This is a genomic window from Cognatiluteimonas profundi (assembly GCF_009792795.1).
Lineage (GTDB): Bacteria > Pseudomonadota > Gammaproteobacteria > Xanthomonadales > Xanthomonadaceae > Cognatiluteimonas > Cognatiluteimonas profundi.
The window spans coordinates 55,203-112,445 of the sequence record NZ_VKHQ01000005.1 but is presented as its reverse complement, the minus strand read 5'-3'; the positions used below and the strand labels follow the sequence as shown (position 1 = coordinate 112,445).

Annotated in this window: 50 protein-coding genes (2 of these 50 running past the window's edge); 32 read left to right on the top strand and 18 right to left on the bottom strand. The window is 67.5% G+C overall.

Going from position 1 to position 57,243, the window contains the following annotated elements; all coding sequences use genetic code 11:
* Window positions 1-894: the 3' portion of a hypothetical protein gene (locus GST15_RS10440; protein ID WP_159017239.1), read on the top strand. It extends 540 nt beyond the left edge of the window; the window shows 894 of its 1,434 coding nt (coding positions 541-1,434); the start codon falls outside the window, past its left edge; the stop codon is at window positions 892-894.
* 6 nt (window positions 895-900) lie between these two features.
* Here the strand turns inward: GST15_RS10440 and GST15_RS10435 are convergent, their stop codons facing one another.
* Window positions 901-2,997 (bottom strand): glycosyltransferase, encoded by a 2,097-nt coding sequence (locus GST15_RS10435; protein ID WP_159017238.1) that lies wholly within the window; start codon window positions 2,995-2,997, stop codon window positions 901-903.
* A gap of 151 nt (window positions 2,998-3,148) precedes the next feature.
* Here GST15_RS10435 and mrcB point away from each other — a divergent pair, with 151 nt between their 5' ends.
* The 3 genes from mrcB (at window position 3,149) to tsaB (ending at window position 8,463) form a co-directional block, all read left to right on the top strand.
* Window positions 3,149-5,593, top strand: a complete 2,445-nt coding sequence (mrcB, locus tag GST15_RS10430) for a penicillin-binding protein 1B (protein ID WP_159017237.1) — start codon at window positions 3,149-3,151, stop codon at window positions 5,591-5,593.
* 117 nt (window positions 5,594-5,710) lie between these two features.
* Window positions 5,711-7,774 (top strand): DNA repair helicase YoaA, encoded by a 2,064-nt coding sequence (gene yoaA, locus GST15_RS10425; RefSeq protein WP_233263176.1) that lies wholly within the window; start codon window positions 5,711-5,713, stop codon window positions 7,772-7,774.
* A complete protein-coding gene (gene tsaB / locus GST15_RS10420) occupies window positions 7,771-8,463 on the top strand; it encodes a tRNA (adenosine(37)-N6)-threonylcarbamoyltransferase complex dimerization subunit type 1 TsaB (protein WP_159017235.1) in 693 nt (230 codons plus the stop codon). The genes yoaA and tsaB overlap by 4 nt, the downstream gene beginning before the upstream one ends.
* Before the next feature lie 33 nt (window positions 8,464-8,496).
* Here the strand turns inward: tsaB and GST15_RS10415 are convergent, their stop codons facing one another.
* Together GST15_RS10415 and gshB are read right to left on the bottom strand one after the other, a co-directional pair.
* On the bottom strand, window positions 8,497-9,372 hold the full coding sequence (locus GST15_RS10415) for an energy transducer TonB (protein ID WP_159017234.1): 876 nt from the start codon (window positions 9,370-9,372) through the stop codon (window positions 8,497-8,499).
* On the bottom strand, window positions 9,372-10,340 hold the full coding sequence (gene gshB / locus GST15_RS10410) for a glutathione synthase (protein ID WP_159017233.1): 969 nt from the start codon (window positions 10,338-10,340) through the stop codon (window positions 9,372-9,374). The genes GST15_RS10415 and gshB overlap by 1 nt, the downstream gene beginning before the upstream one ends.
* 183 nt (window positions 10,341-10,523) lie before the next feature.
* On the opposite strand from gshB, the gene pilG reads away from it, so the two are divergent.
* The 7 genes from pilG (at window position 10,524) to GST15_RS10375 (ending at window position 21,819) form a co-directional block, all read left to right on the top strand.
* Window positions 10,524-10,925: a twitching motility response regulator PilG gene (pilG, locus tag GST15_RS10405; protein ID WP_159017232.1), complete on the top strand. Its 402-nt coding sequence runs from the start codon at window positions 10,524-10,526 to the stop codon at window positions 10,923-10,925.
* Window positions 10,926-10,943: 18 nt separating this feature from the next.
* Window positions 10,944-11,309 (top strand): response regulator, encoded by a 366-nt coding sequence (locus GST15_RS10400; protein WP_159017231.1) that lies wholly within the window; start codon window positions 10,944-10,946, stop codon window positions 11,307-11,309.
* Window positions 11,310-11,421: 112 nt separating this feature from the next.
* Complete coding sequence (locus GST15_RS10395) at window positions 11,422-11,988, top strand: chemotaxis protein CheW (RefSeq protein WP_159017514.1); 567 nt, start codon at window positions 11,422-11,424, stop codon at window positions 11,986-11,988.
* 26 nt (window positions 11,989-12,014) lie between these two features.
* On the top strand, window positions 12,015-14,033 hold the full coding sequence (locus GST15_RS10390) for a methyl-accepting chemotaxis protein (RefSeq protein WP_159017230.1): 2,019 nt from the start codon (window positions 12,015-12,017) through the stop codon (window positions 14,031-14,033).
* 82 nt (window positions 14,034-14,115) lie between these two features.
* Window positions 14,116-19,941 (top strand): hybrid sensor histidine kinase/response regulator, encoded by a 5,826-nt coding sequence (locus GST15_RS10385; RefSeq protein ID WP_159017229.1) that lies wholly within the window; start codon window positions 14,116-14,118, stop codon window positions 19,939-19,941.
* Window positions 19,938-21,335 (top strand): chemotaxis protein CheB, encoded by a 1,398-nt coding sequence (locus tag GST15_RS10380; protein ID WP_159017228.1) that lies wholly within the window; start codon window positions 19,938-19,940, stop codon window positions 21,333-21,335. The genes GST15_RS10385 and GST15_RS10380 overlap by 4 nt, the downstream gene beginning before the upstream one ends.
* A 10-nt stretch (window positions 21,336-21,345) precedes the next feature.
* Window positions 21,346-21,819, top strand: a complete 474-nt coding sequence (locus GST15_RS10375; protein ID WP_159017227.1) for a chemotaxis protein CheW — start codon at window positions 21,346-21,348, stop codon at window positions 21,817-21,819.
* A 9-nt stretch (window positions 21,820-21,828) separates the two neighbouring features.
* Here the strand turns inward: GST15_RS10375 and GST15_RS10370 are convergent, their stop codons facing one another.
* Together GST15_RS10370 and bioA are read right to left on the bottom strand one after the other, a co-directional pair.
* Window positions 21,829-22,578, bottom strand: a complete 750-nt coding sequence (locus GST15_RS10370) for a 16S rRNA (uracil(1498)-N(3))-methyltransferase (protein ID WP_159017226.1) — start codon at window positions 22,576-22,578, stop codon at window positions 21,829-21,831.
* A 25-nt stretch (window positions 22,579-22,603) separates the two neighbouring features.
* Window positions 22,604-23,998 carry an adenosylmethionine--8-amino-7-oxononanoate transaminase gene (gene bioA / locus GST15_RS10365; protein ID WP_159017225.1) on the bottom strand — a complete coding sequence of 465 codons (1,395 nt, stop codon included), beginning with the start codon at window positions 23,996-23,998 and terminating at the stop codon, window positions 22,604-22,606.
* A gap of 125 nt (window positions 23,999-24,123) precedes the next feature.
* Between bioA and nudE the strand changes: the two genes are divergently transcribed.
* The 4 genes from nudE to GST15_RS10345 are packed head-to-tail and all read left to right on the top strand — an operon-like array spanning window position 24,124 to window position 26,540.
* On the top strand, window positions 24,124-24,615 hold the full coding sequence (gene nudE / locus GST15_RS10360; RefSeq protein ID WP_233263175.1) for an ADP compounds hydrolase NudE: 492 nt from the start codon (window positions 24,124-24,126) through the stop codon (window positions 24,613-24,615).
* Window positions 24,602-25,402: a 3'(2'),5'-bisphosphate nucleotidase CysQ gene (gene cysQ, locus GST15_RS10355; protein WP_159017223.1), complete on the top strand. Its 801-nt coding sequence runs from the start codon at window positions 24,602-24,604 to the stop codon at window positions 25,400-25,402. Before nudE ends, cysQ begins: the two co-directional genes overlap by 14 nt.
* A complete protein-coding gene (gene mazG, locus GST15_RS10350; RefSeq protein ID WP_159017222.1) occupies window positions 25,393-26,238 on the top strand; it encodes a nucleoside triphosphate pyrophosphohydrolase in 846 nt (281 codons plus the stop codon). The genes cysQ and mazG overlap by 10 nt, the downstream gene beginning before the upstream one ends.
* Window positions 26,235-26,540: an Mpo1-like protein gene (locus GST15_RS10345; RefSeq protein WP_159017221.1), complete on the top strand. Its 306-nt coding sequence runs from the start codon at window positions 26,235-26,237 to the stop codon at window positions 26,538-26,540. Before mazG ends, GST15_RS10345 begins: the two co-directional genes overlap by 4 nt.
* A 200-nt stretch (window positions 26,541-26,740) precedes the next feature.
* On the opposite strand, the gene GST15_RS10340 is transcribed toward GST15_RS10345, so the two are convergent.
* Window positions 26,741-28,018, bottom strand: coding sequence for an arsenic transporter (locus tag GST15_RS10340; protein ID WP_159017220.1), 1,278 nt, complete (start codon window positions 28,016-28,018; stop codon window positions 26,741-26,743).
* 350 nt (window positions 28,019-28,368) lie between these two features.
* Here GST15_RS10340 and GST15_RS10335 point away from each other — a divergent pair, with 350 nt between their 5' ends.
* The 6 genes from GST15_RS10335 (at window position 28,369) to GST15_RS10310 (ending at window position 34,935) form a co-directional block, all read left to right on the top strand.
* A complete protein-coding gene (locus GST15_RS10335; protein WP_159017219.1) occupies window positions 28,369-29,082 on the top strand; it encodes a response regulator transcription factor in 714 nt (237 codons plus the stop codon).
* A 17-nt stretch (window positions 29,083-29,099) separates the two neighbouring features.
* Window positions 29,100-30,368, top strand: a complete 1,269-nt coding sequence (locus GST15_RS10330; protein WP_159017513.1) for a sensor histidine kinase — start codon at window positions 29,100-29,102, stop codon at window positions 30,366-30,368.
* A gap of 124 nt (window positions 30,369-30,492) precedes the next feature.
* Entirely contained in the window at window positions 30,493-31,974 is a 1,482-nt protein-coding gene (locus tag GST15_RS10325; RefSeq protein ID WP_233263152.1) for an efflux RND transporter periplasmic adaptor subunit, read from the top strand.
* The gene (locus tag GST15_RS10320; RefSeq protein ID WP_199268756.1) at window positions 31,971-32,678 is read left to right on the top strand and encodes an ABC transporter ATP-binding protein; all 708 of its coding nucleotides are present in this window, start codon (window positions 31,971-31,973) and stop codon (window positions 32,676-32,678) included. Before GST15_RS10325 ends, GST15_RS10320 begins: the two co-directional genes overlap by 4 nt.
* Window positions 32,675-33,910, top strand: a complete 1,236-nt coding sequence (locus GST15_RS10315) for an ABC transporter permease (RefSeq protein WP_159017217.1) — start codon at window positions 32,675-32,677, stop codon at window positions 33,908-33,910. The genes GST15_RS10320 and GST15_RS10315 overlap by 4 nt, the downstream gene beginning before the upstream one ends.
* 59 nt (window positions 33,911-33,969) lie before the next feature.
* The gene (locus tag GST15_RS10310) at window positions 33,970-34,935 is read left to right on the top strand and encodes an isoaspartyl peptidase/L-asparaginase family protein (protein WP_159017216.1); all 966 of its coding nucleotides are present in this window, start codon (window positions 33,970-33,972) and stop codon (window positions 34,933-34,935) included.
* A 58-nt stretch (window positions 34,936-34,993) separates the two neighbouring features.
* Here the strand turns inward: GST15_RS10310 and GST15_RS10305 are convergent, their stop codons facing one another.
* Entirely contained in the window at window positions 34,994-36,535 is a 1,542-nt protein-coding gene (locus GST15_RS10305) for a peptide MFS transporter (RefSeq protein WP_267902554.1), read from the bottom strand.
* Between the two features lie 171 nt (window positions 36,536-36,706).
* On the opposite strand from GST15_RS10305, the gene gcvPB reads away from it, so the two are divergent.
* The 9 genes from gcvPB to GST15_RS10260 all read left to right on the top strand — a co-directional run bounded on the left by gcvPB (window position 36,707) and on the right by GST15_RS10260 (window position 43,755).
* Entirely contained in the window at window positions 36,707-38,164 is a 1,458-nt protein-coding gene (gene gcvPB / locus GST15_RS10300; protein ID WP_159017214.1) for an aminomethyl-transferring glycine dehydrogenase subunit GcvPB, read from the top strand.
* Window position 38,165: 1 nt separating this feature from the next.
* Window positions 38,166-38,546, top strand: a complete 381-nt coding sequence (locus GST15_RS10295; RefSeq protein WP_159017213.1) for a diacylglycerol kinase — start codon at window positions 38,166-38,168, stop codon at window positions 38,544-38,546.
* Between the two features lie 10 nt (window positions 38,547-38,556).
* A complete protein-coding gene (locus tag GST15_RS10290) occupies window positions 38,557-39,294 on the top strand; it encodes a TerC family protein (protein ID WP_159017212.1) in 738 nt (245 codons plus the stop codon).
* Between the two features lie 75 nt (window positions 39,295-39,369).
* Window positions 39,370-40,032, top strand: coding sequence for a LemA family protein (locus GST15_RS10285; protein ID WP_159017211.1), 663 nt, complete (start codon window positions 39,370-39,372; stop codon window positions 40,030-40,032).
* Window positions 40,033-40,060: 28 nt separating this feature from the next.
* Complete coding sequence (locus GST15_RS10280) at window positions 40,061-40,948, top strand: TPM domain-containing protein (RefSeq protein ID WP_159017210.1); 888 nt, start codon at window positions 40,061-40,063, stop codon at window positions 40,946-40,948.
* Window positions 40,948-41,454 carry a TPM domain-containing protein gene (locus tag GST15_RS10275; RefSeq protein ID WP_159017209.1) on the top strand — a complete coding sequence of 169 codons (507 nt, stop codon included), beginning with the start codon at window positions 40,948-40,950 and terminating at the stop codon, window positions 41,452-41,454. The genes GST15_RS10280 and GST15_RS10275 overlap by 1 nt, the downstream gene beginning before the upstream one ends.
* Before the next feature lie 116 nt (window positions 41,455-41,570).
* Window positions 41,571-42,473: a prolipoprotein diacylglyceryl transferase gene (gene lgt, locus GST15_RS10270; protein ID WP_159017208.1), complete on the top strand. Its 903-nt coding sequence runs from the start codon at window positions 41,571-41,573 to the stop codon at window positions 42,471-42,473.
* Window positions 42,470-43,264, top strand: coding sequence for a thymidylate synthase (locus GST15_RS10265; protein ID WP_159017207.1), 795 nt, complete (start codon window positions 42,470-42,472; stop codon window positions 43,262-43,264). The genes lgt and GST15_RS10265 overlap by 4 nt, the downstream gene beginning before the upstream one ends.
* Before the next feature lie 2 nt (window positions 43,265-43,266).
* Window positions 43,267-43,755, top strand: a complete 489-nt coding sequence (locus GST15_RS10260; RefSeq protein ID WP_159017206.1) for a dihydrofolate reductase — start codon at window positions 43,267-43,269, stop codon at window positions 43,753-43,755.
* Here GST15_RS10260 and GST15_RS10255 read toward each other — a convergent pair.
* From GST15_RS10255 to GST15_RS10215, 9 genes are all read right to left on the bottom strand, one after another.
* Entirely contained in the window at window positions 43,743-44,639 is an 897-nt protein-coding gene (locus GST15_RS10255; RefSeq protein ID WP_159017205.1) for a symmetrical bis(5'-nucleosyl)-tetraphosphatase, read from the bottom strand. The two genes, GST15_RS10260 and GST15_RS10255, sit on opposite strands and share 13 nt — an antisense overlap.
* 27 nt (window positions 44,640-44,666) lie before the next feature.
* The gene (gene apaG, locus GST15_RS10250) at window positions 44,667-45,044 is read right to left on the bottom strand and encodes a Co2+/Mg2+ efflux protein ApaG (protein WP_159017204.1); all 378 of its coding nucleotides are present in this window, start codon (window positions 45,042-45,044) and stop codon (window positions 44,667-44,669) included.
* 35 nt (window positions 45,045-45,079) lie between these two features.
* On the bottom strand, window positions 45,080-45,895 hold the full coding sequence (rsmA, locus tag GST15_RS10245; RefSeq protein WP_159017203.1) for a 16S rRNA (adenine(1518)-N(6)/adenine(1519)-N(6))-dimethyltransferase RsmA: 816 nt from the start codon (window positions 45,893-45,895) through the stop codon (window positions 45,080-45,082).
* Entirely contained in the window at window positions 45,892-46,866 is a 975-nt protein-coding gene (gene pdxA / locus GST15_RS10240; protein ID WP_159017202.1) for a 4-hydroxythreonine-4-phosphate dehydrogenase PdxA, read from the bottom strand. The genes rsmA and pdxA overlap by 4 nt, the downstream gene beginning before the upstream one ends.
* Window positions 46,867-48,261, bottom strand: coding sequence for a peptidylprolyl isomerase (locus GST15_RS10235; RefSeq protein ID WP_159017201.1), 1,395 nt, complete (start codon window positions 48,259-48,261; stop codon window positions 46,867-46,869).
* Window positions 48,258-50,639, bottom strand: a complete 2,382-nt coding sequence (gene lptD, locus GST15_RS10230) for an LPS assembly protein LptD (RefSeq protein ID WP_159017200.1) — start codon at window positions 50,637-50,639, stop codon at window positions 48,258-48,260. The genes GST15_RS10235 and lptD overlap by 4 nt, the downstream gene beginning before the upstream one ends.
* A gap of 104 nt (window positions 50,640-50,743) precedes the next feature.
* Window positions 50,744-51,694: a histone deacetylase family protein gene (locus GST15_RS10225; protein ID WP_159017199.1), complete on the bottom strand. Its 951-nt coding sequence runs from the start codon at window positions 51,692-51,694 to the stop codon at window positions 50,744-50,746.
* Complete coding sequence (locus GST15_RS10220; RefSeq protein ID WP_159017198.1) at window positions 51,675-52,229, bottom strand: cob(I)yrinic acid a,c-diamide adenosyltransferase; 555 nt, start codon at window positions 52,227-52,229, stop codon at window positions 51,675-51,677. The genes GST15_RS10225 and GST15_RS10220 overlap by 20 nt, the downstream gene beginning before the upstream one ends.
* An 18-nt stretch (window positions 52,230-52,247) precedes the next feature.
* Window positions 52,248-52,817 carry a DUF6580 family putative transport protein gene (locus GST15_RS10215; RefSeq protein ID WP_159017197.1) on the bottom strand — a complete coding sequence of 190 codons (570 nt, stop codon included), beginning with the start codon at window positions 52,815-52,817 and terminating at the stop codon, window positions 52,248-52,250.
* A gap of 72 nt (window positions 52,818-52,889) precedes the next feature.
* Between GST15_RS10215 and ubiH the strand changes: the two genes are divergently transcribed.
* The gene (gene ubiH / locus GST15_RS10210) at window positions 52,890-54,098 is read left to right on the top strand and encodes a 2-octaprenyl-6-methoxyphenyl hydroxylase (protein ID WP_159017511.1); all 1,209 of its coding nucleotides are present in this window, start codon (window positions 52,890-52,892) and stop codon (window positions 54,096-54,098) included.
* Window positions 54,095-55,300, top strand: a complete 1,206-nt coding sequence (locus GST15_RS10205; RefSeq protein WP_159017196.1) for a UbiH/UbiF family hydroxylase — start codon at window positions 54,095-54,097, stop codon at window positions 55,298-55,300. The genes ubiH and GST15_RS10205 overlap by 4 nt, the downstream gene beginning before the upstream one ends.
* Before the next feature lie 58 nt (window positions 55,301-55,358).
* Here the strand turns inward: GST15_RS10205 and GST15_RS12885 are convergent, their stop codons facing one another.
* Both GST15_RS12885 and rlmM read right to left on the bottom strand, forming a co-directional pair.
* Entirely contained in the window at window positions 55,359-56,111 is a 753-nt protein-coding gene (locus GST15_RS12885) for an EF-hand domain-containing protein (protein WP_233263151.1), read from the bottom strand.
* A 102-nt stretch (window positions 56,112-56,213) separates the two neighbouring features.
* Window positions 56,214-57,243, bottom strand: partial view of a 23S rRNA (cytidine(2498)-2'-O)-methyltransferase RlmM gene (gene rlmM, locus GST15_RS10195; protein WP_159017195.1) — the 3' portion only. 20 nt of this gene lie beyond the right edge of the window; the window shows 1,030 of its 1,050 coding nt (coding positions 21-1,050); its start codon lies beyond the right edge, outside the window; it ends in the stop codon at window positions 56,214-56,216.

Below are 57,243 nucleotides of genomic sequence, written 5' to 3'. Positions count from 1 at the left end.
CTGTTGCAGCAGGCACGCCGGGCGCTGGAGCAGCAGGATCTCGAGCAGGGCGCGCGCCTGGTCGCGGCCGCGCGCGCCTACGACGCCGGCCACGCCGACCTGCCTGATGCGCAGGCGCGCCTGTCGAGCGAACTGGACCAGGAGGGTCAACGCGCCATGCGAGACCTGCGCGCCGGTCGCCTGGATCGCGCGGCCGCACGGTTCCAGACCGTGCTCCGGATCGACAGCGCCAACACGGCTGCGCAACGCGGGCTGGAGCACGTTGCCGTCGCCTGGGCCAGGCGCGCGGAGCGGGCCGCGTCGGACTTCCAGTTTGCCGATGCCGACCATGCCCTGGCGCAGGCGCGCCTGCTGGCACCCGATGCGGTCGCGGTGCGCAACGCCGGCCATGCGATCGCCCGCGCAAGGCAGGCCAAGGCCACGCTGAAACCATTGGTCGGTGGGCGCGAGCGCACGCGCAGGGTCCGGCAGTTGCTGGAGCAGGCGGCAGCGGCGGAGAAGAAGGGCGACCTGCTGACGCCGCCGGGCGACAGTGCCTTCGACAAATTGCGTGCAGCGCGTGCGCTGGCGCCCACCGATCATGCCGTGCGCGAGGAAAGCATGCACATGCTTGTCATCGCGCGGCAGTGTTTCGAGCGCGAACTGCGCAACAACAACCTCGCCGGGGCAGGATCGTGCCTGGATGCGCGGATCGCGCTGGATGGCGAGGGGCGGCGCATCGCCCAGGACCGGCGGCGGCTGGCGCAACGCTGGCTGGCCGTTGGCGACGAGCGGCTCACGGCGGGCGACAGCCACGGCGCCGTCTCGGCGCTCGACCATGCGCGCGCGCTGGATCCGCAGACGCCGGGCATCGCGCAATTCAGCGAGCGATTGCGCCTGGCCGGCGCGCACTAGCCGGCGTCAGTCCTGCAGGAACAGGGTCCGGACGGTGTCGCGCGCGCTGTCGATCGAGAAATGCCGGCTGACGTTTTCCAGCCCCGCGACGGACAGTTGCCGCCATAGGGCTGGATCCTCGTGCAGCCTGACGATCTGGGCCGCGAACGACCCGGCATCGTCGGCGACGAGCACATCGACCCCGTCGCGCAGGTGCATTCCCTCCACGGCGCAGGAGGTCGCGACCACCGGTTGCCCGTGCGCCATGCTGAGGTTGATCTTGCCCTTGACGCCCGCGCCATAACGCAGCGGCGCAATGGCGATCCGGCAGCCATCCATGTAGGGATCGATATCCGGCACATGCCCGTGCACGTGGATTCCATCACGCGCGCCGAGCGCCTGGATGGAAGGGGTGATGTCGCTGCCGATGCAATGGAACTGCACCTCGGGAAGCCGTTCCCGGACGAGCGGGAAGACGTCGTTGGCGAACCATGACACCGCGTCGGTATTCGGCGGGTGGCGGAAGCCGCCGACGAACACCAGGTCGCGGCGATCGGCGAACGGCAGGCCCGGGCCGGAAATGCGGTGCAGGTTGGACAGCACCTCGACCGTCGCCAGTGGTGCATCGCGCGCCAGCATTGCGCGCTCGACCTCGCTCACGACCAGGGTGACGTCGCTGCCGGCAATCACGCCGAGTTCCGCAGTGCGCGTGCGCTGTGCCGCAGCGTCCAGGGCGGGGTCGCCGGCGAGTTCCGCGGCCCGCTGCTCGCGCAGGTAATGCAGGTCCACGGTATCGAACACGATGCGTGCCTGTGGCGCGTGCCGTCGCACCAGTGGCAGGAATTCGCTGGCGACGTAATGCCGGCACAGCAGCACGGCGTCGAAACGCGGCCCGTGTTCGCGCAGCCACGCGGGCGCGCGCCGCGCGAACGGCGCATACCAGGCTTCCACGCCAAGCTGCTGCAGGGCCTGCGTATAGCGCCCGCCGTGTTCGCGGTTGGCGGGCACGAAGACCACGTGCGCGCCCTCGGCCCGCAGCATCCGCATCAGGTTGACCAGGCGCACGGATCCGGAGTCGTGGTCCGGCTGCGGCGTCAACGCATCGATGATCAGGATCTGCTGCTGGTTGCGATGGACGATTGCCGGGGACGGCACGGTGCCGGCGGCGGGCTGGGCGGACAGCGCATCGCGCCGGTGCTCGGCGAAGCGTTCGCGGTTGCGGGCCTGGTACGCCTTCGCGCCGCTGCCGATATCGGTGCCGGACGTGGTGCCCTCGTCATGGACGACGCGCGCGGCCGGCTGGTAGATCACGCGCTTGCCCGCGGCGCGCACGCCGAATGCGAGGTCGGTGTCCTCGTAATAGGCGGGCGCATAGCGCGCATCGAATCCTCCCAGCTGCGCGAACAGCGCGCGCGGGATCGCGATCGCCGCGCCGCTCAGGTAATCGGCGTCGCGCAGGTAGGAAAACCGCGGATCGCCGGTGGATTCGAAGCGTCCGTAGTTCCAGCCGCTGCCGTCGGCGAAGACCACGCCACCGGCTTCCTGCAGGCGGCCGTCGGGATAGAGCAGCTGCGCGCCCACGAGTCCGGCTTCGGGCTCCGCATCCAGCGTGCCGACCAGGCTGTCCAGCCATCCGGGTTGCGGGACCGTGTCGTTGTTGAGGAACACGAGGATGTCGCCGCGGGCGAGCGATGCGCCGTCGTTGCAGGCCGCGATGAAACCACCGTTCTGGGCGCGGCGGTGGTAGCGCACGCCGGCGACCTGCGGCAGGCACGCCGCGGTGTCGTCGCTGGAGCCATCGTCGACCACGATGATCTCGAACGGGACGGCAGGTGGATGTTCCGCGATCGCGCGCAGGCAGGCCAGCGTATGCAAGAAATGGTTGTAGACCGGGATGACCACGCTGGCGCGGGGCGATGCGCTGGTGGCGATGCTGAACGGCTGGAATGGCGTCGCCGGCGGCCGATAGAGGCTGGCGGCCTCGGCGATCGGGCGTACCCGTGCGTGGTCCTGCACGCGTCCCCAACTTGCGCGCCAGCCGCGGACCCGGAGGCTGATCCATCCGCGCCGCGCCAGGCCCAGCGCGCGAATGCACAGGAAGCGCGCATCAGCCAACAACGACATGCAACGGAACTCCGGCTGACTTGAAGGGCGGCGCGCGCGGCGGGTGTGGCGGGGTCTGCGCTAGACTCGCCGTTGCGCTGGCGATGCCGCCATTGTCGCATTCCTCGAACGCCTGCTGGCAGGCGCAGCTACTCCCTTGCCGCCGACGCCAATGCCCCGCATCGATTACGACGAAGACGACACCGATCACGACGACGACGCCTTTCCGCCAGCCTGGCGGCGACGCCTGCTGACCTGGGGACTGGCCGCGATCGGCATTGGACTCGGCTTCCTGATCCCGTACACGCTGTATCTGAACCACCAGGTCGGCCAGCGCTTCGGCCAGCTGCGCTGGCAGATCCCGACACGCGTCTACGCCCGGCCCCTGCAGTTGCGCGCGGGGCTCGCCATGGACGCGCAGACCCTGAAGACCGAACTGGACGCGGCGTCGTATCGCGAGGATGGCGGCCTGCGTCCCGGCACCTACCAGCGATCCGGAAGCGTCTGGCGCATCGCCAGTCGCGGCTTCCACGACGTCGACGGCAACATCGGTCCGAGCCGGGTCGAGGTCACGCTCTCCGGGGATCGGGTCGCGAGCGTGCGCGACGCCGCGCGCGGTCGTCCGATCAAGTCGGTGCGGCTGGATGCCGCCCGCATCGCCACCCTGTATGGACAGAAACAGGAAGAGCGGCGGCTGGTGCGCATCGAGGAGGTTCCCGAACTCCTGGTGACCGGACTGCAGGCGGTCGAGGACCGCGACTTCGCCCACCACCACGGCATCGACCTGGGCGGCATGCTGCGCGCGGCCTTCGTCACCGTGCGTTCGGGCGGCGAGAACAAGCAGGGTGCGAGCACCATCACCCAGCAGCTGGCCCGCAGCGGCCTGCTGGGAATCGGCCGCGAGCAGACCATCAGCCGCAAGGCCAAGGAAATCCTGTATGCGTTGTTGATCGAGGCGCGCTACGACAAGCGCACGATCCTGGAAACCTACCTCAACCAGGTCTACCTCGGGCAGCGCGGGTCGCAGGAGATCCGCGGTGTCGCCGCCGGCGCCGAGTACTGGTTCGGACGTGATCTTCGCGACCTGAGCACCGAGCAGGTCGCGTTGCTGATCGGCATCATCCGGGGCCCGTCCTACTACGACCCACGACGCAATCCCGAGCGTGCAACCGATCGCCGGAATTTCGCCCTGTCCAAGATGCATGAGACCGGGCTGATCGACGATGCCGAATACGAGCGTGCGCGCAAGGCTCCGCTCGGCGTCACCAATGCGCCGGGCAGCCTGGCCGCCAATCGTTTCCCCGCGTATGTCGACCTGGTGCGTCGACAGCTGGCGCGCGACTATCCCGCCGATGCCCTGCAGGGTGCCGGCCTGAGCGTGATGACGGCCATGTCGCCGGCCGCCCAGGCGTATGCGGAAGGCTCCGTCACCCGCACGCTCAAGGCGCTCGACACGAAGCGACGCCCGTCATTGGAGGCAGGCGTCATCCTGACCGACGTGCACGACGGCGAAGTGCGCGCGGTGGTCGGCAGTCGCGAGTTCGTCGAGCACGGTTTCAACCGTGCGGTCGAAGCGCAGCGACCGGTCGGCTCGCTGCTCAAGCCATTCGTCTACCTGCTGGCGCTGGCGCAGCCCGGCAAGTGGTCGCTGGCCAGCTGGGTCGATGATTCGCCGATCACCGTCTCGCTGGGAAACGGCCGGCACTGGACGCCGGGCAATGACGAAGGCCGCAGCCACGGCACCGTCCGCCTGATCGATGCGCTGGCGCGTTCGTACAACATCGCCACCGTGCGCGTCGGCATGCAGGTCGGCCCGGAGCGGCTGGCCGACCTGATCCACACGCTCGCGGGCATCGTCGCCAAGCCCAATCCGGCATTGATCCTGGGGGCGGTCGACCAGAGCCCTTATGCGATTGCGCAGCTGTACCAGTTCCTGGCGTCGGACGGTGAAATCCAGCCATTGCACGCAGTGCGCGGCGTGCTGGATCCGGACGGCAACGCGGTGAATCGCTATGACAAGGCGCCCGCGCCCGCGCAGGAAGGCGACGCGATCGCCGCGCGGCTGGTGACGACCGCCCTGCAGCAGGCCGTCATCGGTGGAACCGGGCACCAGCTGATCGCCGATGGACTCGGCCGGCTGCAGCCCGCGGGCAAGACCGGCACGACCAACGACAGTCGCGACAGCTGGTTCGCCGGCTGGACCGGGGATCACCTGGCGGTGATCTGGGTGGGCAACGACCAGAACCAGCCGACAGGCCTGTATGGCGCGACGGGTGCGATGCGGGTGTGGTCGGGGATTTTCTCGCGCCTGCCCAGCGCGCCACTGCAGCTCTCCGACAAGGGGCTGGACTGGCAATGGGTGGTGCAGTCCAACAGCACCGACGCCGCCTGTCCCGGCGCGCGTCGCTTCGCCTTCGTCGCCGGGTTTGCGCCGCCATACCAGCCCTGTGTCTACGCCGCACCCGAAGCCGATCCCTATTACCAGGAGCAAGCGGCCCCGCCGGAGGAAACCCGCGGCGGCTGGCGCGACTGGCTGGGCATCGGCAACCACGGCGACCCTGCCAAGCAGCCACCACCGCCACCGCCTCCGCCGCCCGCGCCGGAGCCGCAGCAGTGATGACAGTCGCAAGCCGCACCGCCATCGATGCCCTTGCGCGTTCCGCGCCCGCCCGTGGAATGGACGTGTCGACGGGATTCGCAGCGTGCAGGGTTGCCTGTCGCCCAAGGCGCTGAAGTGGGCGAACTGGCCGCCAACAGCCGCGCCGCGTTGTCCGAGGGCGGCGCGCTCGCAAGCAACATTCCGGGTTTCGTCCCCAGGGTGTCGCAGCAGCAGCTGACCGCGTCGATCGCGACTGCATTCGAACAGCGCGACGTGCTGCTGGCCGAAGCCGGAACCGGAACCGGCAAGACTTTCGCCTACCTGGTGCCCGTGCTGCTGTCGGGGCTCAAGACGATCATCTCGACCGGGACCAAGGCCCTGCAGGACCAGCTGTATCACCGCGACCTGCCGCGCGTGCGCGATGCGCTGGGGATCGGCCTGTCGACCGCGCTGCTGAAGGGCCGGGCCAATTACCTGTGCAAGTACCGCCTGGAGCAGAGCAAGGGCGAGCCGCAGCTTGTCAAAGGCATGTTCGGCAGCCGCGAACAGGCATCGCAATTCCAGCGCATCGTCGCTTGGGGCGGCCGCACGCGCATGGGCGACCTCGCCGAACTCGAGGCGCTGCCGGAGGATTCGCCGCTGCTGCCGATGGTGACCAGCACCACCGAGAATTGCCTGGGCAACGAATGCCCGTTCTGGTCGGAGTGTTTCGTCGTGCAGGCGCGGCAGCGCGCGCAGTCGGCGGACCTGGTGGTGGTCAACCATCACCTGCTGCTGGCGGACCTTGCGCTGAAGCAGGAAGGTTTCGGCGAAATCCTGCCGGGCGCCCAGGTCTTCGTCGTCGACGAGGCGCACCAGTTGCCCGAACTTGCCGCGCAGTTCTTCGGCGAAGGCCTCGGTGCCCGCCCGCTGGTCGAACTGGCACGCGATGCGCTGGCCGAATGCAAGGACGTCACCGGTTCGCTCGCGGTCGTGCAGCAACCCGCGCAGCAGCTCGAACACGCGACGCGCGCCCTGCGCGCGGCGATGGAATCCCTGCCCACGCGCGGCACGCAACAGCGTGCCCTGCATGCGACCGCGGTGCGCGAGGCGCTGGATGCGATGGCGCAGGCACTGCTGCATCTCACCGACAGTCTCGCCACTCTGCGCGAGGCATCCCCCGGATTCGATGGCTGCCATGCCCGCGCGCGCGAATTCACCGCCCGCCTGGGACGCTGGTTGCTGGAAGGCCATGCGGTCGACACAGGCGATGGCGACGCCGACACCGGCGGCGACGAGCACGACGGTTCCAGCGCCGACCTTCGCGACGACGTGCGCTGGTATGAATTGTCACCGCGCGGCTTCCGCCTGCAACGCACCCCACTGGATGTCTCGGCGCCGCTGCGCACCCATCGCGAGCAATCCCGCGCGGCCTGGATATTCACTTCGGCGACGCTGGCGGTCGCCGGTGATTTCGAGCATATCTCGCAGCGACTGGGGTTGGACGCGCCGACCACGCTGCTGCAGCCCAGCCCCTTCGACTGGGACACGCAGGCGCTGTGCTACCTGCCGCCGGCATTGCCCGAGCCGAACTCGCGCGGCTACAACGAAGCCCTGGTGGATGCATTGTTGCCGGTGCTGCACGCGTCGGCTGGCCGCGCCTTCGTGCTGTTCGCCTCGCACCGTGCGTTGCGCGATGCCGCCGATGCATTGCGCGACTGTCCCTGGCCGCTGTTCGTCCAGGGCGATGCCCCGCGTCCGGTGCTGTTGCAGCGCTTTCGCGAGTCGGGCAACGGCGTCCTGCTGGGCACGGCGAGTTTCCGCGAAGGCGTCGATGTCGTCGGTGATGCCTTGAGCGTGGTGATCATCGACAAGCTGCCGTTCGCCGCCCCGGACGATCCCGTCTTCGAGGCGCGACTGGATGCCGTGCGACGTGCTGGTGGAAATCCATTCCGCGATGAGCAGTTGCCCCAGGCTGTCATCGCGCTCAAGCAGGGCGCCGGCCGCCTGATCCGCAGCGAACGCGATCGTGGCGTGCTGATGCTGTGCGATCCGCGCCTGCTCGGGAAAAGCTACGGTCGCATCTTCCTCGACTCGCTGCCACCATTGCCGCGCACGCGCCGGATCGAGGACGTGCACGCGTTTTTCGCCAATTGCGCGCCACCGGTGCAACACTCGCCATCCCCGGCCCCGCCATCCCGACCCGCGCCGCCACCATGAAACTGCTCGCCTTCGAAACCGCCACGGAAGCCTGTTCGGTCGCGCTGTGGATCGATGGCGAGATCATCGAACGCTTCGAGATCGCGCCCCGGCGCCATGCCGAGTTGTCGTTGCCATGGGCCGGGCAGTTGCTCGCCGAGGCCGGCATTGCGAGGTCGCAGCTCGACGCGATCGCCGTCAGTCGCGGTCCCGGCGCTTTCACCGGCGTGCGCCTGGCGATCGCGCTTGCCCAGGGCATCGCGCTGGCGTTGGACAAGCCGGTGGTGGCGATCTCGACGCTGGCGGCGCTGGCCATGCAGTCGACCGGCGAGCGCACGATCGCCGCCATCGACGCGCGCATGGGTGAGATTTATGTCGGCGCCTTCGAGCGGATCGGCGATGACCTGACGGCTGTATCGGCGGAGGCGGTGATGCGGCCCGGATCCGTGCAACTTCCCGACGCGGGCACGTGGGCCGCAGTGGGAACAGGCTTCGCGGCCGCCGACGGTGCACTGGCCGATCACCTGGGCTCGCAATTGCTGCGTGTGGATGCGGCCGCATTGCCGCATGCCGCCGATGTCGCGCGGCTCGCCGCGCTTGCCTTCCGGCGTGGTGACGTCCTCGCGCCGGAGCAGGTCGAACCGGCCTACCTGCGCAATGACGTCGCGCTGACGCTGGTGCAGCAAGCAGCCAATCGCGCGGCGCGCTGATTCAGCGCAAACGCGGGGAAAAAGCCGCGACGCTCACTGGTCGACCAGGCTGCCGCCCGGAAGGAAACGCCAGGTGCGCACGACATTGAGGATGTCCGGATCCTCCTCGGTTTTGGGCAGCGGCGGGTAGGGCTGTGCCAGCTTGGCGATGCGCAGTGCGGCGGCATCGAGCAGCGGAATGCCGCTGGACTGGACGATGTCGGCCCGTTCCACCGAGCCATTGCGGCGGATGCCGACATTGATGACGACGATTCCCGTCAACTGGCGCCGGCGTGCTTCATCGGGATAGTTGAGGTTGCCGACCCGCTCGGCGCGATCGACCCAGGCCCGCAGGTAGGCGGCCCAGGCATATTCCCGGGTGCTGGCGGAAACGAACTTCCGCGACGGCCGCTTGGCATAGCGCTGGGATCGCAGGTGGATTTCGGCAGCCAGGCGCGCCATTTCCATGTCGTGCTCGACTTTCAGCCGGCCGGGTGGCAACGCCAGCGGGTCGGGCAGCGGCGTCGCCTGGACCTGTGGCGTCGGTTGCTCGCCACGGACGCTGCTGACCACCCGCGCCTGCGGCGGGGGTTGCGGCGCCGGCGACTGTGCCTGCAGCTCGCGCGGGGCGACGCCGCTGTCCGGGCGGGGCAGCAGGCCGCTCTGGATTTCCGTCGGACGCAGTGCCTTGTCGCTTTCGCCCCCGCCCTGGTTGCTGGCCTGGGCGAGGAAATCGGCCTGTTTGGGCGTCAGCGGGCTCGACGTCCGGGTCAGCATCACGTCGAGCGTCGGCAGCACCGGGGCGGCGTCCTGCATCGCGAATCCCAGGCCGAGCAGCAGCATGCCGTGCAGCAGGACGGACAACACCAGCGTGGCGCGGAAACGCTCCTTCTCGCCGATCGGTGGCCTGGGTGCAGCAACGGCGGACATCAGGCGGTTGCGCGCCTCGCCTGTTCGTACCGGCTTTCGATGCAGTCGAAGAGCATCCCGGCGATGTTGAGCCCGAACTGCGCGTCGAGTTCACGGATGCAGGTCGGGCTGGTGACGTTGACTTCGGTCAGGTAATCGCCAATGACGTCCAGGCCGACGAACAGCATGCCGCGGCGGCGCATTTCGGGGCCGACCTGCCGCGCGATCCAGCGGTCGCGTTCGGTCAGCGGACGGCCTTCGCCGCGACCACCGGCGGCGAGGTTGCCGCGGAACTCGTCGCCCTGCGGAATGCGCGCCAGGCAATAGTCGACCGGTTCCCCATCGACCAGCAGGATGCGCTTGTCGCCCGCGGTGATTTCGGGGATGTAGCGTTGCGCCATGGCCAGGTGGCGACCGTTTTCGGTCAGCGTTTCCAGGATGACGTTGATGTTGGCATCGCCGTGGCGGGCACGGAAGATCGATCGGCCACCCATCCCGTCGAGCGTTTTCAGCACCGCCTCGCCATGCGTGGCGATGAAGGCCTTGAGCGCGGCCGCGTCCCGGCTGACCAGCGTCGGCGGACAGCACTGGGGGAATTCGAGGGCGGTCAGCTTTTCATTCATGTCGCGCAGGCCGCGCGGGTCGTTGACGACGAAGGCGCCGGCGCGCTGGGCCAGGCCCAGGATCTGGGTGTCATGGACGTAGTCCGGGTCCACCGGCGGGTCGGTGCGCATCAGCACGACGTGCCCGTCGCCCAGCGCAATAGGTGATTCGCAGCCCAGTTCATACCAGCCCGAGGGATCGTCGCGAACGGTCAGCGCGGCGACGCGCGCCTGCGCCGTCCCGTCGACGACGGACAAGCCGCCCGGCACGACGTAGAACAGGCGGTGGCCGCGTCGTTGCGCCTCCAGCAGCATCGCAAACGTCGAATCCTTGCCGATCCTGATGGAGGCGATCGGGTCCATCACGGTGACGATATCCAGCGACATGTGGCGGTCCACGGCAGATTCCGACAAATGGTAGCAGGGGGCGGCGGCGCGCCGGTTCGCGTGAATGCGACGCCGGCGAGGCCCGATGAGGCCGAAGCTTGACAGTGACTTCGCGTACTGGGATATAGGGATACAGCAGCGGTGCCGGCGAGCACGAAGCATCGCGCATAGGGGAGCAACGACATGACGCCAGACGAAAGCCGCACCGGCAGCCTTGACGGCCTGCGGGTGATGGTCATCGACGACTCCAAGACCATCCGCCGGACCGCCGAGACGCTGCTCAAGCGTGAAGGCGCCGACGTGGTGACGGCGACCGATGGCTTCGAGGCGCTGGCCAAGATCGCCGACCAGCAGCCGCAGATCATCTTCGTCGACATCATGATGCCGCGCCTGGATGGCTACCAGACCTGCGCCCTGATCAAGAACAACCAGCTGTTCAAATCGACGCCGGTGATCATGCTGTCGTCCAAGGATGGTCTCTTCGACAAGGCCCGCGGCCGCATCGTCGGCTCCGAGCAGTACGTCACCAAACCATTCACGCGCGAGGAACTCCTCGACGCGATCCGCAAGCACGTCACCGCCTGACCGGGGGGAAGGGCATCCATGGCACGCATTTTGTTGATTGAGGATTCACCGACCGACACGGCCGTCCTGACCCAGTTGCTCGAGCGCAACGGCCACCAGGTGCTGTCCTCGGGCAGTGGCGAGGACGGCATCGAGGTCTGCAGGCGCGAGCTTCCGGACCTTGTGCTGATGGATGTCGTCCTGCCCGGCATGAATGGCTTCCAGGCCACCCGCGCCTTGTCGCGCGATGCGGCGACCAGTGCCATTCCGGTGCTGATCGTCAGCACCAAGGCCATGGAAACCGATCGGGCGTGGGGTCTGCGGCAGGGGGCGAAGGACTACATCGTCAAGCCACCGGACGAAGGCGCCCTGATCGGACGCATCAACGAGCTGCTGGGCGCCTGAGATGTCCAGGCGTCCTTCCCGTAACGCCGGCAAGCCGCGCGCGGTGTCCGGACAGCAGCAGGCGGAACAGGCCGACGTGATGGTCGCCGACGAGCCGTCCCCGGCCGTCGCCATGGCCATCCCGGCTTCGCCGCACTTGCCGCCGTTCGAGATCCTGGACGACTACGAGCGCCGCAGCCTTGCGCACGTGGTCGGTCTTCCCGAGCAACTCGATGCGCCGGGGTTATGGCGCGGTGTCGGCTTCCGCATTGGCAACAAACGGCTGGCAGCCGGCTTCGACGAAGTCGTCGAAATCATGCCCATGCCGCAGGTCACGCCGGTTCCCGGCGCGCAGCCTTGGTTGCTCGGTGTGGCGAACATCCGCGGCAACCTGCTGCCGATCGTGGACCTCAAGCAGTTCCTGGAAGGCGAGCGCACCGTGCTGCACGAAGGTCAGCGCGTGCTGATCGTGCGACAGCCGGGCGGCGATGTTGCCGTCACCATCGATGAATTGTTCGGCCAGCGCACGTTCAACCAGTCACAGCAGCAACCCGATGAAGCGTTGGCACAGAGTGTGCTGGCGGCAGGTCGTTACGCGCACTTCGTCGACCGGGCCTATGCCCTGGCCGATCACTCGTGGGGAATCTTCAGCCTGGAACGGCTGGCCCGCACGCCCGAATTCAGACAAGCCGCGGCCTGAGCCGCAACAGCAACGAAGGTCGAACGATGAGCACTGTGATGGACAACGTGGCCGGCAAGGGCCGCAACCTGGGCACCAACGTCTGGCTGATGCTGCTGGGCGCCTCGGTGATCGTCTTCGCCGCCAATACCGGCTACGCCACCTGGAAGGCCGCGCGCCTGGGCGGCGCCAGTACGTCCGCGTCGGACCTGCAGGTGAACTCGCAGAAGCTCGCCAACCAGGGCCGTGAAGCGATTGGCGGCAAGGCCGGTTCGTTCGCGGACTTCAAGGCGACCCGCGCGCAGATCGACCAGGACATCAAGCAGCTCAACGAGCGCTTCGGCCAGGCTGCCGGCGTCTCCGGCCCGATCGCCACGGTGACCGAAACGTGGGCGCCACTGGGCAAGAACGCCGACCAGGTGATCTCGTCGGAAAAAGCCGTGCTCGGCTTGGCAGGTAACGCGGACCGCTTCGTGCAGCGCGTCCCGCAGCTGCAGGCGCAGCTCGACGAAGTGGTGCGCGGCATGCTGGCCAGCGGCGCCCCGTCCTCGCAGGTCTACCTTGCGGTCCGCGAAGGAATCCTGGCAGCGACCATGGCCCGCAGCGTCACCGAGATCCAGGCCGGCGGCCAGGGCGCAGCGATGTCCGGCGACAAGCTTGCCCGCGACGCAGGCGTCTTCACCCAGGTGCTCGCCGGCTTCCGTAATGGTGGCGCGGGTGAAGCCCAGAAGGTGACATCGGCCGCGGCCGCCGGTTCGTTGAACCAGGCGAACACGTTGTGGTTGCAGATGAAAACCGACCTGGACGCCATCCTGGCCAGCTCGCAGGACCTGTTCCGCGCGCAGGCAGCCGCGACCAACCTCACCGCCGGGTCCGACAAGCTGCTGACCGACAGCGAAGGGCTGTTCCGCGCCTTCACCGCCTTTGGCTCGCTGCGCGACACCAGCCTGCTCGGCAACATCTGGATCAGCATCATTTCCGGCCTGGCCGCACTGGCCTCGATCGTCGGCCTGTTGTTCAGCTTGAACAGCGCGCAGCGCAAGCGCTACCAGACCACGATGGAACTCAATAACCGGAACCAGGAGGCGATCATGCGCCTGCTGGACGAAATGGGTTCGCTCGCCGAAGGCGACCTCACGGTCAAGGCAACGGTCACCGAAGACATGACCGGCGCGATCGCCGACTCCATCAACTTCGCCGTCGAGCAGCTGCGCAGCCTCGTCACCACGATCAACGACACCTCGGTGCAGGTTGCTTCCAGCGCACAGGAAACGCAGGCCACCGCCATGCACCTGGCCGAAGCCGCCGAACACCAGGCGCAGGAAATCTCCTCTGCATCCGACCGCATCAGCGAGATCGCGGCGAGCATCAACCAGGTGTCGAAGAACTCCGCCGAGTCCGCGGAAGTGGCGCAACGCTCGGTGCAGATCGCGACCAACGGCGCCGGTGTGGTGCGCCAGACGATCCAGGGCATGGACAACATCCGTGACCAGATCCAGGAAACGTCCAAGCGCATCAAGCGACTGGGCGAAAGCTCGCAGGAAATCGGCTCGATCGTCGAACTGATCAACGACATCTCCGAGCAGACCAACATCCTGGCGCTGAACGCGGCCATCCAGGCGGCCTCGGCCGGTGAAGCAGGTCGCGGGTTCGCGGTCGTGGCCGACGAAGTGCAGCGACTCGCCGAGCGCGCCTCCAACGCGACCAAGCGAATCGAGGCGCTCGTACAGACGATTCAATCCGATACCAACGAAGCCGTCAGCTCCATGGAGCAGACGACGTCCGAAGTGGTCGCCGGTGCCCGACTGGCCGAGGACGCGGGTACCGCGCTGGGCGAAATTGAAAAGGTGTCGTCCGACCTGTCGGGACTCATTCAAGGCATCTCGGCGGCCTCGCAGCAGCAGTCCGGCGCGGCGGCCAATATCACCCAGGCGATGAACACGATTCAGCAGATCACCTCGCAAACCACGCAGGGCGCCAACCAGACGGCCGAGTCCATCGGCAACCTGGCGCAACTTGCGGCGGACCTGCGTCGCTCGGTCGCCGATTTCAAGCTCCCGGCCTGATCGACAGGACCATCGCCAGGATGAACATCCCCGTCTCCGGTCGCAGCGCCGCGCGCGCCTCCGCGTTTGTCGGAGGCACTCGATGAGTGTCCTGCGCGACGCGATCGATTACACGACGCTTGGCTGGATCAAGCCGGAGCTCGATGAAACCCTGCGCCAGGCGCGAATGGCGATCGAGGCATTCGCCGAAGATCCGGGCGACGACAGCCAGATCCGACTGTGCGTGGACTCCCTGCACCAGGTGCAGGGCACGCTGCGCATGGTCGAACTGTATGCGCCCGCGATGGTCGCCGAGGAAATGGAGCAGCTGGCGCGGGCCCTGCAAGCCGGGACCGTTCCCGTGCAGGAGGAAGCCTGCGCGACCTTGATGCGCGGCGTGGTGCTGCTGCCGGATTACCTGGAGCGGCTGCAAGGCGGCCACAAGGACATCCCGATCGTCCTGCTGCCGCTGCTCAACGAGTTGCGCGCGGCTCGCGGGGAAACAGGCTTGAGCGAAAGCGTCCTGTTCGCTCCGGACCTGCAGCGCCCGTTGCCCGATGCGGTGGCAAGCTCGTCGGCGGACCGGGGAAATTCGTCACGGGCGGTGCGCGAAACCCTCGCCGCGCCCCTGTTGCTGCAATTGCGCAACGCACTCTCGTCATGGCCCGAAGACGGTGCGCCGGATAGCGCATCGGCGCTGGCCACGGCACTGGATGGCCTGCTCGGCCAGACCACCGGGGAATCCGACCGGCGCATGCTGTGGGTCGCATCCTCCGTCGCTTCGGCGCTGGCAGATGGCGCGTTGCCGCCTACGCCGACGTTGCGCCAGGCGTTCGCCAGCGTGGAGCGCGAGACCCGGCGCCTGTTCGAAGACGATGGTTTTGGCCTGCCTCGCGCCGATGCGCCGCTGGAACCGACACGTCAACTGCTTTACCACGTCGCCCATGCCACCGGCACGCATGCCGGGCTGCAACGCTTGCGGGACACGTTCGACCTGGACGCCCGTGGGCCGACCGCATCGGAACTCGAGCACGCGCGTGGCAGCCTCACCGGCCGCAATCGCGCCCTCCTGGATACGGTGTCGGCGGCGATCAAGGAAGACCTGCTGCGCGTGAAGGACGTGTTGGACCTGTACCTTCGCAGCGGCCATTCCGATATTGAAGGCCTGCAGCCGCAGGTCGAGGCGCTGGGTCGTGTCGCCGATACCCTTGGCATGCTTGGCCTGGGCATGGCGCGCAAGGTCATCCAGGACCAGCGCGATGCGGTGCGGGCCATGGTCCATGGCGAGCGTCCCGCCGATGAAGGCGCGCTGCTGGATATCGCCGGCGCGCTGTTGTACGTCGATGCCTCGCTGGACGAACAGGTGGCGCATCTCGGCGGGCCGGATACCGGCGCGGACGAGAGCATGCTCGCCAGTGAGTCCCGAAAGGTGCTGGAAGTGGTGGTGCGCGAAGCCATCGCCAACTTCGCCGACGCCCGCCAGGCATTCGTCGCGTTCGTCGAAACCAGCTGGGACCATGCCGAACTGGCGGAAGTCCCGCGTCTGCTGGACGAAGTCTCGGGCGCGTTGCGGATGCTGGAACTCAAGCTTCCGGCCGACTATCTCACCGGTGTGCGCCTGTATGCCGAGCGCGAACTGATCGGTCGCCACCGCGTTCCGAACGGCCGTCAGCTCGACACCCTGGCCGACGCACTCGCCAGTCTCGAGTACTACCTCGAGGCGCTGCGCGAGCAGCGCGCCAACCGCGACGACATCCTCGACATCGCGCGCAACAGCCTGGAGTCCCTCGCGTATTGGCCGCTCCCGACTGGCGACGTGACCCCGACAGTCGCGGGCCCGGCCGTCGCGGCGCCGGGCGCCGAAGACGTGAACGTGGACGTGGACGTCCCTGATTTTTCCGAGCAAGCCGCCGGCGGCCTGTCGAACATTGCTAGCCCGCAGCCGATCGAGCCGCTGGCGCCTGTCACCGCGGCGGCGACAACCCCCGCCGTTGCCACAACCGCCGCGTCAGCGCCTGTCGGCGCAGGTGGCGGTGGCTTCGAGGTCACCGGCGACGAGATCGACGACGAGATTCGCGAAGTCTTCCTCGAAGAGTTCGAAGAGGAAATCGACAACCTCGACAAGATGCTCCCCGCATGGCGCGCAGCGCCCGACGACATGGAGCGACTGCGGCCCATCCGCCGCGTGTTCCACACGCTCAAGGGTAGTGGTCGCCTGGTCGGCGCGAAGACGCTGGGCGAGTTCAGCTGGAAAGTCGAAACGATGTTGAACCGCGTGCTGGACGGCTCGCGGCCGCCGAGCCCGGCGGTCATCGCGATGGTCGACCAGGCGTTCTACACGCTGCCGCAACTGCAGGCAGCCTTGCGCGGTGAAACGGCGATCGACGCCGACCTCGAGGGCATGCAGGCGCTGGCCGACCGCATCGCCGCTGGCGAGGACGTTTTCTACGCAGCACCCGATGCCGCGAGCATCGTTGAGGCCACGCCGGACGCGACTGTCGGGGCCACCGTTGGCGCTGCGGAAATCGAAGCCGTCGCGCCCGTGGTGGAGCCGGTCACGGATACCGTGCCCGCATCGATCGACCCGGTGCTGCTGGAGATCCTCGACACCGAGGTGACCGGCCATCTGGGCACCGTGGAACGCTGGATCACCGCCGCGCAAGCTGCGCCAGCCATCGCCGACGATCTGTTGCTGCGCTCCATCCACACGATGAACGGCGCGTTCGCGATGACCGAGGTGCCCTCGATCACCGACGCCATGACGCCTGCCGAAGCCTACGTCAAGCGCCTGCTTGTCGCGCGCGCCGTGGCGACGGCTGCAGGCATCCAGGCGATCAGCGAACTGGCCGCCGCAGCCCGCGCGACGGTTGCTGCGTTGCATGCGCCAGCACCCCGCGTACCGCGGTACACCTTGCTTGCCGCACGCCTGGCAGCACTGCGCGACAGTTTGCCCGAGGCGAGCCTGCAGGACATGGCACTGTCCGACAGCGCCATTGGCGGCGCGCACGCGCGGATGGTTCCTGCGGGTACCTCCGCTGAAGAAATTTCCGCCTTCGACCTCAGCGCATATGGCGACCTCGAGGTCGCTGCCGCCGACGATGTGCAAACCGGGTCGGTCGAGCCGCTGCTTGGCGAGCCGCTGGTTGCGACGCTCGACGTCTCGGAGCCGCAGTCCGCTGAGGCCGCGGCAGGGCTTGAAGTCCTGCAAGCGGTTGGCGATGCGGAGCGGGTTGAAGTCGATGCAGCCGCCACGGGGCAGGTCGACGAGGCAGTTGTGGCCGAGACGCCCGCGCTCGACAGCGACGAAGCGACGCGACTCGAAGCGGCCCGCATCGAGGAAGAGGAGCGGCTGGAGTACGAGCGGCTCGAACTGGAATACGCAGAACAGGCGCGCCAGACGCACGAACGTGCCGAAGCCGAGCGTGTGGCCGCGGAAGCGCAGGCTGCCGCCACCGAACTGGACGACGCGGCAAGCGCCGAAGTCGAACGCGGACGGGCAGTCGAACGCCTGCTGGCTCAAGCTCTGGTGTCGGCCGAGGATCCGGATGAGACCCTCGACCTGACCGACCTGGATGAAGAACTGGTCGACATCTTCATCGAGGAGAGCGTCGATCTGCTGGACCACTCCGATGGCCTGCTCGCGCAACTGCGCGATGCGCCGTCCGAGCGCGAACCGCTGATCGGCCTCCAGCGCGACCTGCACACCATCAAGGGTGGCGCGCGCATGGCCGGCATCATGGCCGTTGGCGAGTTGGGCCATGTCATGGAATCGCTGCTGGAAGCCGTCGTCGAGCATCGCAGTGAACTGGGTCGCGATGGCATCCCGCTGCTCGAGCGCGGGTTCGATCGTCTGCACGGAATGCTGACGCGCGTTGCCGAGCGGCGGGCGATCGGCCTGCCCGTGCAGTTGATCGCCGAATTCGAGGATCGCGTTCGAGGCCGCGCACGCCCGCCGAGCGAACGCGAAGGGCTGGCGACGCCGGTGCCGGCTCCGCGGGTGGAACACCTCAAGTCGCTCGACCTCAAGCCGCTCTCCGCGCCGATCAGCGATGAGCGCTCGCTCGACGACGACGACATCGGGGTCCGTGCGCCACAGGAGCAGGTCCGCATTCGTGCCGACCTCCTGGATCGCCTGGTCAACTACGCCGGCGAAGTTGCCATCTATCGCGCCCGCCTCGAGCAGCAGCTCGGTGCGTTCCGCGGCGCCATGGTCGAGATGGAGCAGACCAACCTGCGCCTGCGCGACCAGTTGCGTCGACTGGACAGTGAGACCGAGGCGCAGATCATCGCGCGCTACCAGCGCGAGAACGAGAACGCCGACGAGACCTTCGATCCGCTGGAACTCGATCGTTTCTCCACCCTGCAGCAGCTCTCGCGCGGCCTTGCCGAGTCCGCGGCCGACCTGACGTCGCTGCAGGGGTCGATGGACGACCTCACGCGCCAGTACGAAACCCTGTTGCTGCAACAGTCGCGCGTGAGCTCGGAGTTGCAGGAAGGGCTGATGCGCACGCGCATGGTGCCATTCGATGGCCTCGTGCCGCGACTGCGCCGGGTGCTGCGCCAGGCGGCGACCGATACGGGCAAGCAGGTCCAGCTCAAGCTGGAAGGCGCGCAGGGCGAGCTCGATCGCAACGTCCTGGAGCGCATGACGGCTCCGCTGGAACACATGCTGCGCAATGCCGTCGCGCACGGGCTGGAATCGCCGGAACAACGGCGCAAGGCCGGCAAGCCCGAGGAGGGCATCGTCCGCATCGTGGTGCGGCGAGAAGGTTCTGAAGTCGTCCTCGAAGTCGGTGACGACGGTGCGGGCCTCAATCGCCAGGCAATCCACAAGCGCGCCGTCGAGCGCGGGCTGATCCGCAGCGATGCGCGCATGGCCGATGGCGACCTGGACATGCTCATCTTCGAGCCGGGCTTCTCCACCGCCGACGAGGTCAGTCGACTGGCCGGCCGCGGCGTCGGCATGGATGTGGTGGCCAGCGAAGTGCGCCAGCTTGGCGGTGCGCTCGACATCCACTCCAAGGCGGGCGAGGGCACGAATTTCGTCCTGCGCCTTCCGCAGACGCTGGCGGTTACCCAGGCCGTGTTCGTGCGGATCGGCGACACCAGCTTCGCCGTGCCGATCGCATCGGTTCGCGGCGTTGGCCGGATCGCGCGCGACCAGCTCGGGACGCCCGGCGCGGTGTATCCATACGGCGGTGAGGACTATGTCCTCCACGATCTCGGTTCGCTGCTGGGACACGCCCCGGCCAAGGCCGAAGGCCAGCTGCAGATGCCCTTGCTGCTGGTGCGATCGGGCGACCTGCGCGCGGCCGTCACCATCGACCAGGTCATCGGCAACCGCGAAATCGTGGTGAAGCCGGTCGGTCCGCAGGTGGCGTCCGTTCCCGGAATCTTCGGCGCCACCATCATGGGTGACGGTGGCGTTGTCGTGATCCTCGACGTGGCGCCACTCGTGCGTCGCCAGGCGGCGCTGCCGCGCGACGTGGCCCCTGCGCCCGTGGTCGAGGCGCGCAAGATACCGTTGGTCATGGTCGTCGATGATTCAGTCACGATGCGCAAGGTCACCGGACGCGTGCTGGAGCGGAACAACTTCGAAGTCGGCACCGCGAAGGACGGCATCGATGCACTGGAGCGCATGGCCGACCGCGTGCCCGACCTGATGCTGCTGGATATCGAGATGCCGCGCATGGACGGCTACGAACTCGCCACCCAGATGAAGGCCGATCCGCGCCTGCGGGACGTGCCGATCATCATGATCACCTCGCGTACCGGCGAGAAGCACCGGCAGCGGGCATTCGAGATCGGCGTGCAGCGCTACCTCGGCAAGCCGTACCAGGAACACGAATTGCTGCGTAACGTCTTCGAGCTGCTGGAGCAGGAGCAGGAACAGGCCAACCGCGAGCCGGCTGGACGGGAACCCGCATGAAATCCATCGATGCCGGCGCGTCCACGCGCGTCGCGCTGCTGGCGCGTTCGGGTGTCGCCTGCGAGCGTCTGCAGGCGGCGCTGGCGGAGGCGGGGGCCGACGTCGTGCTGGTCGCCGACCCTTCGCAGACCGACTCGGCGGGCGTTCGCGCCGCGGGTGCCCAGGCCATCCTGATCGCACTCGAGCCACTCGTGGACGAAGCGCTGGATCGCTACGACGCGTTGCTGGCCGATCCGGAGATCACGGTCATTTTCGACGAGGCCGAGCTCGCTGCCAATCGCGAAGGCTGGGATGCGGCGCGCTGGACGCGGCATCTCGCCGCCAAGCTCAATCGACACCAGCAAGTGCTGCCTCCGGGCGCCGACCCCGAATTTGACGCGATCGCACCTGCCGGCCAGACGCAGGCGCCGCCCGCCGTGCAGGACGACGTGCACATGCCGGACGACGGCGACCTGGCTGCATTACTGGACGAGATCGCGATCGGTGCGGATGCGCATGGGCTGGAGCTTCCGGATGACGCCGGAACAGCGTCGGGCCCCGCCTTCCTGGACGAGATGACGATCGGACAGCTGGATATGCCCGGGGATGTGCCTGCGACCGTCTCCATGGATGAGACGTTCCTGTCTTTCGACCCGACGCTCGCCGAGTTCGACGCGGTGCCCGACACCAGTTCTACAAGGCTGGCGCCAATTGATTTCGATGTCCCCGCCTTCGAACGGGAGCAGTCTTCCGCGATTGCGTCCAGCGAAGGCGCGGCGCCGGGCCAGGCCGACAACAAGGCCACGAAGGATCGTTTTCGCATGGACCTCGATGCGCTGGAGTTGCGCATCGCCGACATGCAGCTGGAGGAATTGCGTCCACCGCCCCCGGTCAGCACCAGTGGTGCGATCCTGGTGATGGCTGGAATCGGCGGACCGGATGCGGTGCGACAGCTGCTCGCCGGGTTGCCCGCGACCTTTCCACGCGCGGTACTCATCCAGCAACGCCTGGAAGGCGCCCGCCACGACAACCTGGTGCGGCAGATGCAGCGCGCCACCGCAATGCCGGTCCGGCTTGCGGAAGCCGGCGCCATGCTCGAGGGTGGCAACGTCTATGTGTTACCCACTGGCATGGGAATCGTCGCCCAATTTGGCAGCCTGTATTTCGATGCTGGTAGCGACGAACTGATTTCGCGCCTGCCGGCCACCGACAGCGCCGTTGTGCTGCTTAGTGGCGCGGACGTATCCCATGTCGGCGCGGCTTTGGCGCTGGGCATTCGTGGTTCGCTGGTCGCGGGACAATCACCCGACGGCTGTTTCGACGCCGCCGCTTCCGAAGCGCTGGTGGCTCGCGGCGGGACATCGGCCGCACCCGCCGAAATCGCCGAGCAACTGGCCGCGCGCTGGCCGTCCTGAAGGTCACTCCATGAGCTCCACTCCCAGCAACGATATCCGCGGTGTCCTGATCCAGGTTGCGGGCGCGCGCCTGCTCCTGCCCAACGCCACCATCGCCGAGGTCCTGTCGTTCGCCGATCCGGACCCGGTCGAGAACGCCCCGGACTGGCTGCTGGGTCGCATCCGCTGGCGCGGCTGGCAATTGCCGTTGATCGCGTTCTCGCGCCTGTCCGGCATCGCCGAGGAAAAAGGCGGACTGGGCAGCAAGGTGATCGTGCTCAAGGCACTCGGCGGAGATGCCAAGGCGCCGTTCTTCGCGCTGCTGACCCAGGGCTTCCCGCGCCTGGTGACGGTATCGCGCGACGCGCTCGTGGCCGAGGAAGGCGAGGAGCCGTTGCCGCTCGGCGTCCGCACCCGGGTCCTGCTCAACGAGGATGCCGCGCTGCTGCCGGACCTGGAGCAGATCGAGGCGCTGATCGGCCGGGCCTTGGCCGCGGCCGCCTGACAGCGTCGCTCAGGCCGGCTTGGCCTGGCCGAGATCTCCGAATCCCGCCTGCAGCGCCGCAATCGCGGCGATGCCGGCGGTTTCCGTCCGCAGCACGCGTGGCCCAAGCCGCAATCCGGTGAATCCGGCCGCTTCGAGCATCGCCCGGTCACGTGGCGACCAGCCACCTTCCGGACCGACGGCGAGCACGCAGGCACCGCCGCCGGGCGCATCCAGGTCGGCAATGGACCCGGATGCCTGCGGATCGAGCAGGAATCGCGTTTCGACCTGAAGATCCGACAGCGAGCGCTGCAGTGGATGCACCGCCGTCATCGTCGGGATGCGCGCGCGGCCACTCTGTTCGCAGGCCGCGATCACCACGCTGCGCCAGTGCGCCAGCCGCTTGTCCGCCCGATCGCCTTCCAGGCGGACTTCGCTGCGCTCGCTGCTGGTCGGCACGAATGCATTCACGCCCAGTTCGGTGGATTTCTGCAGGATCCAGTCCATCTTGTCGCCACGCGCGATGCCCTGCACGAGGGTGATGGCCAAGGGCGATTCGTTGTCGACTTCACAGCTTGAGTCGACCTGCGCAATGACCTCGCGCTTCCCAAGCACGGTGATGCGCGCGGCGTAGTCGTTGCCGTCGCCGTTGAACAGCAGGCAGGGATCGCCGGCCTTCAGGCGCAGGACGCGCGCCAGGTGGGTGGCGGCCGACTCGGGCAGCGTGACCACGCGACCGACGGCCAGGTGCGCATCGACATGGACGCGCGTCAGGCGCATGGGACCTTGCCTGCGCCGCGCGTGGTCATGCGGCTGCCTCCAGGATCGCCGTGCGCGTCGCGTCAGCGAGCAACTCCAGCTGTTGTGGCGTGACGCAGTACGGCGGCATCCAGTAGACGATGTCGCCCAGCGGCCGCAGCACGACGCCCTGGTCCAGCGCACTGCGATAGGCGCGCAGGCCGACGCGCCGGGATGCCTCGAACGGCGTGCGCCGGTCGCCATCCCGGGTCAGCTCGAACGCGACGATCATTCCCGCCTGGCGGACGTCCGCCACGTGCGGCAACTCCGCGAATGGCGCGGCCAGCCGCGCCATGTGGCCGGCGGTTTCGATGTTGTGCGCGAGCACGTCGTCGGTCTCGAAGATGTCCAGCGATGCCAGCGCCGCGGCGCACGCCAGCGGGTTGCCGGTATAGCTGTGCGAATGCAGGAACGCGCGCTCGCGGCTGTCGTCGAGGAAGCCATCGTAGATCGACTGCGTCGCCAGGACCGCCGCCAGCGGCAGGAAGCCACCGGTGAGGCCTTTCGACAGGCACAGCAGGTCAGGCTGGATGCCGGCCTGCTGGCAGGCGAACAGGCTGCCGGTGCGCCCGAAGCCGGTTGCGATCTCGTCGGCGATCATCAGCACGCCGTGCGCGTCGCACAGCGCCCGCGCGTGCGCGAGATAGGCGGGGTCATGCATGCGCATGCCGCCGGCGCACTGCACGCGCGGCTCCAGGATGAGCGCGCAGACTTCGCCGGCGTGGCGCTCGAGGAGTTCGCCCAATGCATCGGCGGCGCGTCGCGCGCAATCGGCGGGCGATTCGCCTTCCACCGCCAGGAAGGAATCGGGGGACGGCGCGAACAGCGCTTCGGCCAGCAGTGGCGCATAGACGCGCCGATACAGCGGCACGTCGCCGACTGCCAGCGCGCCCAGCGTTTCCCCGTGGTAGCCATTTTCCAGCGCGACGAACTTGCGCCGGCGATGCTCGCCGCGGTTGTGGAACCAGTGGAACGCCATCTTCAGCGCGACTTCCACTCCGGCCGATCCATTGTCGGCATAGAAGACTTTCGCCAGCGGGTCGCGTCCGGTCTCGCGTGGGGCGATCGCCAGCAGGCGTTCGGCCAGTTCCACCGCTGGCTGGTGCGAGAACCCGGCGAGGATCACCTGTTCCAGCTGTCCGGCCTGCGCGGCGATGGCTGCCGCGATGCGTGGCTCGGCATGGCCGAACAGATTGGTCCACCAACTGCTGACCGCATCCAGGTAGCGGCGACCGTCGCGGCCGATGAGCCACGCGCCTTCTCCGCGTTCGATCGGCACCAGCGGCAGGGTGCCCGGGTGCTCGCGCATCTGCGTGCAGGGGTGCCACAGCACCGCCAGGTCGCGCGACCGCCACTGATCGGCGTCCGTTATCATCGCTGGCCTATGGAGATCTTCGCGCATCCCGCCATTATCGTCGCATTCGCGGCCGGGCCATCGACGCTTGCCTTCGCGCCGGAGGTACGGCCGTGACGCAGCGGCTGCCGACCATCCATGGCATCACCGAGCACGACGCCGGCCCCTACCGCATGGAGCGGCTCGACCTGGAATTCGGCAATGGCGAGCGTCGACGCTACGAGCGCCTGCACAGCCGCGGACATGGCGCGGTCATCGTGGTGCCGTTGCTGGACGACGACACCGTGTTGCTGGTCCGTGAATACGCCGCCGGGATGCATCGCTACGAGCTGGGGCTGGTGAAGGGACACATCGACGCTGGCGAAACCCCACTGCAGGCGGCCGACCGCGAACTGCAGGAAGAAGCCGGGTACGGCGCACGGATGCTGGAGGAACTGCGATCGATCAGCCTCGCGCCGGCGTACATGAGCCACCAGACGCACCTGGTCGTGGCCCGCGACCTCTATCCCCAGCGACTGCCCGGCGACGAACCCGAGGAGCTGGAAGTCGTGCCGTGGAAGCTGGCGGACCTGCACACGCTGGTCCAGCGCGAGGACTGCTCGGAAGGCCGCTCCATCGCGGCACTCTTCATCACAAGGGAATGGTTGCGCCATGCCGACAAGTGAGCTGCGGGAGCTTCGGGAACACATCATTGCGCTGGCGCACGACGCCGGCGCCCGCATCATGGACATCTATGCCGGCGCCATCGACGTCAGCCACAAGGACGATCGCTCGCCGCTGACCGCCGCAGACATGGCCGCGCACCATTGCATCGTCGAAGGCCTCGAGCGCCTGACGCCGGATATTCCGGTGCTGTCGGAGGAGTCCGCCGAGGACGTGCCCGCGCTGGTGCGCCGGCAGTGGACGCGGCTGTGGCTGGTCGATCCGCTGGATGGCACCCGGGAGTTCATCAAGCGCAACGACGAATTCACCGTCAACATCGCCCTGATCGACAATGGCGTCCCGATCCTGTCGGTGGTGCAGTCGCCCGTCACGGGCACGGTCTGGCACGCGCATCGCGACGTCGGCGCATTCCGCCGCGATGGCGACAGCGAATCCGCGCTGCATTGCCGCCGGCCCGCGACAGCGCCATTGCGCGTCGCGGTCAGTCGTTCGCACCTGGACCCGCGCACGGTCGCATTGATGCAGCGCATGGGCCCCACGGAGCCAGTGTCGCGCGGCTCGTCATTGAAGTTCTGCGAACTTGCCGAAGGCGGCATGGACGTGTATCCGCGATTCGGCCCCACCAGCGAGTGGGATACCGCGGCAGGGCAGTGCGTGCTCGAGGCGGCCGGTGGATGCGTCATCGACCCGCAGGGTCGACCGCTGCGCTACAACCAGCGCGACACGGTGCTCAACGGCGATTTCCTCGCGTTGGGCGATCCGGACCTGCCCTGGCGGTCATGGCTGTGAATGCGCTGGATTCCGGCGGCCGCATCGACCGGCTGCTGGAGATCATGGCTCGCCTGCGCGATCCGCAGTCCGGATGTCCATGGGACGTCGCGCAGACCTTCGCGACCATCGCTCCCTACACCATCGAGGAGGCCTATGAGGTCGCCGACGCCATCGATCGCAATGACATGTCCGACCTGCGCGACGAGTTGGGCGACCTGCTGTTGCAGGTCGTTTTCCACGCACGCATGGCGCAGGAGCTTGGCGCATTCGCATTCGACGACGTCGTGGAGGCCATCTCCGACAAGATGACGCGCCGGCATCCGCATGTATTCGCCGATGCGACGGTCGGCAATGCCGAGGCGCAGACGCAGGCATGGGACCGCCACAAGCGGGCCGAACGCACGGCCGCCGGCGATCCGGATGCGTCCGCGCTTGCCGGGATCGCGCGCGGGCTGCCGGAATGGCAGCGCGCATTGAAGTTGCAGCAGCGCGCCGCGCGTGTCGGCTTCGACTGGCCGGGTCCGGAACCGGTGATCGCCAAGTTGCACGAAGAGATCGACGAAGTGCGGACGGAGTTTTCGGCGACCGCGCTGGCGCCGGACGATGCCGACGCACGCGATCGCCTGGAAGACGAGATCGGCGACCTGTTGTTCGTCTGCGCCAATCTCGCCCGCCATGCGAAGGTCGATCCGGGCTCCGCGCTGCGGCGCGCGAACCGCAAGTTCGAGCGCCGTTTCCGCGCGATGGAAACGCTGGCCGCCGCCGAAGGCATCGCATTGGCCGAACTCGGCCTGGATGCGCAGGACGCCTACTGGAACCGGGTCAAGGCCGATGAAAAGGCGGGCCGGCAATGAGCCGGCGTTTCCACGACTTCGCGGATTTCTACCGCTTCTACCTGGCCGAGCATGCCAATCGCACCTGCCGCCGCCTGCACGTCATCGGCACGGCGGGCGTCGTTGTCCTCGCGACCGTTGCCGGCCTGCAGGGCGATGCGCGCTGGCTGCTCGCGGCATTGGTTTGCGGCTACGGATTTGCGTGGACCGGGCATGTGTTCTTCGAGAAGAACCGGCCGGCGACATTCCGCCACCCGGTGTATTCGTTCATGGCCGACTGGGTGATGTTCAAGGACGTCCTCATCGGCAGGATTCCGTTCTAGCCGGTACTGCGAACAATGCCAAAGTCGATGCGGCGGCGGCATCGGTTCCAGCGCAGTGCTTGTCCAGGTAGCAGACCGACAACCCGCGAACACCAGCAGGGTGATCACTTCCTGCATTCCCTTGTAATCGCGGTAAGGCCCGGGAACGGATTTCGAGCTTCAGTTCCGCTGACTGATGGTCACGAGCGCATCTGCCCTGGTCAAATCGCTGGCCTGATGAGCAACGCCGCCAGCGCGAGCAGCAACGCCACCGGCATCACGACGATCCCCAGCCGCAGGAATTGCCACGCCGACACATCGACTCCTTCACGGCGGATGGCGGTCAGCCACAGGATCGTCGCGAGCGATCCGGTGACCGACAGGTTGGGACCCAGATCGACGGCAACCGTGATGGCGCTCTGGATGAGGACATCGACGGGAACAGTTGCTGCCGCATCAATGGCCGATCCGGAAATCAATCCCATTGGCAGGTTGTTGAACAGGTTGCATGCGATTGCGACGGCGCCACCGGCGCCCAGGGCCGTCCCGACGACCGACCGCTGCGCCGCCGCCTGCAGCAGGACGCTCAGTGCATGCACGACACCGGTCTGGGCAAGACCCTGCACGAGCACGAACAATGCGGCCACCAGGAGCAATACGCCCCAGGAAACGCCTTTGAGCATGCCCCACGGCGCCTCACGCTTGCCGACGAGCACGATGACTGCCACCAGGCTGGTCACCAGCAGGGTCGGTAGCCCCAACGGCACGTCGAAAAAGGACGCCACCAGCAAGACCACCGCAGCCCCGAGGATGCCGTAGCCGCTCGTCGCTCCGGCGCGCGACAGCCTCGGGATGTCGATGTCCGAAACGATCGATCCGCGCAAGGCACCGCGTTGCAGGAAGCGATGCATGGCATAGGTTGCGGCAATCGCGAAGAACGATGGCAATGCAAACAGTCCGATCCATTGCAGCAACGGAGGCATGTGGGTGCGGAAGATCACCAGGTTCGCCGGATTGGATATCGGCAGCACGAAGCTCGCGGCGTTTGCGATGAATGCGCACACAAACAGATACGGCAGGGGATTCGCGCCGGCCTTTTTGGCAGCCGCGTAGACGGCTGGCGTCAGCACCACGGCGGTGGCATCGTTCGACATGAAGACGGTGACCAGCGTGCCAATGGCATACGCCAGCAAAAACAGACGCTGGGGCGAACCGTTGGCGCGCCGCGCAGCGAGCGCGGCGAGGAAATCGAAAAGTCCCTCGCGGCGGGCCAGTTCGGACAGCAGCATCATGCCGGTCAGGAACAGGTAAACATCGGTGCCTTCGCCGACCGCGAACGCAGCGTCTCGCCAGGTCAACAAGCCCGATACGACCAGCGCCAAGGCGCCGGCGATCGCCCAGGCCGCTTCCGGCACACGCCAGGGCCTCACGATCACGCCTGCTATCGCCAGCGCACCGATCGACCACGTTGCGGCCTGGGTAAGGCTGACCGGAGTCATTTCGCGAGCCCCGGCCTTGTCGGCGACGTTGTTGGCCAGGCCTGCGTTCGGAGGGGGTCACAAGGGCGGCGTCCGGCTCGCCCTGAGTGATCCGCGCCCAAGCGGTGGAGGTCGCGACCGGGTGCTTTCGGTGGGGCAGGGTCGGAGAAGAGCGGGCGGGAGTGGTGGGCGGTCAAGAATCCAGTTTGGCGGATCGCTGGCCAGGTGCCAATTGCGTCGAGATATCGCCATGCGTCAGACCCTTGGCGAGGGCTGCGGCGGAAGAACCAAGCTGAACGAGGCGTCTTCACGGCCCATGCACCTTCACACGGGCAGCCTTTCACAAAGCTGAAGACTGAGAGGGGACTGCAATGCGCGCATCACAAGAACCGGCCGGCCTCGTCCTGATTGTCGAGGACAACCGCAACATTTCGGAAATGGTGGGTGAATACCTGGAGGGACGCGGGTTCGAGGTGGACTATGCCTCGGACGGCCTCGACGGATACCGCCTTGCCGCGGAAAACAGCTACGACGTGGTCGTGCTCGACCTGATGCTGCCGCGCCTGGACGGCGTGGAAGTCTGCAAGCGGTTGCGCGAGGAAGCGCGCAAGTCGACGCCGGTGCTGATGCTGACCGCGCGCGACACGCTGGATGAAAAACTGACTGGTCTGTCCGCCGGCGCCGACGATTACCTCACCAAGCCCTTCGCCATCCAGGAGCTCGAAGCCCGCCTGCGTGCGCTGATCCGGCGCGAACGCCGCCAGGTCGGCTCCGAGGTGCTGAAGGTCGCCGATCTCGTGCTGGATCCGGCCAGCCTGCGCGCCACGCGCGGCGGTGTGGAGCTGCAGCTGTCGCCGATCGGCCTGAAGCTGCTGACGATCCTGATGCGCGAATCGCCGCGCGTCGTCAGCCGCCAGGAGATCGAGCGGGAGATCTGGGGCAATGGCCTGCCGGATTCGGACACCCTGCGCAGCCACCTGTACAACCTGCGCAAGACGATCGACAAGCCCTACGAAAAGCCCCTGCTGCACACCGTCCAGAGTGCCGGCTACCGGATCGCGGACATCGAACAGCCACCGGTGTGAGAACAGCGCCGCGCACCATGTACGGCGGCCTGCCCGAAAAACTGCGAAACGCCCTGCTGATCCAGGGCGTGATCGCGGCGCTGATCCTGCTTGCGGGGGCGGCCATTGCCATGTACACCGCCGAGCAGGACGTGGCCGCCACGGCACTGCGCGAGGAGGCAGCGTATTTCTGGGAGCAGCGCGCTGCCAATCCGGCGCACAGCGCCCCGGACAGCGCGATCCTGCACGGCTATGTACTACCGGTCGGCGCCTCGCCCGAAGCCTTGCCGCCCTCGTTGCGGGTGCTCAAGCCCGGCCTGCACGACCTGCCCGACTTGCTGGTGCTGGTCGAGCAGCGCGACGACGTGCGCCTGTACCTGAGCTATCCGCGGTCCAAGATCGATCGCATCGCGGTACGGCTGGTCATGGCGCCGGTGTTGCTGGCGGTCCTGCTGCTGCTTGGCAGTTCCTGGCTGACCTATCGCCGCGCGCGCCGCCTCACCGCACCGCTGCACTGGCTGGCCAACGAGGTGCGGCGATGGGATCCGCGCGATCCCGACACCAGCGTGCTGGCGCCGGACAAGCTGCCGGGCGATGCCGGCGTCGAAACCCGGCAGCTCGCCGGCGCGCTGCAGCGCATGGGTGATCGCACGCGTTCGTACATGCACCGCGAACGCGACTTCACCCGCGATGCCAGCCATGAACTGCGCACGCCACTGACGGTGGTGCGGGTCGCCAGTGACCTGATGCAGAGCGACCCGGACCTTCCCGAGCGCGCGCACCGGTCGCTTGCGCGGATCCAGCGTGCGGCGCGCGACATGGAAGCCGTCATCGACGCATTCCTGCTGCTGGCCCGCGAGAGCGAGGTCGAACCCCAGCGCGAGGATTTCGCGGTGCGCGATGTCGTCGACGAAGAAGTCGAGAAGGTTCGCCCGCTTCTGGCGGGCAAGCCGATCGAGCTGTCGGTGCAGGAGCGCGCGTCGCCGGAGCTGCATGCATCGCCTCGCGTGCTCGGGGTGATGCTGGGCAACCTGTTGGCCAACGCCTGCACCTTTACCGAGCGCGGGCGCATCGAGGTGGTCATCCTTGGTGATCGCATCGTGGTTCGCGACACCGGCATCGGCATGGGCGGCGAAACCCTGAAGCGCGCCTTCGAGCCGTTCTTTCGCGGCGACCAGGCCAATCCGGCCGGCCGCGGCATGGGCCTGGCGATCGTGCGCCAGCTTGGCGAACGCTTCAGCTGGCCCGTGCACCTGGAGAGCGCTCCGGGCCAAGGCACGACCGCGACGATCCGTTTCTCCAGCTGAACGGCAACCATCGCTGCCGGACGGACGGGTCAACCTTCCTCGATCCGACGGCGTTGACTGACAGACAACCGATCGGGACGACATGAGTACGACGCCGCATCCAGATCATCGACGCCTTGCCCGCATGGCGGCCACCCTGGCGGCCATCATCGTGCTGGTGCTGGGCGGGTGGCTGTGGTGGTCGCGGCACCAGGCCTCGTCCGCTTCGGCGGGCTACCGCACGGCGGCGGTGGATCGCGGCGATATCCGCGTCGCCATTTCCGCCACCGGCACCCTCGGTGCGATCTCGACGGTCGATGTCGGCAGCCAGATCTCCGGCCAGGTGACCGAGGTGCTGGCGGACTTCAACGACCACGTCCGCAAGGGCGACGTCCTCGCGCGCATCGATCCCAGCACCTACCAGGCGCAGATCGCGCAAGGCGCGGCGGCTGTCGCCAGCGCACGCGCCAACCTGGGCAGCGCGCAGGCGACGCTGCGCAACGCGGACGCCGACTTCTCGCGCAAGTCGCGGCTGGCGCAGCAGCAGCTGGTCGCCCGCAGCGACGCCGACCTTGCCCGTGCGGCCCGCGACCAGGCCAGCGCGCAGGTGCGTGCGGCGCAGGCGCAGATCATCCAGCAGCAGGCGTCGACCCAGACCGCACGGCTCAACCTGCAGCGCGCGGTGATCCGTTCCCCGGTCGACGGCGTGGTCCTGACGCGCACCATCGAGCCGGGCCAGACCGTTGCCGCCAGCCTGCAGGCGCCGGTGCTGTTCCAGATCGCCGAGGACCTGTCGAAGATGGAAATCGTCCTCGCCATCGATGAGGCGGATATCGGCCAGGTCAAGCCGGGCCAGGCGGTTGCCTTCAGCGTCGATGCGTTTCCCGACAAGCAATATCGCGGCAGCGTGCAGCAGGTGCGCCTGTCGGCGACCAATACCAGCAATGTCATCTCCTATCCGGTGGTCGTCGCGGTCGACAACAGCGACCGCACGTTGCTGCCCGGGATGACGGCCAACGCAGAGATCGAAGTCAGCCGTCGCGCCGACGTCTTGCGCGTGCCCAACAGTGCGCTGCGCTACAAGCCCGACGAGGAAGCCGCCAGTCCCACGGCGACGACGGCATCCGCGCGCGGTCCCGATCCCACCAGCGAGCTGCCCGCGATTGCGCAGCGGCTGCAGTTGAACGCAAGCCAGCGCGCGGTTTTCGATACCGCCATCGCCGCGATGCAGGCCCGCGCGGCGCAACGTCGCAGTGCGTCGGCCGCCGCCAGTTCGACTTCCGGCAGCAGCCTGTTCGGTGGGCGCACAGGGCAGCCGCAGCGCAATGGCGGCGCGAACACGGCCAACCAGGGCGCGATGCGGCAACGGATGCTGGAACGAATGAACCAGCAGTTCGCCGGCTTCCGGGCAACGTTGGGCACGCAGCAGCAACAGCAGTGGGATCGCGATGTCGCGGCATTGGCCGGTGCGCGCCGCGCCCCGCTGTATCTCCTCGCCGACGGCAAGCCGAAGCAGGTCATGGTTCGCATCGGATCGTCGGATGGCACCAACACCGAGGTTGCGGGCGACATCCATGCCGGCGACAAGGTGATCGTCGGCAGCGAGCGCGCGACGACGGCGCCGTGAACGTCCCGGGCGAGGCGGTTGCGGTGATCGAAACCCGCAAGCTGTGCAAGGTGTATGCCCCTGGCAGTGCCGCGGAGGTCGTCGCGTTGCGCGATGTCGACCTGCGCATCGGGCGCGGTGAATTCGTCGCGATCATGGGGCCGTCGGGCTCGGGCAAGTCGACGCTGATGAACATGATCGGCTGCCTGGACACGCCGTCGTCCGGCAGCTATCTGTGCGACGGCGTCGACGTGGCCACGCTCGATGCCGAGCAGCGCGCCGAGCTGCGCCTGCAGAAGATCGGATTCGTCTTCCAGGGATTCAACCTGCTGCCGCGCATGAGTGCGCTTGAGAACGTCGCCATGCCGCTGGGCTACGCCAACGTGCCGCACCCGGAGCGGATGCAGCGGGCGCGCGCCGCGCTGGAGGCCGTCAACCTCGGTGAGCGCGCCGCGCACCGGCCCAGCGAGATGTCCGGTGGCCAGCAGCAGCGCGTCGCCATCGCCCGCGCGCTGATCAACAATCCCGCGATCCTGCTCGCCGACGAGCCAACGGGCGCGCTGGACAGCAGGACCGGGATGGAAATCCTCGCGCTGTTCGAGCGATTGCGCGATGCCGGGCTCACCGTGATCCTGATCACCCACGAGGCCGATGTCGCCGCGCACGCCGACCGCAGGTTCGAGATGCGCGATGGCGCCCTGAACGAGCAGGCGGTGCACGCATGAACTTCATGGAGATCCTGCGGACCGCGGCATTCGCATTGCGTGGAAACTGGATGCGAAGCGCGCTCACGTCGCTGGGCGTGATCATCGGCATCGCGGCCGTGATCGTGATGGTCTCGGTGGGCCAGGGCACGCAGGCGGAAATCGACAAGCTGGTGTCCGGCCTGGGCTCCAATCGACTGGACATCAGCGGTGGCGGCGGCTTCGGCGGTGGTGCGGTGCGCCTCGCGGCGGGTAGTCGCTACACGCTGTCGGAGGCCGACGCCGACGCGATCCGCAAGGAGATCCCGGAAGTCGAATACGTCGCGGGATCGATGCGCGGCGGCATCCAGGTGGTCTATGGCGAAAGCAACTGGTCCACGCAATGGCAGGGCGTGCAGCCGGACTGGTTCGACATCAACGATTGGGTGATCGCCAGCGGGCAGCCATTCGAGTCGCGCGACTACAGCGGTGCGGCAAAGTCGGTGATCCTGGGCAACACCGTCCGCCAGCAGTTGTTCGGCGACCAGGATCCGGTCGGGCAATCGGTCCGCCTGGGTCGGGTTCCATTCACCGTTGTCGCGACGCTGAAGCCAAAAGGCCAGGGCGGTTTCGGGCAGGACCAGGACGACCTGGTGGTGGTGCCGCTGGAAACCGCGCGACGACGCCTGTCCGGTGCGACCGCCTTGCCACCAGGCGCCGTCCAGCAGATCTCGCTGGGCGTCGGCCGCGCCGAGGACCTGTCCTATGCGCAGGGCGAAGTCGAAGCCCTGCTACGGCAGCGCCATCGGATCCAGCCCGGCGACGACGATGACTTCAGCGTCCGCAACATCGCGCAGATCGTGGCCACGCGGACGCAGACGACGCGATTGATGTCACTGCTGCTCGGCGCGGTCGCCGGCATTTCGCTGGTCGTTGGCGGCATCGGCATCATGAACATCATGCTGGTGTCGGTCACCGAGCGGATCCGCGAGATCGGCCTGCGCATGGCGGTGGGCGCGGGCCCCGGGGACATCCGCAAGCAGTTCCTGGCCGAGGCGATGTTGATCTCGCTGATCGGCGGTGTCATCGGCATCCTGCTGGGCGTGGTCGGTGCGCTGCTGGTAGGCAGGTTCGGGTCGCTGCCGGTGGCGCTCAACGGCAGGGTCGTGGGGCTGGCGGCGGGTTTTTCCATCGCCACCGGCCTGTTCTTCGGCTACTACCCGGCGCGCAAGGCATCGCTGCTGGATCCCATCGAAGCCTTGCGCCAGCAATAGCGGCGGGGCGTTATCCTGCCCCGCATGTGCATCCACCTGCCGACGCCGGAGCGCGCGCCATGAGCTTGTCCCCGGCACAAACGCGCGATACGCCGCTCACCGCGCTGGTCATCCATGGCGGGGCGGGCGTCGTCGAGCGAGCCTTGCTGTCCGCGCAGGACGAGCGCGACATCCGCTACGAATTGAATCGCGCGCTCGACGCCGGCAACGCGGTCCTGTCGATCGGCGGCCACGCCATCGATGCCGTGCAGGCTGCCATCCTCGTGCTCGAGGATTCGCCACGCTTCAACGCTGGCAAGGGCGCGGCGTTCACCGCGCGCGGCGGACACGAACTCGATGCGGCGATCATGGACGGCCACCGCCGGCGCGCGGGCGCCGTGGCTGGCGTGACCACCGTCCGTCATCCGATCCGGCTGGCGCGCGCGGTGATGGAGCATTCGGCGCACGTCATGCTGGCGGGCGATGGTGCCGAACAATTCGCCGATACCCGTGGCGACCTCGAGCGCGTGCCCAACAGCTGGTTCGACACCGACGTGAGGCGCAGGCAGCTGGAAGCTGCGCAGGCGGCGGAAAGCGCGGGTGCGCTGCCGGCGATGGCGGGCGGCTACTTCGGCACGGTCGGCGCGGTTGCGCTCGATGCCTCGGGTCGCATCGCCGCCGGCACGTCCACCGGTGGCATGACCAACAAGCGCCACGGCCGCATCGGCGACTCGCCGATCATCGGTGCGGGCACATGGGCGGACGACCGCTGCGGGGTGTCGGGGACGGGCTGGGGCGAGTTCTACATCCGCCATGCCGTCGCGCACGATATCGCCGCGCGCATCGCGTATCGCGGCGATACGCTGGCCGCCGCGGCCTCGGAGGTGATCGACCGGGTCATCCCGGCGGCTGGCGGCGATGGTGGCGCGATCGCGCTGGATCGCGACGGCAACATCGCGATGCCATTCAACACGCCGGGCATGTATCGCGGCTGGATCCGGCCGGATGGCTCGCGCGGCGTTGCCGTGTTCAAGGGCGACAGCTAGCGGCGCGGGCCAAAAAAAAGCCGGCCAATAGGCCGGCTTTTCCTGTCGCTCCGATCGATCAGCGCTCCTCGGCGATGACCAGGTGCGGGTCGATCGCCTGGTTGTTGTCGCGGTGGCTCTGCGACAGCTTCTTGAGCATCGGCAGCAGCGCGATGGCGAGCACGGCGCCACCGGCGGCGACGAACCCGAGCTTGTTGAACAGGCTGGTGTAGATCGGCAGCGACTGCAGCGGATCGGTGATGTTGTCGGGGATGCTGGCGTAGTTGGCGACCAGCCCGCCGAGGAACTGCGCGATGCCGGTGGCGACGAAGTACGCGCCCATCATGAACCCACCCATCCGCGCCGGGACGTAGCGCGCCATCATCGCCAGGCCCAGTCCGCTGACCAGAAGCTCGCCGAGCGAATAGAAGCCATAGCCCCAGACCATGTACCACGAGGACACCTTGCCGGCGACGGCCGTGCCCCCGCTGATGCCGAAGATGAAGAACCCGATCGCGACGACGATGAAACCAATCGCGAATTTCGCGGCGATCGGCAGGTCGCGACCACGCGTCGCCATGCGCGTATAGCCCCAGGCAAGGATCGGGCTGAGCGCAAAGATCCAGATCGGATTGAGCGCCTGGTACTGCGCCGGGATCCAGTTGAACAGGTGCACGCCGAAGAACGTCTGGCTCGGGTCCACGTTGCGCAGCGCGAACAAGGTCAGCGAGGTCGACATCTGCTGGTAGAAGATGAAGAACAGGATCGTCTCGACGATCAGGATCAACGCCACCAGCAGGCCGGAACGTTCGCCGGGGCCGCTCTTGGCAATGAGGTACCCGAAGATCCCGAGGATGACGGCACCGGCGACCCAGACCAGGGCGCGGGCGATTTCACGATGCTGCAGCACGAACGACACCGCGAACACCAGCGCAACGCCCACCAGCAGCACCGCGGCGAGCTTGCCCCAGTTCACCGGAGCGTCGTCCGGCACCGAGCCCACGTGGTCGAGCGTGCGCCGCATCAGCAGGTAGTTGAGCAGGCCCAGCACCATGCCCGCGCAGCACACGGCGAACGCAGCGTGCCAGCCCCATTTCGCCGCGATCCACGGCGTCAGCAGCATCGAGAACGTCGAGCCGATGTTCACCGCCATGTAGTACAGGGTGAACGCGCTGTCGATCTTGGCGTCGTCGCCCTCGTAGATGCGGCGCACGAGATTGGCGGCATTGGACTTGAACAGGCCGTTGCCGACCACGATCACGCCGAGCGCGCCGTACAGCAACGGGACGTTGTCCGATGGGATCGACAACAGCAGGTAGCCCAGGCCCAGGATGCAGGCGCCGATCGTCATGCTGCGGCGCGCGCCGAGCACCTTGTCCCCGATCCAGCCGCCGATGGCCGGCGCGGCATAGACCAGCGCGGTGAAGGCGCCCCATGTCAGGTTGGCGCGGTCGTCGTCATAGCCCAGCTTCTGCACCATGAACAGCACCAGCAGCGCCGCCATGCCGTAATAGCCGAAGCGCTCCCACATCTCGATCAGGAAGATCGTGCTGAACGACTTGGTCTGGCTGGGGCGTGGCGCGGGCGCGCTGCTGCGGATGGAACCGGCACTGGTGTTCAATGGCATTTCCCGGGCGCTCGAGGCGATCGCGCATCGATAGCACGTGAACGGGGAATGCCACCCTGCCAAAAGTCACGGTACGGGTGTGTGCCTGCCCCTCCGCCTGCCGGGGCCTTGTGGCAAAATTCCCCTCATTAGTCACGGCCTGCGGCCAACGGACCCTTCCGACCCATGTTGATTTTCGAGCAGTCACGGCCCGGCCGAAGCGCCAGCGCCCAGCATCCGGCGGCGCATCCGGCGCCGGCGGACATTCCCGCGGCGCTGTTGCGGACCACGCCGGTCGGGCTGCCGGAGGTGTCCGAGCTGCAGGTCGTGCGCCACTTCACCAACCTGAGCCGCAAGAATTTCTCGATCGACACCAACTTCTATCCGTTGGGCTCGTGCACGATGAAATACAACCCGCGGGCCTGCCAGTCGGTGGCGTTGATGGACGGGTTCGCCAACCGCCATCCGTATGCGCCGGACGTGCTGTCGCAGGGATTCCTGTCGTGCATGTTCGACCTGCAGCAGATCCTCGCCGAGGTCACCGGGATGAAGGGTGGCGTCTCGCTGGCGCCGATGGCTGGCGCGCAGGGCGAGTTCGCCGGCGTGGCGATGATCATGGCGTACCACAAGTCCCGTGGTGACCTGGGGCGCAACGAGATCATCGTTCCCGACGCCGCGCACGGCACCAACCCCGCGACGGCCGTCATGTGCGGCTGCGTGGTGCGCGAGATCCCGACGCTGGGCAATGGCGATGTGGATGTCGAGGCGCTGAAGTCGGTGCTCGGTCCGAAGACGGCCGGCATCATGCTGACCAACCCGTCGACGATCGGCGTGTTCGAGCGACGCATCGTCGAGATCGCGCAACTGGTGCACGCCGCTGGCGGGCTGCTCTATTACGACGGCGCCAACCTCAATGCGATCCTCGGCAAGGTGCGCCCCGGCGACATGGGTTTCGATGCCATCCACATGAACCTGCACAAGACCTTCTCCACGCCACATGGCGGCGGTGGTCCTGGCGCCGGAGCCGTTGGCGTCAGCGAGCGGCTGCGACCCTTCCTGCCGATCCCGATGGTTGCCCGGGACGACAAGGGAACCTATCGCTGGCTGCGCAAGAAGGACTGCCCGCAGTCGATCGGTCGGCTGTCCGCCTTCGCGGGCAATGCCGGCGTCCTGATCCGCGCCTATGTCTACGCGCGCATGCTGGGTCGCGAAGGCATGACCCGCGTCGCCGAATTCGCCACGCTCAACGCCAATTACCTTGCCGCGCAGTTGAGCAGGGCCGGCTTCACGCTGGCCTATCCGGAGCGCCGCGCATCGCACGAGTTCATCGTCACCGTGCAGCCGCAGAAAAAAGCCACCGGCATCACCGCGCTGGACTTCAGCAAGGCGCTGCTCGACCACAACATCCACGCGCCCACCAACTATTTTCCGTTGCTGGTTCCCGAATGCCTGCTGATCGAACCGACCGAGACCGAGAGCAAGGAGACGCTCGACGAATTCATCGCCGTCATGACGCAGCTGCTGGCCGAATCGCGCGAATCGCCCGAGAAGATGAAGGGTGCGCCGTACACGATGCCCGTCCGGCGCTTGGACGATGTCAAGGCCGTCAAGGAACTCGACGTCGCGTTCCGGCCGGCCGCCTAGGATGGCGGACGGCCAAGGCCACTTGCCGCGCGGTCCGCGGCGGATGCTGCTGGCGACCAAGTGGTCGCTGCAGGGCCTGCGTTTTTGCTGGCTGTACGAATCCTCGTTCCGGCTGGAGGTCTACCTGTTGGCCGTGCTCGGGCCACTGGGCTTGTGGCTGGGGCAGACCGGTGTCGAACGCGCACTGCTGGTCGGCAGTGGATTGCTGGTGTTGAGCGCGGAACTGCTGAACTCCGCGGTGGAAGCGGTGATCGAGCGCTACGGCGCCGAGCATCACGAACTGGCGGGGCGCGCAAAAGACATGGGCTCGGCGGCGGTGTTCGTGCTGATGATCAACGTCGTCATGACGTGGGCCCTCATCCTCGGGCCGCGCTACCTGTGATGGTGGCCCGATGAGCCTGGCATGGGTGACCGATCCGCAGATCTGGATCGCACTGGTCACGTTGAGCACGCTGGAAATCGTGCTGGGCGTGGACAACCTGGTCTTCATCTCCATCGCAGTGAGCAAATTGCCACCGGCGCAGCGCAGTCGCGCCCGCCGTTTCGGCATCGCGCTGGCGTGCGTCAGCCGCATCGGCCTGCTGGTCTCGCTGGCCTACCTGGCCCGCATGCAGACCAACCTCTTCACGCTGTTCGGGCTGGGTATTTCCATCCGCGACCTCGTGCTGATCCTGGGTGGCGTCTTCCTGGTCGTGAAGGGCACGATGGAGATCCGTGACCTCATCGTCGGTGAGGAGGACGCCATGGACGTCCATTCCAAACCGGCCCAGGCGGTGATGTCCGTGATCCTGCAGATCGCCATCATCGACATCGTGTTCTCGCTGGACTCGGTGATCACGGCGGTAGGCATGGTGTCGCAGATCCCGGTCATGGTCGCCGCGATCCTCGTGTCGGTGGTGCTGATGCTGTTCGCCGCCAATGCGCTGGGCGAGTTCATCGATCGCAACCCCACGATCAAGATGCTGGCCCTCACCTTCATCGTGCTCGTCGGCGTGGTGCTGATCGCCGACGGCTTCTCCGTGCACATCGGGCGTGGCTACGTCTACGTCGCAATGGCCTTCTCGGCGGTCGTCGAGTCGCTCAACCTGTGGGCCAAGCGCCGCCAGCGGCTGAGATCAGTGGAGGATTGACGGCATTTGCACGCACGGATCGGGGATGCTGCAATGCCGCCAGCCTGTCGTGTCTTCTTCACCTGGAGTATTGCCATGCGAATCCTGTCTCCCGTGCGCCTGCTCCTGCTGCTCGTCCTGGCCTGCATGCTCAGTGGTTGCGGCTATAACCAGATCCAGCAAAAGGACGAAGCGGTCAAGGCCGGCTGGTCCGAGGTCATCAACCAGTACAAGCGCCGCGCCGACCTGATTCCCAACCTGGTCAACACGGTCAAGGGTTACGCCGCCCAGGAGCAGCAGGTCCTGATCGGCGTGACCGAGGCGCGCGCCAAGGTCAGCCAGATCAACGTCAACGCGAATGATGCGGCGTCGCTGGCGCAGTTCCAGCAGGCGCAGGGTGAGCTGTCCAGCGCGTTGTCGCGTTTGCTGGTGGTGACGGAAAACTATCCCAACCTGAAATCCGACCAGTCCTTCCGCGACCTGCAGGCGCAACTCGAAGGCACCGAGAACCGCATCACCGTCGCGCGCGGACGCTACATCCAGCTGGTGCAGGACTACAACACCTACATCCGCTCGTTCCCGCAGAACCTCGTTGCAAAGATGTTCGGCTACGAGACCAAGCCCAACTTCACCGTCGAGAACGAGCGGCAGATCCAGGCGCCGCCTGCCGTGGACTTCAGCAAGCCGCAGCCACAGGCCGCACCGGCGCAGCCTGCACCGAAGCCACAGCCACAGGCTCCCGCGCCGGCGCAGGGATGACCGATCGCCCGCCATCGGTGAGCGCCTGATGCGTCCGCTGGTCGGCCGGTGGTTGCTGGCCAGCCTGCTGTGCATTGGCTGGCATGCGGCCTGGGCGCAGTCGCTTGCGGCGATTCCCGCGCTGGACTCGCCGGTGGTGGATACCACCGGCACGCTGACCGCCGAACAGAAGCAGGCGCTGGTGCAGCAGGCCCTTGCCCTGCAACAACGCAAGGGCAGCCAGCTGCAGGTCCTGATGGTGCCGACCACGCAGCCTGAAACGATCGAGCAGTACACGACGCGCGGATTCGACCAGTACAAGCTGGGGCGGCAACACGTCGACGATGGCGTGCTCATCGTCGTGGCGAAGGACGACCACCGCGCCCGCATCGAGCCGGGCTACGGCCTGGAGGGCGCCATTCCCGATGCCATCGCCAACCGCATCATCCAGGAATACCTGGTGCCGAAATTCCGTGCCAACGATTACGCCGGCGGGCTCAACGACGCCTCCGCCGCGTTGGTCAAACTGATCGATGGCGAACCCCTGCCCGAACCGATGGCCGAATCGCAGCCGCCGACCGACACGGGTAGCAACTGGCTGTTCGCCTTGTTCGCGGCCTTCATGGTCGCGCAGGTCGTTCGCGGCATCTTCGGGCGCGCACCGTCCCTGCTGCGCGGCGTTGTCGGCGCGGGCGCGGCAGGTTTCATTGCGTGGCTGCTGTCGTCGCTGCTGCTGGTTGGCGGCCTGGGGGCGGTCATCGGATTCTTCCTCGGCTTGTCGAGGCCATCGGCTGGCGGCTTTGCCCGCGGCGGCCGGCTCGGCGGATTTGGCGGGTGGGGTGGTGGCGGGTTTGGCGGCGGTGGATTCGGTGGCGGTGGAGGCTGGTCGGGGGGCGGCGGCATGAGTGGAGGCGGTGGCGCCTCGGGGAGCTGGTGATGGCCGGCGGCCTGGCGCGCGCGCTGCGCCACCTGTTCGCGGGCTCCGCCGGCCGGCTTTATCCGGAGGCCAGCCTGCAACGCATCGCGGCTGCGATCGCGGAAGGCGAGGCCAGCCATCGCGGCCAGGTCGTGTTTGCCGTGGAGCCGGCACTGCCATTCCTCGCCGCGCTCGGTGGCCACGCCGCACGAGATCGCGCCGGCCACGTGTTCTCGCAGTTGCGCGTCTGGGACACCGAGGCCAACAACGGCGTGCTGATCTACCTGCTGATGGCGGATCACCGCATCGAGATCCTGGCTGATCGTGGGCTTTCCGGACGCATCGGGGACGCGCAATGGCGGGCGGTGTGCCAGCAGATGGAGGAACGCCTGAAAGCCGGCGACGCAGAAGCCGCCGCGATCACCGGCGTGCACGCGGTATCGGCGTTGCTCGCGGACCATTTTCCGCGCGGAAGCGGTGACGCTGCGCGCAACGAGCTGGCGGACCGGCCCCACGTGTTCGATTAGAGTCGGATGCCGCTGCACGGAAGCGTCGGCGTCGGGCAAAATGACGAGCGCGCCGTCCGCTCCTCGACGCCGCCCGGCCACTGCGGTCATCCCTTCCCAAAGAGCCTGCCTGCCGCATGATCATCCTGCACCAGATGAACCCCATTGCCCTGCAGCTCGGTCCGCTGCAGATCCATTGGTACGGGGTGATGTACCTGCTGGCATTCGCGGCCTGCTGGTTCCTGGGCAGGCATCGCATCCGCCAGGGCCGGCTGCCGGGAATCGACGAGGCCGCCTACGGCGACCTGCTGTTCTACGGAATGCTTGGCGTCGTCCTCGGCGGGCGGGTCGGCTACATCCTCTTCTACGATCTCCAGACCTACATCCAGAACCCGCTGGACATCTTCAAGGTCTGGCAGGGCGGGATGAGCTTCCATGGCGGCATGATCGGCGTGTTCGTCGCCGCGGCCTGGTGGTCGCGTCGCCACCAGGTGCGCCTGTTCGACACGATGGATTTCGTGGCGCCGCTGGTGCCGCCGGGCTTGGCGTTTGGCCGCTTCGGCAATTACATCAACGGCGAGTTGTGGGGAAAACTGACCGGCGGCGACTGGGGTGTGGTGTTTCCGCGCGCGCTTCCCGCGCCATTGGACATCCTGGATACCACGGCGTTGCGTGCGCAATTCGAGTCGGGGGCGCTGAATGCCTTCGCACGGCACCCCTCGCAGCTGTATGAAGTCGCGCTGGAAGGCCTGGTGATGTTCGCAGTGCTGTGGACCTACTCGGGCAAGCCGCGCCATCGTTACGCCGTCTCGGGCCTGTTCGCGGTGATGTATGGCGTGTTCCGGTTCGCGGTGGAGTTCGTACGCATCCCCGATGTCCAGTTGGGTTACATCGCCTTCGGCTGGTTGACGATGGGCCAGTTGCTGGAGGTCCCGGTGATCCTCGTCGGGCTTTACTGGTTGTGGCTGTCGCGGCGATCGCCGATCGTCGAGCCGGCACCGGCCGTTCCGGCATCCCAGGGCAAGCCCTTGGCGCCATGAAGCAATATCTCGACCTGCTGCGGCACGTCCTCGAACACGGCGCGGAGAAGGCGGACCGCACCGGCACCGGCACGCGCAGCGTCTTCGGCTGGCAGATGCGCTTCGACCTGGCCCAGGGGTTCCCGCTGGTCACGACCAAGAAAGTGCACCTGCGGTCGATCGTGCACGAGCTGTTGTGGTTCCTCAAAGGCGACACCAACACCGCCTACCTGCATGCCAACAAGGTGTCGATCTGGGACGAGTGGGCTGACGAGCACGGAGAGCTCGGTCCGGTGTACGGCAAGCAATGGCGCCGCTGGGGCGCCGCCGACGGCAGTACCATCGACCAGATCGCCTGGGTGGTGGAGGAGATCAAGCGCAATCCCGACTCGCGACGGCTGATCGTCAGCGCGTGGAATGTCGCCGAGTTGCCGCAGATGGCGCTGATGCCCTGCCACACGCTGTTCCAGTTCTATGTCGCCGACGGCAAGCTCAGTTGCCAGCTGTACCAGCGCAGCGGCGACATTTTCCTGGGCGTGCCCTTCAACATCGCCAGCTATGCGCTGCTGACCCACATGGTCGCGCAGGTGACTGGCCTGGGCGTGGGTGAATTCATCCATACCCTCGGCGACGCGCACCTGTACTCCAACCACATGGAACAGGCGCGCGAGCAGTTGTCGCGCTCCCCGGGGCCGTTGCCGACCCTGGTGCTCAACCCCGCGGTCACGGACCTGTTCGCCTTCACCTTCGACGACATCGCGTTGCAGGGCTACGCGCCGTTGCCGGCGATCAAGGCGCCGGTGGCGGTCTAGGGATGCAGGTCAGCCTGATTGCGGCGCTGGATCGCAAGCTCGCCATCGGCAAGGGCAACGACCTGCCATGGCACCTGCCCGACGACCTGCGCCGGTTCAAGGCGCTGACGCTGGGCAAGGCGATGCTCATGGGCCGCAAGACCGCGCAGTCGCTCGGTCGCGCCCTGCCCGGGCGACGCAACCTGGTACTGACGCGCGGCGATGAAGCGCCGTTTCCCGGAATGGAAGTCGTGGCCAGCGTCGACGAGGCACTGGACCTGGCCAGGGATGCTGGCGAGTTGTGCGTGATCGGTGGTGCGCAGGTGTTCGCGATGACGCTGCCGATCGCCACCCGACTGCATCTGACCTGGGTCGACGGCGAGGTCGAGTCGCCCGATGTGTATTTCCCCGCGACGCTGGACCTGACGCAATGGCGCGTCGTCGGCCGCGAATCGCACGCCGCCGATGACCGGCACGCGTTCGCGTTCGAATTCGTGGATTACGCCCGCTGAGCGGACGCGTGTCGCGCGGGGCGCGCATGCGGAGCGGACGCGCCGGGACGTGGCCGTGGCGCCGGCACGTCGCGCCCCGGCACCTGCACCACGCGTAGCTCGTCGGTGTCCAGCTGCAGGGCCGTGAGCTTGCCGCCCCAGACCGCGCCGGTGTCGATCATGTGCACGCCGTTGCCGATTAACAGGCCGAGCGTGGACCAGTGTCCGCAGACGATCTTGAGGTCGCGTTCCACGCGCCCCGGAACCTCGTACCAGGGGTACAAACCCGCCGGCTGCGTGCCAGGCGCGCCCTTCGCATCGAAGGCGATCCGGCCGCGCGGCGTGCAGTAGCGCAGCCGCGTGAACACGTTGATGATCGCGCGATCGCGCTCCAGGCCGACGAGATTCGGCGACCAGGCGGGGCGATCGCCGTACATGTTCTTCAGCAGCTTGCGGAATCCGTCGCCACGCAGTCGCTGCTCGACTTCGCGCGCGTGGCGCTCGGCCAGCGATGTCGTCCACTTGGGCGCAAGTCCCGCGTGCACCATCATCCATCCGAGCGCGCGGTCGACGTGCACCAGTGGTTGCATCCGCATCCAGGCCAGCAGCGTGTCGCTGTCGTCGGCGAACAGGACGCGTTGCAGGTCGACATTGACCTTCATCTTCTCGTCGTGGTGCCGCTCGCCGATGGCAAGCAGCGACAGGTCATGGTTGCCCAGCACGACGATGCTGCTGGCACGCAGGGAGTGCACGAGCCGCAAGGTTTCCAGTGATTCCCCGCCACGGTTGACGAGGTCGCCGCAGAACCAGAGCGTGTCGACCGCCGGATCGAAGCGGATGCGCTCGAGCAACCGCTGGGTCGGTCCATAGCAGCCCTGCAGGTCGCCGATCGCCCAGATGCTCATGCGCTGCCTGCCGCCGCGTGCATCGGCTCAGTGCAGCGTGCGCGGGACGGACAAGGTGAAGGCCGGGATCTGCGCCTCGAAATGCGTGCCGTCGTCCGCGACCATCTCGTAGCTGCCCTGCATCGTGCCCAGGTGGGTCTGCAGCACGGCGCCGGACGTATAGGAGAAGTCTTCACCCGGGCGCAGCCAGGGCTGCTCGCCGACCACGCCTTCGCCGGTCACTTCCTGCACGACACCGTTGGCATCGGTGATGACCCAGTGGCGACCCAGCAATTGCGCCGGAACGCTGCCGTTGTTGCGGATGCGGACCGTATACGCGAAGACATAGCGGTCCTGGTCGGGCTCGGACTGCTCGTCCAGGTAACGGGTTGCGACGTCGATGTCGAAGTCATGATTCGTGTTCATGACGCCAGTGTAAGCGTCGAACGTGAACGCATGGGCTACGCCGCGACGGGGACGTTCGCGATCCGGACGAAATCCGCCACCGCCAGCTGCTCCGCGCGCAGGTCCGGGCGCACACCGGCGGCCATCATGGTCTCGCTGTCGACAACACCATCCAGCGCATTGCGCAGCGTCTTGCGGCGCTGTCCGAAGGCGGCGCGAACGACGGCCGCGAAGCGGCGGGGATCATCGATGCCGATGGTCTGCGGCGGTCGCGGAACCAGCCGCACGACCGCGGAATCCACCTTCGGCGCCGGCCGGAACGAACCGGGCGCGACGGTGAACAACGGCGTCACCGTGCAGTAGGCCTGCAGCATCACGCTCAGGCGGCCGTACACCTTGTTGCCGGGGCCGGAGGCCATGCGTTCGACGACTTCCTTCTGCAGCATGAAGTGCATGTCGCGGACCGCGCTGGCGTGGTCCAGCGCGTGGAACAGGATCGGCGACGACAGGTTGTACGGCAGGTTGCCGACCAGGCGCAGCTGCCCGTCGCCTGCCAGCGCGGTGAAGTCGACACTCAGGACGTCGGCCGCGATCAGGGTGAGCGTGCCATGCGCCGTTGCCGCTTGCGCAAGTGGCTGCAGCAGGTCGCGATCGAACTCGATCGCGGTCATCTCACCGATGCGATCGAGCAGCGGAAACGTCAACGCCCCCTGCCCGGGACCGATCTCCACCAGCCTGTCGCCCGGCTGCGGGTTGACCGCCAGCACGATCTTGTCCACCACCGCGCGGTCGTGCAGGAAGTTCTGGCCGAGGTGCTTTTTCGCGAGTTCGGAAAACCCAGCTGCGTTGCGGCGGGGCGGCGAGCGGCTCATGCGGCGCGCCTGGCGTGCGCGATCCGGGTGCAGGCCTGGATCGCGGCAAACAGGCTCGACGGATCGGCGCAGCCGCTACCGGCGATATCCAGCGCCGTGCCGTGGTCCACGGCCACGCGCGGGTAGGGCAGGCCCAGCGTCATGTTGACCGCGTGTTCGAAGCCGCTGTACTTGAGGACCGGCAATCCCTGGTCGTGGTACATCGCCAGCACCGCATCGAAGTCACGCAGCTTCGCTGGCAGGAACGCGCTGTCCGCTGGCAGCGGCCCGACCAGTCGCATGCCCCCGGCGCGAAGGCGCGCGATCACCGGGCTGATGATCTCGATCTCCTCGGAGCCCAGGTGGCCTTCCTCGCCGGCATGTGGATTGAGCCCGAGGACGGCGATCACCGGGTCGATGACGCCGAAGTCGGCTTCCAGGGCCGCATGCAGGATGCGCAGGGTCCGGGTCAATGAGGATGCATCGATCGCATCGGCCACCTGGCGCAAGGGCAGGTGGGTGGTGGCAAGGGCGACGCGCACCACGTCATTGGCCAGCATCATCACCACGTCGCAGCCGGCCTGCCTGGCCAGCAATTCCGTGGTGCCTGTGTAGGCAAGGCCTCCGGCGTTGATCACGGCCTTGTTGACCGGGCCGGTCACCAGTCCATCGAAGTCCCCGGCCAGGCAGGCGCCGGCAGCCAATGTCATGGCATCCAGCACGCTGGCTGCGTTGCGAGGGTCGGGGTGCCCGAAAACCGTGGCGACGGCGCTGCGCACGTCCACCAGCGGCAACGAGCCGGGGCTCGACGGTGCGTCGGCGCTGGTCAGGCGAAGCGGAAGTCCGAGCGCCGCGGCCGCCCTCAGCAGGCTGTCGCCGTCACCGAAGGCAACCAGATCGGCTTCCCAAGCCTGCTGGGCGGCACGAACGCACAACTCGGGGCCGACGCCGGCCGGTTCGCCCGGTACCAGCGCCAGCCGTGGCCGTGACATTCAGCCGCCGGAGTTCGGCGCTGGCTGCGCCGGGCTGGCGGAATCGTTGCCGGTAGCGCCTGCTGGCGGTGTCGTGCCATCGGACGGTTTGTCGGCCAGTCGGATGTCGACGTAGGCCTCGTTGCGCATGTCACGCTGGTAGCGCGTCCATTCTTCTTCCAGCTTGCGCTGTCCGATGGTTTCGCGAATCTGCGCGCGGCGGTTTTCTTCGCCGGCATCGGCCTGTCGCGTGCCGATGCGCTGCACGATGTGCCAGCCGGCTTCGGACTTGAAGGGCTGCGATACCTGGCCATCCTGCAAGGCCGTCACCTGCGAACCGAATTCCGGGCCGAAGGTTTCCGGGGTGAACCACCCCAGGTCGCCACCACGGGCTGCGCTGTTGACGTCTTCCGAACTGTCGCTGGCGACGGTCGCGAAATCGGCACCGCCTGTCAGGCGCGCGCGCAGCGTGTCGATCTTCGCCTTGGCCTGTTCGTCGCTGATGTTGTCGCCGGTGCGCACCAGGATATGGCGGGCGTGGTACTGCGTGACCATTTGCGGCGCCGCCTTGCTGGCGTCGCGCGTCTCGATCAGCTTGAGCAGCTGGAACCCGCTGGGCCCGCGCGTCGGCCCGATCACCTGTCCGACCTGCATGTCCTTGAGCGTGGCGGAAAAGGCGCTGGGAACCTCATCCAGGCTGCGCCAGCCCAGGTCGCCGCCCTCCAGTGCATTGGCACTGTCCGAGTAGCGGACGGCCGCTGCCGGGAAGTCGATTCCACCCTTGTCGAGCAAGGCCTTGATGCCATCGATCTTCGTCTGCGCCGTCTTGATCTCTTCCGGCGTTGCATTCTCGGGCAGCGCGATCAGGATGTTCGCCATGTGGTACTGCGGGCCATTGCTGGCCTGCGCCGCGAGCGCTGCATCGACTTCCGCGTCGCTGACGCTGATGCGGCTCTGCGCGAAATGCTGCCGCAGGCGCTGCGCGGTCAGTTCGTCGCGCAGCGAATTGCGGAAATCCGCCGATGACTGTCCCTGCTGGGCCAGCTGCGCCTGCAACTGTTCCGGCGTGATCTTGTTCTGGCGGGCGATGTTGGCGACGGCGGCATCGACCTCCTCGTCGCTGACGCGCACGCCCATCTCAGCCGCACGGGCGACCTCGAGCCGGACCAGGATCAGGCGCTCCAGGACCTGGCGCCGCAGGACGTCCGACGGCGGCAACTGGTCCTGGCGATTGGCGTACTGCGAGCGGATATTGCGCTCGGCACGATCCAGCTCGCTCTGCAGGATCACGTCGGCGTCGACCACCGCAACGATGCGATCCAGGGGCTGCGGTGCGGATTGCTGCGCCTGCGCGGGCGCAAGGACGCCGCCGAGCAGGGCAGTGAAGACGATGAGGCAGGCGAACAATTTGTTCATGGTGTGATTTCGGGGGGGTTGGAGTCATCGCCGCTGCCGGTGACTTCGGAGGGCGGTACGAGGTAGAGGTCCTCGCGGTAGTAGCCGAGAATAGCACGGCGCAAACGGCTCTCCGTGTCCGGACCGGCGGAGCCAAGGCCCTTGAATTCAATCTCGAGCTGGATCGCCGAGTTGACGTCGCCTTGGCGGTTCTGGATATAGCGGCGGCCGACGAGCCGCACCGCCATGCAGCAGCTGTCCCACTGCACCCCAAGGATTCCCTCCAGCAGCTTGGGCTGCTGGTCCAGCAGTGGATTCGAGCTCGCCTTGCGGTACAGGGAGTAGTAATAACGCCCCACCACGCTCCAGGAATCGTTGAGCGGGTACAGGAACGACAGGTCCACCTGCTTGAGCAGGTTGCGCCGGTAGCGATAGCCGAGGTTGACGATCCCCTCGTCGCCGATCAGGTACCGGGTGCGGAAACTGGCCAGGTCCTGCCGTCGGAATTTGGGATCCCACTGGTAGGAGCCGCCGATCGTCCAGCGATCATTGACGTTCCAGGTGCTGTCGGCGATCCAGGCCGAACTGCCGCGTTCCACCGGCTGCTCGCCCGGCACGGTGACCTGCGAGGGATCGAAGTACTTGATCTGGCCGATGCTTGCCGAGAGCTTTTCGCGGCCGTCGGACTGCCGGATGAAGCGGCTGGTCAGCGCCAGCGTCAGCTGGTTGGCATCGGTCTGGCGATCGGCTCCGGTGTAGCGGTTGTCGCGGAACAGCTGGCCCCAGCTGAAGGTCAGCGGGCGGGTATCGAACAGTGGCAGGCCGCTCTGGTCGCGATAGGGCACGCGCAGGTAGAACAGGCGCGGCTCCAGCGTGTTGAGGAAGGTCTCGCCACCCCAGGTCATGTTGCGGTCGAAATACAGGCCCGCATCGACCGAGGCGATGGGCATGCTGCGGCTGGGGGTGGTGCTGCCGCCGCCGGGCGCCATGCCCTGGTCGAGGCGATAACCGGTGTAGCGCCACGCCAGCGTGGGCGTGACGAACCAGCTGGCCCCCTGCAGCGGCATGCTGACGAATGGCTTCAAATCGACGCGGCTGCCGCCGGGTTTGACCGGATCCTGGAAGCGCACGGCCTCGGCATCCACGCCAACGTCGAACCATTGCGTCAGCGGCTGGTCCCAGCGCAGGTAGGCGCGCGGCAGGCGGTTGTAGGGAAGGAAAACCCGATTGACCGTGTAGTCGGCCAGCTGCTTGTGGTCAGCTGAAATTCCGGCGTCCCAGTAACGACTGTGGCCGTATATGCCAATGTCGCTGGTCACCGAGAAAGGGGTCAGCCCGTTGAGGTTGTTGTTGAAGTCCTCCAGGTAGCGCGGGTCGCTGATCCAGTTGAGGTTCGCGCGCGCCTGCCATGTGCTGTTGATGTTCTGGTTGCCGACAAAACGGAAGAAGCCGCGGTTGTCCTTGCGCCGGTTGGCTTCGGGCACGCCCTCGTCGATCTCCTTCTGGCGATCCCGGTCGGTGAGCTTGTCGTTGGGCAGGAAGGCGAAATCGAACACGCCACGGCCGGTGTAGGTCAGATAGCGGAACTGCGCGCCCAGCTGCAGGCCGCGGCTGGTCATCAGCCGTGGCGTCAGCGTGGCGTCGTAGTTCGGCGCCAGGTTGATGTAGTACGGCTGCCGGTAGTCGAAGCCATTGCGACCGGACAAGGCGATGCTCGGCGACAGCAATCCCGTCCGCCGACGATCGTCGATCGGGAACGGGAACCACGGGACGTACAGCACCGGCACGCGGCCGACACGCAGCGTGGCGTTGCGCGCCACGCCGGTGCCGGCGTCGGTATCCACGTCGATGCGCTGCGCGCGCAGCTCCCACCGGCGATCCTCGGGCGGGCAGGTGGAATACGTGGCGCCGTACAAGCTGCCTTGCGAGCCATGCATCTCGATATGCTCGGCACCGCCGTTGCCGCGACGCGACATCAATTGGTAGTGCACGTTCTGCACGTTGTGCGTGTCGGCGTTCTGGTCGCCCTCGGCGCGATCGGCCACCATGCGCATGCCCGAGTCCTGGTAGCGGACGTCGCCCTCGGCCACGTACTTGCCGGTGCTGCTGTCGTAGGTCAGCTTGCGGCTGCCCAGGAACTGGTCGCCGCGCCGCAACGCGACATTCCCCTGGAACTGCGGATTCGACTCGGTGCCGGAGAGCTGGTCGCCCTCGATGTCGGTCGGTTGCTGGATGCGCGTCGCCGGGCTGCCCGTTGGCTGCTGGGCATCGGAGAAGGCGGGGACGGCGTCCTGGATCGGGCACAGGCGCCATTCGTCCGGTCGATTTTCGGCGCCATGTGCTGCGAGCGACAGGCCAATGCACAAGGGCAAGGGCAGCAAGCGGAGGGTTCGGCGCACGCGGGCATCCGTCAGCGGAAATCGGCCGTTAGCTTGCCGTATCCATGGGGTAGCGGCAATGCAAACGGGAATCCGGCTCCGCCGCCTCAGCCGCGCGGTGGCATTCAGTCGAGAAGGGCGGCCACGTGCGCCACGCTGGACTCGCGCAGCGCCGCCAGGTCGTATCCACCCTCGAGCAGGGACACGATGCGGCCATCGGCATGGCGCTGGGCCAGCGCCACAAGCCGGCGGGTCAGCCACGCGTAGTCGTCGGCGACGAGTCCCATCTGTGCCAGGGGATCGCGGGCATGCGCATCGAAGCCCGCCGACACCAGCACCAGCTGCGGCCTGAATCCGTCGATGGCCGGAAGCAGGCGCGTCTCCCAGGCATGGCGAAATCCATCGCTGCCGGTATCCGGTGGCAGCGGGGCATTGTGGATGTTGCCGACTCCCGTTTCAGAGGCCTCGCCGGTACCGGGATACAGCGGCATCTGGTGCGAGCTCAGGAACAGCACCCGTGCATCGCCTTCGAAGATGGCCTGGGTGCCGTTGCCGTGATGGACATCGAAATCGGCAATCGCCACGCGCTGCAGGCCGTGTGCATCGAGAGCGTGCAAGGCCGCGACGGCGACATTGTTGAAAAGGCAGAACCCCATGGCGGTATCCGCGGTCGCATGGTGGCCAGGGGGACGTACTGCACAGAAGGCCCGTGTGCACGCGCCTGACAGCACCGCGTCGACGGCGGCGACGGCGGCGCCCGCGGCTCGCAATGCGGCTTCGGCCGAGCCTGGCGACAGGACGGTGTCGGGATCCAGCAGGATGCGTTGCGACGGCGCGGCGTCCAGCACGCTGTGCAACAACGCGGGAACATGCGCGCGTGACAACTGCTCGTGGGTGGCACGCGGCGCCTCGTGCCACTGCAGCCGGTCTGGAAATGCGTCGTGCAGCGCTCCGGTCACGGCGGCCAGTCGCTCCGGGCGCTCGGCATGTGCTGGACCCGTGTCGTGGGCGAGGCACGCGGGATGCGTGTACACGTGCACCGTCGCAACCCGCTGCTCAGGGCTTGCGGCGATCATGGTTCCAGAGCACTTCGCCGTGGCCGCTGGCCCTGGCCAGGACGCGCGACAGCACGAACAACAGGTCGGACAGGCGGTTGAGGTATTGGATCGCCTGCGGCCGCACCGCATCGTGTCGCGCGAGTGTCACGGTTTCGCGCTCGGCGCGTCGCACGATGGTGCGCGCCAGGTGGCAGCGCGCCGCCGCTTCGCCGCCGCCAGGCAGGATGAAGTCCTTCAGCGGCGGCAGCGGCGCGTTGTGATGGTCCAGCGCCGCCTCGAGCGCGGTGATGTCCGCATCGAAGATCGCCGCGTGTCCCGGGATGCACAGCTCGCCGCCGAGGTCGAACAACTGGTGCTGCACGGTCGTCAGCAGGCCGGCGATGTCGGTTGGAAGATTCGCGGCGAGCACCAGGCCGATCGCGGAATTGGCTTCGTCGACAGTGCCGTAGGCGGCGACGCGCGCCGAATCCTTGGCGACGCGGCTGCCATCCCCCAGACCCGTGGTGCCGTCATCGCCGGTGCGGGTGTAGATCTTGCTGAGGCGATTTCCCACCGTGGAAACCTGTGGGCGCTAGATGGTCCGGGCCCGCAACGCAGGCACGCGGCCGCGCAGGAGCGCAAAACCGCCGAACAGCGCCGCGCTGTAGGACAGGGTGCCCAGCAGCGTCCAGCGGAAGAAGGGAATGCCGGCAACATAGGCGGCCGCAAGGCCAGCGGACGTGCGCGGATACATCGGATCGGACAGCCAGGCGGCGAAGTTGGTCACCACGAAGAAGATGATCGACCCCGTCAGCGCGTAACCCAGCACGCGGGCGCCGGTGACCTTCCCGCGCAGCCCGAGGCCGAGCACGACCGTCAGCGCGATGCAGGCATAGACCGACCAGAAGCTGGCACCGCCGAGGTAGCTGGTGTAATCGCCGCCATGCAGCGCGCCAAGCGCCAGGTCGGACACCAGCATGGCCAGCAGCGGCACGATGGCCGCCCATTGCCGCGAGGCGAAGTACGCACCGCCGAACAATGCGATCGCCTCGACCGGCGAAAAATTGGGCGGATGCGGCAGCAGGCGCGTCAGCGCGGCGACGACGATCAGTCCCGCGAGTACCAGCGGGCCGGGGGCAACGGAAGCAGCAGGGCGATTCATTGAGTGCGCGCGAGTCGTTCGGCGGGAACCGGTAGCATAACGCACCCACCCATCCGGCCTCTCATCAGCATGGTGTCGACACGACATGACGTGGCCATCGTGGGTGGCGGGCTGGTCGGCACCAGTCTTGCGATCGCGCTGGACCTTGGCGGCATCGATGTCGCCCTGATCGAAGCGAGCCCGGCCGGGGCACTGCCGGCCGTATTCGACCAGCGCAACCTCAGCTTTGCCGAAGCCACCGTGAATGCCTTGTCGGCGTTGGGCGTCCTGCAGAAGCTGCGGACACCCACGGCGCCGATCCGCAGGATCCACGTCAGCCGCAGCGGTGACTTCGGACGCGTTCGCCTCGATGCGACGACGTACGGCCGCGATGCGTTCGGACAGGTGGTGGTGGCTCGCGACTTTGGCCAGGCGCTGGAAGCGCGGCTGGCGGAAACGACCCATGTGACGCGTTACCGGCCGGCGCGTTTCCTGGGGCTTGGCGAGGGTGATGACGACGCGCGCCATGTCCGCATCGTCGACGACACCGGCGAACGCACGATCGCAGCGCGGCTGCTCGTCGCTGCCGACGGCACCCGCAGTGCGGTTCGCGGCGCGCTCGGCATCCACGCAGAGGAACACGACTATGGCCAGACGTTGTTCGTCGCCCGCGTCCGTACCGAGCGTGCGCCGGATGGCACCGCGTACGAACGTTTCGGCGAATCCGGCCCGACTGCCCTGCTGCCGCGCGCCGACCGCCACTTCGGCGTCGTGCATGGGGTGTCGGACGCCGATGCCGACCGCGTGCAGGCGCTGGACGACACTGCATTCCTCGATCGGCTGCAGCGGGCATTCGGCTGGCGCGTCGGCCGCTTCCTGACGGTCGGAGATCGCAGCCGCTATGCCGCGACCAGCCTGTGGGCGCGCGAACTGGTGCTCCGTCGTGCGGTGCTGGTCGGCAATGCCGCGCAGACGCTGCACCCGATCGGCGCCCAAGGCTTCAACCTCGGCTTGCGGGATGCCTTGACCCTCGCCGAACTCGTCGCCGGGCAGCAGGATCCCGGCGCCGATGCGCTGTTGTCCGACCATGCCGACCGTCGGCGCGAGGACCGCGAACGCACGCTGGCGTTCTCCGATGGCCTGGCGCGACTGACAACCAATCCCGGAACGCTGCTGCGCCCGCTGCGATCGCTTGGGATGCTGGCTGCCGACCGCCTGCCGATCCTGCAGGGATGGCTCGTCGGCGGCGCGATGGGATATCGCGGCAGCGTGCCGCTGTTGTGCCGGAGCGTGCAGCAATGAACCGGCGTGGACGGGCGGATGTCGCCATCGTCGGTGGTGGCGTGGTCGGCACCTGCGCGGCATTGGCTTTGGCACGGGCCGGCCTGGACGTCGTCCTCGTCGAGGCTGCGGCGCCGTCGACGTGGCAGGCAGGACAACCGGACCTGCGCGTCTATGCGATCGCGCCGGACAACGCCGGTTTGCTGGATTCGCTGGGCGTGTGGACCGCCATCGCGAGTGCTCGCGCGCAGGCCTACCGCCGCATGCGCGTGTGGGACGCCGCTGGCGGTGGCGAGTTGCTGTTCGATGCGGACGCATTCGGGCGACGGGAGCTGGGCTGGATCATCGAGCACGGCCTGCTGGTCGACCGCCTGTGGGAAGGCGCCATTGCTGCCGGCGTGCGGATGCATTGTCCGGCCCGCATCGCAGGCTGCGAGCAGGACGACGCCGGCGTGCGCCTGCAGCTGGAGGACGGTTCGGGGATCGACGCGGGCATCGCCATCGCCGCCGACGGCGCGGACTCGACCTTACGCCGGCTCGCGGGCATCGATGTCAGCCGACACGACTACCGCCAGCGCGGCATCGTCGCCTATGTCCAGACCGAGCAGCCCCATGGCGACACGGCCTGGCAGCGATTCCTGCCGGGCGGCCCGCTGGCCTTCCTGCCGTGTCCCGACCCGGCCGGCGCGATTGCCAGACCAGGCCATCGCAGTTCGATCGTCTGGACGGTGCCCGATGAGGAAGCGACGCGGCTGCTCGGCCTGGACGACGACGCTTTCGCCGATGCGCTGACGCGTGCGTTCGATGCCCGCCTGGGGCGGGTGCGGATGCAGTCGGCACGGGCGGCATTTCCGCTGCGTCGCCAGCTTGCGCATGCGTACGTCCACGGTCGCATCCTCGCCATCGGCGATGCCGCGCACGTGGTGCATCCGCTGGCCGGGCAGGGCGTCAACCTGGGATTGCGTGATGTCGCCGGATTGCGCGACGCCGTCATCGCTGCGAAATCCGCGCGCGCCGACTGGAGCGCCCCCGCGCGCCTCGCGCGCTGGGCGCGCGCCCGCAAGAGCGACAACGCGGTGGCGGCGCACGCCTTCGACGGCATCAATCGTGTCTTCGGCAGCGATGCGGTGGTCCCCACCCTGTTGCGGGGCCGGCTGCTGGGCGCGGCTGGGCGCATTCCGCCATTGGCACACCTGCTCTGGCGTCGCGCGTCGGGACTCTGACGCGACAAACGACAACGCCCCGGCTAGCGGGGCGTTGTCGGGTTCAGCCAGCTGCAGCTCAGTCGAGCCAGCCGCTCATTTCCTGCTTGCTCAGGCGACCGTTGTGGTTGCTGTCGACCACGCGGAACTCGCGCATCAGGTCGGCGTTGCCCTTGGCTTCGGCGCGGCTGATGTTGCCGTCATGGTTGCTGTCCATGGCGTCGAAATCGACGTGGTAGTTGCTCGAGATCGAGTTGCCCGGATGCGAGGTGACGTTGACCTCGCCACTTGCGGAGGCGTCCGGGGCAGGTGCTGCCGGCGGTGGCGGTGGCGCCATCTGCGACGCGTCCTGCGCCGCTCCGGCTGCCGCCTGCGCCTGGGCTGCAGCATCGGCCGCGCTCTGGGCGGCCATGCTGGCCGTCGCGGCACCCTGTGCGGCCGTGGCTTCGGTGCCACCGCGGTTGATGCCGTAGTTGGCGATGGCATTGGCGGACTGCGTCTGCGCAACCCCGGTCTGCGCCTGGACGGCGGCATCCTGCGCCTGCTCGGCGGCGGATGTCGCGGCGGACGCATGCGTGTCGGCGGCGGCCTCGCCCTCGCTGGTCACGGCGGGGGCATTGCTGGCTCGCAGTGCGGCATCAGCCGCGGCCTTGGCCTTTTCGGCTTCGGTATCGGCCTGGATGGCATTGGACGTCGCCGACTTCACGGCGGCTTCGGTCTTCTTGACGGTCTTGGCCTTGGCCACGCCGCTGTCCTGGGCGATGGCGCTTCCGGCGAATGCCAGCGTGGCGAGGATGGCCAGGGTCAATTGGATTCTGATGGGCGATTGCATCGTGCGTGCCTCATGGGGGTCGGGGAACCCGCCGAACGTAGCCCCCTCCCCATCAAGCCGGTGTCAACCGCCCCAACGCCAGCTGAATACGGCCGCGTTGCCTCAAGCAGAGGCGTAGACGGTGATTTCCTCGCGATCGTGGAAGAGCTGGCGGGCACGTATCGTCATCGGCCGTTGCGATTGTTCGGCGAAGAGGTCGAGGCAGGTCCGGGTTTCCTGCCAGCGTTTCTTCATCGGCAGCTTGAGGTTGAAGATCGTCCGCCGGCACCAGCCTTCGCGCATCCACGTCGCCATGCGTTCGGCGACACGGCTGGGTTGTTCGACCATGTCGCACACCATCCAGTCCAAAGGCTGCGGTGGCCGCCAGGCAAAGCCATCGGCGCGCAGGTGTTCCACGCGACCGCTTTCCAGCAACTGCGGGCGCAATGGCCCGTTGTCGATGGCGGTGACGCGCAGGCCATGGCGGGTCAGCACCCATGTCCAGCCGCCGGGCGCGGCGCCGAGGTCGGCTGCGCGCATGTCGGCCTGCAGCAGGCGGCTGCGTTCGTCCGCATCCAGCAGGACCAGCAACGCCTCGTCGAGCTTGAGCGCCGATCGCGATGGCGCATCGGCATGCATCCGCAGGCGCGGGATTCCCAGCGGCCATGGCGAGCTGTCGCGCGGCCGGCTGACGCCGACGAAGGCATGGTCGCCGTCGATGAAGCAGACATGCAGGCGCGGCGCGGATTCATCGTCGCGCGGCGACAGGATCCCGGCCTTGCGCAAGGCCGGACGCAGTGCATTGCCGAAGCTGCGCGCAAGCCCGGCGAGCGGTTTGCCGGCATCCGAATCGGGATGCTCCACCAGCAGTGTCCCGAAGCCGCCCTGGCCGCGCAGCGCGTCGAGTATCGGCGTCACCCGGTCGCGTGGATCCAGCGCCCGCAGTTCGGCGACGAGCTCGAGCTTCTGCCGCGCGAAGATCAGCTCGCGCCACGGCAGCGATCGTGAAATCGCCCCGCTGTCGCTGGCGGAAAACACCACGTAACCCGTGCCGCGGTCCGCGCGCGCATGGCCGGATTGCCCGGCGTATGCCGCGCGCTCGGTAAGCTCGGCCGCCAGCTCCGGCTCGAAGCCGGCGCGGCAGTAACACAGC

What these genes read in the sequence shown, in the direction of transcription:
- GST15_RS10435 (WP_159017238.1), bottom strand. Translation starts at nt 2,997, where the DNA reads ATGTCGTTGTTGGCTGATGCGCGCTTCCTGTGCATTCGCGCGCTGGGC.
- mrcB (WP_159017237.1), top strand. Translation starts at nt 3,149, where the DNA reads ATGCCCCGCATCGATTACGACGAAGACGACACCGATCACGACGACGAC.
- tsaB (WP_159017235.1), top strand. Translation starts at nt 7,771, where the DNA reads ATGAAACTGCTCGCCTTCGAAACCGCCACGGAAGCCTGTTCGGTCGCG.
- GST15_RS10415 (WP_159017234.1), bottom strand. Translation starts at nt 9,372, where the DNA reads ATGTCCGCCGTTGCTGCACCCAGGCCACCGATCGGCGAGAAGGAGCGT.
- gshB (WP_159017233.1), bottom strand. Translation starts at nt 10,340, where the DNA reads ATGTCGCTGGATATCGTCACCGTGATGGACCCGATCGCCTCCATCAGG.
- pilG (WP_159017232.1), top strand. Translation starts at nt 10,524, where the DNA reads ATGACGCCAGACGAAAGCCGCACCGGCAGCCTTGACGGCCTGCGGGTG.
- GST15_RS10400 (WP_159017231.1), top strand. Translation starts at nt 10,944, where the DNA reads ATGGCACGCATTTTGTTGATTGAGGATTCACCGACCGACACGGCCGTC.
- GST15_RS10395 (WP_159017514.1), top strand. Translation starts at nt 11,422, where the DNA reads ATGGCCATCCCGGCTTCGCCGCACTTGCCGCCGTTCGAGATCCTGGAC.
- GST15_RS10390 (WP_159017230.1), top strand. Translation starts at nt 12,015, where the DNA reads ATGAGCACTGTGATGGACAACGTGGCCGGCAAGGGCCGCAACCTGGGC.
- GST15_RS10385 (WP_159017229.1), top strand. Translation starts at nt 14,116, where the DNA reads ATGAGTGTCCTGCGCGACGCGATCGATTACACGACGCTTGGCTGGATC.
- GST15_RS10380 (WP_159017228.1), top strand. Translation starts at nt 19,938, where the DNA reads ATGAAATCCATCGATGCCGGCGCGTCCACGCGCGTCGCGCTGCTGGCG.
- GST15_RS10375 (WP_159017227.1), top strand. Translation starts at nt 21,346, where the DNA reads ATGAGCTCCACTCCCAGCAACGATATCCGCGGTGTCCTGATCCAGGTT.
- GST15_RS10370 (WP_159017226.1), bottom strand. Translation starts at nt 22,578, where the DNA reads ATGCGCCTGACGCGCGTCCATGTCGATGCGCACCTGGCCGTCGGTCGC.
- bioA (WP_159017225.1), bottom strand. Translation starts at nt 23,998, where the DNA reads ATGCGCGAAGATCTCCATAGGCCAGCGATGATAACGGACGCCGATCAG.
- nudE (WP_233263175.1), top strand. Translation starts at nt 24,124, where the DNA reads ATGGAGCGGCTCGACCTGGAATTCGGCAATGGCGAGCGTCGACGCTAC.
- cysQ (WP_159017223.1), top strand. Translation starts at nt 24,602, where the DNA reads ATGCCGACAAGTGAGCTGCGGGAGCTTCGGGAACACATCATTGCGCTG.
- mazG (WP_159017222.1), top strand. Translation starts at nt 25,393, where the DNA reads ATGGCTGTGAATGCGCTGGATTCCGGCGGCCGCATCGACCGGCTGCTG.
- GST15_RS10345 (WP_159017221.1), top strand. Translation starts at nt 26,235, where the DNA reads ATGAGCCGGCGTTTCCACGACTTCGCGGATTTCTACCGCTTCTACCTG.
- GST15_RS10340 (WP_159017220.1), bottom strand. Translation starts at nt 28,018, where the DNA reads ATGACTCCGGTCAGCCTTACCCAGGCCGCAACGTGGTCGATCGGTGCG.
- GST15_RS10335 (WP_159017219.1), top strand. Translation starts at nt 28,369, where the DNA reads ATGCGCGCATCACAAGAACCGGCCGGCCTCGTCCTGATTGTCGAGGAC.
- GST15_RS10330 (WP_159017513.1), top strand. Translation starts at nt 29,100, where the DNA reads ATGTACGGCGGCCTGCCCGAAAAACTGCGAAACGCCCTGCTGATCCAG.
- GST15_RS10325 (WP_233263152.1), top strand. Translation starts at nt 30,493, where the DNA reads ATGGCGGCCACCCTGGCGGCCATCATCGTGCTGGTGCTGGGCGGGTGG.
- GST15_RS10315 (WP_159017217.1), top strand. Translation starts at nt 32,675, where the DNA reads ATGAACTTCATGGAGATCCTGCGGACCGCGGCATTCGCATTGCGTGGA.
- GST15_RS10310 (WP_159017216.1), top strand. Translation starts at nt 33,970, where the DNA reads ATGAGCTTGTCCCCGGCACAAACGCGCGATACGCCGCTCACCGCGCTG.
- gcvPB (WP_159017214.1), top strand. Translation starts at nt 36,707, where the DNA reads ATGTTGATTTTCGAGCAGTCACGGCCCGGCCGAAGCGCCAGCGCCCAG.
- GST15_RS10295 (WP_159017213.1), top strand. Translation starts at nt 38,166, where the DNA reads ATGGCGGACGGCCAAGGCCACTTGCCGCGCGGTCCGCGGCGGATGCTG.
- GST15_RS10290 (WP_159017212.1), top strand. Translation starts at nt 38,557, where the DNA reads ATGAGCCTGGCATGGGTGACCGATCCGCAGATCTGGATCGCACTGGTC.
- GST15_RS10285 (WP_159017211.1), top strand. Translation starts at nt 39,370, where the DNA reads ATGCGAATCCTGTCTCCCGTGCGCCTGCTCCTGCTGCTCGTCCTGGCC.
- GST15_RS10280 (WP_159017210.1), top strand. Translation starts at nt 40,061, where the DNA reads ATGCGTCCGCTGGTCGGCCGGTGGTTGCTGGCCAGCCTGCTGTGCATT.
- GST15_RS10275 (WP_159017209.1), top strand. Translation starts at nt 40,948, where the DNA reads ATGGCCGGCGGCCTGGCGCGCGCGCTGCGCCACCTGTTCGCGGGCTCC.
- lgt (WP_159017208.1), top strand. Translation starts at nt 41,571, where the DNA reads ATGATCATCCTGCACCAGATGAACCCCATTGCCCTGCAGCTCGGTCCG.
- GST15_RS10265 (WP_159017207.1), top strand. Translation starts at nt 42,470, where the DNA reads ATGAAGCAATATCTCGACCTGCTGCGGCACGTCCTCGAACACGGCGCG.
- GST15_RS10260 (WP_159017206.1), top strand. Translation starts at nt 43,267, where the DNA reads ATGCAGGTCAGCCTGATTGCGGCGCTGGATCGCAAGCTCGCCATCGGC.
- GST15_RS10255 (WP_159017205.1), bottom strand. Translation starts at nt 44,639, where the DNA reads ATGAGCATCTGGGCGATCGGCGACCTGCAGGGCTGCTATGGACCGACC.
- apaG (WP_159017204.1), bottom strand. Translation starts at nt 45,044, where the DNA reads ATGAACACGAATCATGACTTCGACATCGACGTCGCAACCCGTTACCTG.
- rsmA (WP_159017203.1), bottom strand. Translation starts at nt 45,895, where the DNA reads ATGAGCCGCTCGCCGCCCCGCCGCAACGCAGCTGGGTTTTCCGAACTC.
- pdxA (WP_159017202.1), bottom strand. Translation starts at nt 46,866, where the DNA reads ATGTCACGGCCACGGCTGGCGCTGGTACCGGGCGAACCGGCCGGCGTC.
- GST15_RS10235 (WP_159017201.1), bottom strand. Translation starts at nt 48,261, where the DNA reads ATGAACAAATTGTTCGCCTGCCTCATCGTCTTCACTGCCCTGCTCGGC.
- GST15_RS10225 (WP_159017199.1), bottom strand. Translation starts at nt 51,694, where the DNA reads ATGATCGCCGCAAGCCCTGAGCAGCGGGTTGCGACGGTGCACGTGTAC.
- GST15_RS10215 (WP_159017197.1), bottom strand. Translation starts at nt 52,817, where the DNA reads ATGAATCGCCCTGCTGCTTCCGTTGCCCCCGGCCCGCTGGTACTCGCG.
- GST15_RS10205 (WP_159017196.1), top strand. Translation starts at nt 54,095, where the DNA reads ATGAACCGGCGTGGACGGGCGGATGTCGCCATCGTCGGTGGTGGCGTG.
- GST15_RS12885 (WP_233263151.1), bottom strand. Translation starts at nt 56,111, where the DNA reads ATGCAATCGCCCATCAGAATCCAATTGACCCTGGCCATCCTCGCCACG.